The organism is Fictibacillus sp. BK138 (assembly GCF_004216955.1).
Classification (GTDB): Bacteria; Bacillota; Bacilli; order Bacillales; family Fictibacillaceae; genus Fictibacillus.
This window is the reverse complement of record NZ_SGXL01000001.1, coordinates 1577413-1635083: the sequence shown is the minus strand read 5'-3', so window position 1 is coordinate 1635083 and position 57671 is coordinate 1577413. Positions and strand designations below refer to the sequence as shown.

The 57671-nt window shown below is 38.5% G+C and carries 63 protein-coding genes, 1 pseudogene and 1 riboswitch (1 of these 65 running past the window's edge); of the genes and pseudogenes, 4 read left to right on the top strand and 60 right to left on the bottom strand.

Annotation, left to right across the window (positions count from 1 at the left end):
• The 30 genes from EV282_RS08115 to prsW form a co-directional block, all read right to left on the bottom strand.
• Positions 1-562, bottom strand: the 5' portion of a protein-coding gene (locus tag EV282_RS08115) for a phosphoribosylanthranilate isomerase (protein WP_165389399.1). Its footprint begins 83 nt before the window's first position; 562 of the gene's 645 nt are visible here — the first part of the coding sequence; the start codon lies at positions 560-562; its stop codon lies beyond the left edge, outside the window.
• Positions 552-1328 carry an indole-3-glycerol phosphate synthase TrpC gene (trpC, locus tag EV282_RS08110; protein WP_130295263.1) on the bottom strand — a complete coding sequence of 259 codons (777 nt, stop codon included), beginning with the start codon at positions 1326-1328 and terminating at the stop codon, positions 552-554. The genes EV282_RS08115 and trpC overlap by 11 nt, the downstream gene beginning before the upstream one ends.
• Complete coding sequence (trpD, locus tag EV282_RS08105) at positions 1318-2346, bottom strand: anthranilate phosphoribosyltransferase (RefSeq protein ID WP_130295261.1); 1029 nt, start codon at positions 2344-2346, stop codon at positions 1318-1320. The genes trpC and trpD overlap by 11 nt, the downstream gene beginning before the upstream one ends.
• Positions 2347-2715: 369 nt before the next feature.
• Complete coding sequence (locus tag EV282_RS08100) at positions 2716-3489, bottom strand: CheR family methyltransferase (RefSeq protein ID WP_130295259.1); 774 nt, start codon at positions 3487-3489, stop codon at positions 2716-2718.
• Positions 3490-3850: 361 nt separating this feature from the next.
• Positions 3851-4294: a nucleoside-diphosphate kinase gene (gene ndk / locus EV282_RS08095; RefSeq protein WP_066290459.1), complete on the bottom strand. Its 444-nt coding sequence runs from the start codon at positions 4292-4294 to the stop codon at positions 3851-3853.
• A gap of 89 nt (positions 4295-4383) precedes the next feature.
• Complete coding sequence (locus EV282_RS08090; RefSeq protein ID WP_130295257.1) at positions 4384-5349, bottom strand: polyprenyl synthetase family protein; 966 nt, start codon at positions 5347-5349, stop codon at positions 4384-4386.
• 22 nt (positions 5350-5371) lie between these two features.
• Positions 5372-6199 carry a menaquinone biosynthetic enzyme MqnA/MqnD family protein gene (locus EV282_RS08085; protein WP_130295255.1) on the bottom strand — a complete coding sequence of 276 codons (828 nt, stop codon included), beginning with the start codon at positions 6197-6199 and terminating at the stop codon, positions 5372-5374.
• A gap of 6 nt (positions 6200-6205) precedes the next feature.
• The gene (locus EV282_RS08080) at positions 6206-6796 is read right to left on the bottom strand and encodes a UbiX family flavin prenyltransferase (RefSeq protein ID WP_130295254.1); all 591 of its coding nucleotides are present in this window, start codon (positions 6794-6796) and stop codon (positions 6206-6208) included.
• Positions 6793-7626: a UbiA-like polyprenyltransferase gene (locus EV282_RS08075; protein WP_264191127.1), complete on the bottom strand. Its 834-nt coding sequence runs from the start codon at positions 7624-7626 to the stop codon at positions 6793-6795. Before EV282_RS08075 ends, EV282_RS08080 begins: the two co-directional genes overlap by 4 nt.
• Positions 7627-7672: 46 nt before the next feature.
• A complete protein-coding gene (locus EV282_RS08070; RefSeq protein ID WP_130295251.1) occupies positions 7673-8377 on the bottom strand; it encodes a demethylmenaquinone methyltransferase in 705 nt (234 codons plus the stop codon).
• 4 nt (positions 8378-8381) lie between these two features.
• Positions 8382-9083 (bottom strand): heptaprenyl diphosphate synthase component 1, encoded by a 702-nt coding sequence (locus EV282_RS08065; RefSeq protein ID WP_165389398.1) that lies wholly within the window; start codon positions 9081-9083, stop codon positions 8382-8384.
• Between the two features lie 182 nt (positions 9084-9265).
• The gene (mtrB, locus tag EV282_RS08060; protein WP_066241872.1) at positions 9266-9484 is read right to left on the bottom strand and encodes a trp RNA-binding attenuation protein MtrB; all 219 of its coding nucleotides are present in this window, start codon (positions 9482-9484) and stop codon (positions 9266-9268) included.
• 16 nt (positions 9485-9500) lie between these two features.
• The gene (folE, locus tag EV282_RS08055; protein WP_066290471.1) at positions 9501-10067 is read right to left on the bottom strand and encodes a GTP cyclohydrolase I FolE; all 567 of its coding nucleotides are present in this window, start codon (positions 10065-10067) and stop codon (positions 9501-9503) included.
• 343 nt (positions 10068-10410) lie between these two features.
• Positions 10411-10683 (bottom strand): HU family DNA-binding protein, encoded by a 273-nt coding sequence (locus tag EV282_RS08050; protein ID WP_066290474.1) that lies wholly within the window; start codon positions 10681-10683, stop codon positions 10411-10413.
• A gap of 500 nt (positions 10684-11183) precedes the next feature.
• Entirely contained in the window at positions 11184-12662 is a 1479-nt protein-coding gene (gene spoIVA, locus EV282_RS08045) for a stage IV sporulation protein A (RefSeq protein WP_130295248.1), read from the bottom strand.
• Positions 12663-12921: 259 nt separating this feature from the next.
• A complete protein-coding gene (locus EV282_RS08040) occupies positions 12922-13632 on the bottom strand; it encodes a hypothetical protein (protein WP_130295246.1) in 711 nt (236 codons plus the stop codon).
• Positions 13633-13646: 14 nt separating this feature from the next.
• Complete coding sequence (locus EV282_RS08035) at positions 13647-13847, bottom strand: DUF2768 domain-containing protein (RefSeq protein ID WP_130295244.1); 201 nt, start codon at positions 13845-13847, stop codon at positions 13647-13649.
• 454 nt (positions 13848-14301) lie between these two features.
• Entirely contained in the window at positions 14302-14562 is a 261-nt protein-coding gene (locus EV282_RS08030; RefSeq protein ID WP_077364014.1) for a stage VI sporulation protein F, read from the bottom strand.
• A gap of 111 nt (positions 14563-14673) precedes the next feature.
• Complete coding sequence (locus EV282_RS08025; RefSeq protein WP_130295243.1) at positions 14674-15699, bottom strand: NAD(P)H-dependent glycerol-3-phosphate dehydrogenase; 1026 nt, start codon at positions 15697-15699, stop codon at positions 14674-14676.
• A gap of 20 nt (positions 15700-15719) precedes the next feature.
• Positions 15720-16301 carry a glycerol-3-phosphate 1-O-acyltransferase PlsY gene (plsY, locus tag EV282_RS08020; RefSeq protein WP_130295241.1) on the bottom strand — a complete coding sequence of 194 codons (582 nt, stop codon included), beginning with the start codon at positions 16299-16301 and terminating at the stop codon, positions 15720-15722.
• A gap of 9 nt (positions 16302-16310) precedes the next feature.
• Positions 16311-17624: a ribosome biogenesis GTPase Der gene (gene der, locus EV282_RS08015; RefSeq protein WP_130295239.1), complete on the bottom strand. Its 1314-nt coding sequence runs from the start codon at positions 17622-17624 to the stop codon at positions 16311-16313.
• 146 nt (positions 17625-17770) lie between these two features.
• Positions 17771-18373, bottom strand: coding sequence for a YphA family membrane protein (locus tag EV282_RS20185; protein ID WP_165389397.1), 603 nt, complete (start codon positions 18371-18373; stop codon positions 17771-17773).
• A 167-nt stretch (positions 18374-18540) separates the two neighbouring features.
• On the bottom strand, positions 18541-19680 hold the full coding sequence (gene rpsA / locus EV282_RS08005) for a 30S ribosomal protein S1 (protein ID WP_130295237.1): 1140 nt from the start codon (positions 19678-19680) through the stop codon (positions 18541-18543).
• Between the two features lie 81 nt (positions 19681-19761).
• On the bottom strand, positions 19762-20343 hold the full coding sequence (locus tag EV282_RS08000; RefSeq protein ID WP_130295235.1) for a lysophospholipid acyltransferase family protein: 582 nt from the start codon (positions 20341-20343) through the stop codon (positions 19762-19764).
• Between the two features lies 1 nt (position 20344).
• Complete coding sequence (gene cmk / locus EV282_RS07995) at positions 20345-21019, bottom strand: (d)CMP kinase (RefSeq protein ID WP_130295233.1); 675 nt, start codon at positions 21017-21019, stop codon at positions 20345-20347.
• 129 nt (positions 21020-21148) lie between these two features.
• Positions 21149-21334, bottom strand: a complete 186-nt coding sequence (locus EV282_RS07990) for a DUF5359 family protein (RefSeq protein ID WP_130295232.1) — start codon at positions 21332-21334, stop codon at positions 21149-21151.
• Positions 21335-21377: 43 nt separating this feature from the next.
• On the bottom strand, positions 21378-22040 hold the full coding sequence (locus EV282_RS07985; protein ID WP_165389396.1) for a flagellar brake protein: 663 nt from the start codon (positions 22038-22040) through the stop codon (positions 21378-21380).
• 243 nt (positions 22041-22283) lie between these two features.
• Positions 22284-23633, bottom strand: coding sequence for a germination protein YpeB (ypeB, locus tag EV282_RS07980; RefSeq protein ID WP_130295229.1), 1350 nt, complete (start codon positions 23631-23633; stop codon positions 22284-22286).
• An 18-nt stretch (positions 23634-23651) separates the two neighbouring features.
• Positions 23652-24533 carry a spore cortex-lytic enzyme gene (sleB, locus tag EV282_RS07975; RefSeq protein WP_130295227.1) on the bottom strand — a complete coding sequence of 294 codons (882 nt, stop codon included), beginning with the start codon at positions 24531-24533 and terminating at the stop codon, positions 23652-23654.
• 122 nt (positions 24534-24655) lie between these two features.
• Positions 24656-25336: a glutamic-type intramembrane protease PrsW gene (prsW, locus tag EV282_RS07970; protein ID WP_130295225.1), complete on the bottom strand. Its 681-nt coding sequence runs from the start codon at positions 25334-25336 to the stop codon at positions 24656-24658.
• A 91-nt stretch (positions 25337-25427) separates the two neighbouring features.
• On the opposite strand from prsW, the gene EV282_RS07965 reads away from it, so the two are divergent.
• Positions 25428-26396 (top strand): asparaginase, encoded by a 969-nt coding sequence (locus EV282_RS07965; RefSeq protein ID WP_130295223.1) that lies wholly within the window; start codon positions 25428-25430, stop codon positions 26394-26396.
• Between the two features lie 167 nt (positions 26397-26563).
• Here the strand turns inward: EV282_RS07965 and EV282_RS07960 are convergent, their stop codons facing one another.
• The 11 genes from EV282_RS07960 to EV282_RS07905 all read right to left on the bottom strand — a co-directional run bounded on the left by EV282_RS07960 (position 26564) and on the right by EV282_RS07905 (position 37246).
• Entirely contained in the window at positions 26564-27550 is a 987-nt protein-coding gene (locus EV282_RS07960) for a YpdA family putative bacillithiol disulfide reductase (RefSeq protein ID WP_130295221.1), read from the bottom strand.
• A 101-nt stretch (positions 27551-27651) separates the two neighbouring features.
• Complete coding sequence (locus EV282_RS07955) at positions 27652-28935, bottom strand: Glu/Leu/Phe/Val family dehydrogenase (RefSeq protein WP_130295219.1); 1284 nt, start codon at positions 28933-28935, stop codon at positions 27652-27654.
• Positions 28936-29178: 243 nt separating this feature from the next.
• The gene (locus EV282_RS07950; RefSeq protein WP_130295217.1) at positions 29179-30096 is read right to left on the bottom strand and encodes a D-alanine--D-alanine ligase family protein; all 918 of its coding nucleotides are present in this window, start codon (positions 30094-30096) and stop codon (positions 29179-29181) included.
• Positions 30097-30259: 163 nt separating this feature from the next.
• Positions 30260-30850, bottom strand: coding sequence for a genetic competence negative regulator (locus tag EV282_RS07945; RefSeq protein WP_130295215.1), 591 nt, complete (start codon positions 30848-30850; stop codon positions 30260-30262).
• Between the two features lie 101 nt (positions 30851-30951).
• On the bottom strand, positions 30952-31863 hold the full coding sequence (locus EV282_RS07940) for a MerR family transcriptional regulator (protein ID WP_130295213.1): 912 nt from the start codon (positions 31861-31863) through the stop codon (positions 30952-30954).
• Positions 31864-31933: 70 nt separating this feature from the next.
• A complete protein-coding gene (locus EV282_RS07935; protein ID WP_130295212.1) occupies positions 31934-32683 on the bottom strand; it encodes a metallophosphoesterase in 750 nt (249 codons plus the stop codon).
• Between the two features lie 393 nt (positions 32684-33076).
• A complete protein-coding gene (locus tag EV282_RS07925; RefSeq protein WP_165389395.1) occupies positions 33077-33529 on the bottom strand; it encodes a DUF2663 family protein in 453 nt (150 codons plus the stop codon).
• 258 nt (positions 33530-33787) lie between these two features.
• Complete coding sequence (locus EV282_RS07920) at positions 33788-34084, bottom strand: hypothetical protein (protein ID WP_130295206.1); 297 nt, start codon at positions 34082-34084, stop codon at positions 33788-33790.
• Between the two features lie 5 nt (positions 34085-34089).
• Positions 34090-34695, bottom strand: a complete 606-nt coding sequence (locus EV282_RS07915; RefSeq protein WP_130295204.1) for a CPBP family intramembrane glutamic endopeptidase — start codon at positions 34693-34695, stop codon at positions 34090-34092.
• Between the two features lie 9 nt (positions 34696-34704).
• Entirely contained in the window at positions 34705-36198 is a 1494-nt protein-coding gene (locus EV282_RS07910) for a RecQ family ATP-dependent DNA helicase (protein WP_130295202.1), read from the bottom strand.
• Positions 36176-37246, bottom strand: coding sequence for a helix-turn-helix domain-containing protein (locus EV282_RS07905; protein WP_130295200.1), 1071 nt, complete (start codon positions 37244-37246; stop codon positions 36176-36178). The genes EV282_RS07910 and EV282_RS07905 overlap by 23 nt, the downstream gene beginning before the upstream one ends.
• A 231-nt stretch (positions 37247-37477) precedes the next feature.
• Between EV282_RS07905 and EV282_RS07900 the strand changes: the two genes are divergently transcribed.
• Together EV282_RS07900 and serA are read left to right on the top strand one after the other, a co-directional pair.
• Complete coding sequence (locus EV282_RS07900; protein WP_066290559.1) at positions 37478-37726, top strand: ferredoxin; 249 nt, start codon at positions 37478-37480, stop codon at positions 37724-37726.
• Between the two features lie 193 nt (positions 37727-37919).
• Positions 37920-39494, top strand: a complete 1575-nt coding sequence (gene serA, locus EV282_RS07895) for a phosphoglycerate dehydrogenase (RefSeq protein WP_242611842.1) — start codon at positions 37920-37922, stop codon at positions 39492-39494.
• 44 nt (positions 39495-39538) lie between these two features.
• Here the strand turns inward: serA and EV282_RS07890 are convergent, their stop codons facing one another.
• The 17 genes from EV282_RS07890 to EV282_RS07810 all read right to left on the bottom strand — a co-directional run bounded on the left by EV282_RS07890 (position 39539) and on the right by EV282_RS07810 (position 55188).
• Positions 39539-40351, bottom strand: a complete 813-nt coding sequence (locus EV282_RS07890; RefSeq protein ID WP_130295196.1) for a histidinol-phosphatase — start codon at positions 40349-40351, stop codon at positions 39539-39541.
• Positions 40352-40628: 277 nt separating this feature from the next.
• Positions 40629-41177, bottom strand: coding sequence for an ECF transporter S component (locus EV282_RS07885; RefSeq protein ID WP_226535018.1), 549 nt, complete (start codon positions 41175-41177; stop codon positions 40629-40631).
• Positions 41149-41550, bottom strand: a complete 402-nt coding sequence (locus EV282_RS07880; RefSeq protein WP_165389394.1) for a DUF4430 domain-containing protein — start codon at positions 41548-41550, stop codon at positions 41149-41151. The genes EV282_RS07885 and EV282_RS07880 overlap by 29 nt, the downstream gene beginning before the upstream one ends.
• Positions 41551-41989: 439 nt before the next feature.
• A riboswitch (cobalamin riboswitch) is annotated at positions 41990-42173 on the bottom strand.
• 110 nt (positions 42174-42283) lie between these two features.
• Complete coding sequence (locus tag EV282_RS07875; protein WP_130295192.1) at positions 42284-44071, bottom strand: ATP-binding protein; 1788 nt, start codon at positions 44069-44071, stop codon at positions 42284-42286.
• Positions 44068-44784 carry a response regulator transcription factor gene (locus EV282_RS07870; RefSeq protein ID WP_066290571.1) on the bottom strand — a complete coding sequence of 239 codons (717 nt, stop codon included), beginning with the start codon at positions 44782-44784 and terminating at the stop codon, positions 44068-44070. The genes EV282_RS07875 and EV282_RS07870 overlap by 4 nt, the downstream gene beginning before the upstream one ends.
• A gap of 158 nt (positions 44785-44942) precedes the next feature.
• Positions 44943-46127, bottom strand: coding sequence for a c-type cytochrome biogenesis protein CcsB (gene ccsB / locus EV282_RS07865; RefSeq protein ID WP_130295190.1), 1185 nt, complete (start codon positions 46125-46127; stop codon positions 44943-44945).
• Between the two features lie 28 nt (positions 46128-46155).
• Positions 46156-47760, bottom strand: coding sequence for a cytochrome c biogenesis protein ResB (gene resB, locus EV282_RS07860; protein WP_130295188.1), 1605 nt, complete (start codon positions 47758-47760; stop codon positions 46156-46158).
• A gap of 12 nt (positions 47761-47772) precedes the next feature.
• Complete coding sequence (gene resA / locus EV282_RS07855) at positions 47773-48297, bottom strand: thiol-disulfide oxidoreductase ResA (RefSeq protein ID WP_130295186.1); 525 nt, start codon at positions 48295-48297, stop codon at positions 47773-47775.
• Between the two features lie 53 nt (positions 48298-48350).
• On the bottom strand, positions 48351-49097 hold the full coding sequence (locus EV282_RS07850) for a pseudouridine synthase (RefSeq protein ID WP_066290582.1): 747 nt from the start codon (positions 49095-49097) through the stop codon (positions 48351-48353).
• Between the two features lie 93 nt (positions 49098-49190).
• Positions 49191-49724, bottom strand: a complete 534-nt coding sequence (locus tag EV282_RS07845) for a spore maturation protein (protein WP_130295184.1) — start codon at positions 49722-49724, stop codon at positions 49191-49193.
• A complete protein-coding gene (locus EV282_RS07840) occupies positions 49725-50318 on the bottom strand; it encodes a nucleoside recognition domain-containing protein (RefSeq protein WP_130295182.1) in 594 nt (197 codons plus the stop codon). It abuts the gene before it with no gap.
• On the bottom strand, positions 50312-51481 hold the full coding sequence (locus EV282_RS07835; RefSeq protein WP_130295180.1) for a D-alanyl-D-alanine carboxypeptidase family protein: 1170 nt from the start codon (positions 51479-51481) through the stop codon (positions 50312-50314). The genes EV282_RS07840 and EV282_RS07835 overlap by 7 nt, the downstream gene beginning before the upstream one ends.
• An 80-nt stretch (positions 51482-51561) precedes the next feature.
• A complete protein-coding gene (locus tag EV282_RS07830) occupies positions 51562-52116 on the bottom strand; it encodes an isoprenylcysteine carboxyl methyltransferase family protein (protein WP_319005288.1) in 555 nt (184 codons plus the stop codon).
• Positions 52117-52118: 2 nt separating this feature from the next.
• On the bottom strand, positions 52119-53198 hold the full coding sequence (locus EV282_RS07825) for a type III polyketide synthase (RefSeq protein WP_130295177.1): 1080 nt from the start codon (positions 53196-53198) through the stop codon (positions 52119-52121).
• A gap of 269 nt (positions 53199-53467) precedes the next feature.
• Entirely contained in the window at positions 53468-53827 is a 360-nt protein-coding gene (locus tag EV282_RS07820) for a hypothetical protein (RefSeq protein WP_226535021.1), read from the bottom strand.
• A gap of 17 nt (positions 53828-53844) precedes the next feature.
• Positions 53845-54438 (bottom strand): SMC-Scp complex subunit ScpB, encoded by a 594-nt coding sequence (scpB, locus tag EV282_RS07815; protein ID WP_130295173.1) that lies wholly within the window; start codon positions 54436-54438, stop codon positions 53845-53847.
• Between the two features lie 6 nt (positions 54439-54444).
• On the bottom strand, positions 54445-55188 hold the full coding sequence (locus tag EV282_RS07810; protein WP_130295171.1) for a segregation/condensation protein A: 744 nt from the start codon (positions 55186-55188) through the stop codon (positions 54445-54447).
• 136 nt (positions 55189-55324) lie between these two features.
• On the opposite strand from EV282_RS07810, the gene EV282_RS07805 reads away from it, so the two are divergent.
• Positions 55325-55837: a DUF309 domain-containing protein gene (locus EV282_RS07805; protein ID WP_130295169.1), complete on the top strand. Its 513-nt coding sequence runs from the start codon at positions 55325-55327 to the stop codon at positions 55835-55837.
• 279 nt (positions 55838-56116) lie between these two features.
• Here the strand turns inward: EV282_RS07805 and EV282_RS07800 are convergent, their stop codons facing one another.
• Together EV282_RS07800 and lysA are read right to left on the bottom strand one after the other, a co-directional pair.
• Complete coding sequence (locus EV282_RS07800; protein WP_066290613.1) at positions 56117-56551, bottom strand: peptidylprolyl isomerase; 435 nt, start codon at positions 56549-56551, stop codon at positions 56117-56119.
• Positions 56552-56619: 68 nt separating this feature from the next.
• Positions 56620-57615, bottom strand: a pseudogene (gene lysA / locus EV282_RS07795) (diaminopimelate decarboxylase); the annotation flags it as partial.
• Positions 57616-57671 lie beyond the last annotated feature (56 nt).

Genomic DNA, 57671 nt, shown 5'->3' with positions numbered 1-57671 from the left:
TGCCTCCGCTCAGGTCAACTCCGTATGGGCCATAATCAAGCAAGGTATCAATATTTTCCGGGGTAATTCCACCCGCTATAAAACACGGAACATTTTCTTCTTTTGCTAATTTTAAAATTGCCGGCACCTGAGTCCAAGCAAACGAAATTCCAGTCCCTCCAAATTGCCCTTTTGATACGGAGTCCACAACAATGGCATCTGCGTATTTTGCATATACAGCAATCTGTTCAGAAATATTGTCACTATAAGGAATTGCTTTATAGATGAGTTTCCTTGTACGTTTTTTAAGTTTAATAATCGTACTAACCGACTCATTTCCGTGGCATTGAATGATATCAAGGGGCACTTCCTCTGCCGCCGAAACCATCTCTTCTATTGAACTGTTCTGGAATACACCAGCTATCAGTTTACGTTTTCCGTGTGACCTAACCCATGTGGAGACGTCCTCACGCGCTACCTTTCTTTTACTATCAGCAAAAACAAAACCGATAATATCAGCTCTAGAGGAAGAAAGAAGCAGGTAGTCATCCTCTGTCTGGCAGCCGCAATATTTAACGTACATTACCATAGATCTCCGTTATTTTGTTTTTGATAGAGTCAGCACGCATAAGTGATTCCCCTATCAGCATTCCATTCACACCATTGTCTGAGAGACTCTTCACATCCACTGCCGATTTAATTCCACTTTCACTAATCACTAACGTTTCTTTCTTTATAAAGGGGAGCAGCGAAAAAGTATGATTGATGTTTGTAGTAAAGTTTTTTAAGTCGCGGTTGTTTATTCCGATCATAGAAGGGTTGCAAACCTCATAGACTTGCATAATCTCCCCTTCCGTATGGACTTCTACTAAGCACTCCAGACCACATTCTACAGCAAATTTATAAAGGGCTTTAAACTTTTCTTTCGTTAAGCAAGCTGCAATAAGCAATATGGCATCTGCTCCATGTTCAACACTCTCAACAATTTGTCTTTCATCGATTATAAAATCTTTTCTCAAGAGCGGAATGGAAACATGCTTTCGAATTTCTTTTAAATATTCTAGATTACCTTGAAAGAACTCCGTATCGGTTAGAACCGAAAGACAAGCCGCTCCAGCTTCTTCATATTCTTTAGCAATACTTACAGGATCAAAATTTTCCTTAATAATACCTTTAGAGGGAGATGCTTTCTTCACTTCAGCAATCAATGCTGGCTTTCTTTCAGATTTGAGCAGATTCAAGGCAAAAGGCCGATGGTCTTTTTCAATAAAATCTATATTTCCTGATCTCGTGACCGGAGGAAGAACTTCTATCTCTTTTTCTTTTTGCTTTATGATGTTAGTTAACAAGAGCTTTCTCCTCCTCTTTATTCATCGATAACAGATGTTTATATGCTGTACCTGAGCTCAAGCAGTTCTCTATCACTTCAACACCTTCTTTGATCCTGTGAACACGGTTTGAGGCAAATAATGCTGCAGCCGCATTTAGTATCACGATATTTCTTGCTGATTCATTTCCTTGGCCTTTTAAGATAGAAATGATTAATTCTGCACTTTCTTGCTTATCATTTACAGTAATCTCTTTTAATGAGCCTCTTTTCAGCCCTGCTTCTTCAGGTGTAAAAGTAGACTCAGTAATTTCTCCGTTTTCAACTAAGAACATTTTTGTTTCGTCGGTGATCGAACATTCATCCAGCCCATCTTTCCCTGTGACTAAAAGTGCTTTCTTCATACCGAGTTTTTTTATAGCTTGTGCCATCGCTGCAGCGGCACTTTCGTCACTTACACCAATCAGCTGATATGCTGGAGACATCGGGTTCACCAGGGGACCGATTATATTAAAAATAGTCCTAAAAGGTAGCTGACGCCTTAAGTGTGCGACTTTTTTCAAAGATGGATGAAAATAAGGTGCATGCAAAAATGCAATGTCATGATTTTCTAACTGGTAATTTGCTTCATAACTGTTTGTTGCTACTGTAATGCCCAGGGCTTCTAATACATCAGAACTACCGCTTTTAGATGTGATTGCTTTATTGCCATGCTTCGCTACTTTAATGCCAAGAGAGGACAAGATGATGCTTACCGCCGTAGAAATATTAAAGGTGGATGCTCCATCACCGCCAGTACCGCAAGTATCCATTATGTCTTCAGTGGATTTTCTGCTGACCTGCTTGGAAAGTTTACGGATGGCCTTTACAAAACCTGTGATCTCTTCAGCTGTCTCACCGCGATAGCTCATTATAGTAAGGATAGAAATGGCTTCAGTATCAGTTACACTTCCATTCACGAGGCTTTCCATAAAATAAAAAGCTTCCTTCTCTGTCATCGTTTCTTTTTTTACTAATTTTTTATTTAGTGATTGGATCATAAGAACGCCCCTTTAAACGTATTGTTTTGTTCTGCACTGAGAAAAAACAACCGTTCAAGGCGGGTTATGAAAGGAAAATATCATAAAGTACACCTCCGCATATTACGGAGAGTGAGGGGGTTATAAGAGGACGATTCATCTATGGACCATGTACTCCTTATAAAAAAGGATACAAAAAAGCCATGCAGAAAAAAACCGCATGGCATATGTACATTTCCATTCTCGGCTCTGCTCCACTCGAACTCTCTCTCAACTTGTCTCAACTAGGCTCTAATACTCTAAACTATTACTCTAAACTTATCAGTTACATTAAACCATTCATTTTAATCTGTCAACCATGAAAAAGTAAATTCAATATAATTAACCTTATTATTTTTTTCTGTAGAAGAATGGTTCTTCTGATTCTAATCCGTACAATCCAGGATTAAAGATTTGTTCTGTGCTTCCAACAAATAATACTCCTCCTGGACGTAGAGCTTTACTGAATTTATCATATAAAACCGCTTTTGCTTCTTCTGTAAAATAGATCATCACATTCCGGCAAACGATTAAATCGAAATCATTTCCGAATGGATCGGAAAGAAGGTTCTGCTTTTTAAATGTGACATGTTTTTTTATGTCATCACTTATTTTTAGACCTAGTTCCTGCTTTAAAAAATATCGCTTCTTTTTCGTAACGGGAACGTCTTGAACAGCTTTTTCAAAATAAAAACCGTTTTTTGCTTGTTCTAAAACTTGTTCATCTAGATCTGTCGCCAGAACAGAAAAGTTAATGATCCCCTTATATTCTGTAAGCATCATCGAAAGTGTATACGGCTCCTCGCCTGTTGAACATGCAGCACTCCATACTTTCAAAGAGTTACGTTCAGCTAAGAGTCTTGGTAGAATCTTTTGTTCAAGCACTTCCCAGCGAGAAGGATTTCGATAGAACTCAGAAACATTGATCGTCATTCTGTCTAAAAATTCATCCAGCATATTGCTGTCATGTGATAAAGCTTGATAATAGTCAGAAAAGGAACCAAAAGATCTCTTATCTCTTAAAGCGATCAGTCGCCGTTTCATTTGTGCTTCTTTATATTTTGAAAGATCAATTCCCGTCTTTAGCAAAATATTCTTTTTAAATCCTTCATAATCCAAGTCCATTTATTTCTCTCCCGTTAGTCATATGCTGCTTTGTTCATCATCCATATCCCTTTTATCGGCGAACTTTAAACTTTTTTCATATACTCATAGATCCACCATGAGTAATTGAAAATTCCATAAAATGTAAAAATTTGTGATTACCGGTTATTTTTATGTGATTGTATCCACTTTTTATGTGATGATTACGTTTTTTTATGTGTTTATTGTCTTTTTTTATGTGATTAGTAAATAGGCTCTTAAAACTTTACTGACATCGACTAAAAATGCGAGGAAATCAACTACTTATTTCAATAAAATTCATAAAAATAAAAAAAACCGGCACAATGGCCGGCTAAAACGCTTTCATTTTTAGATAAAATAATTAGATCCAAACAGAAACAGCTTTATCGTAAGAAACTAGTTCTTCTTCTTTAAAGAATAAACCGATTTCGCGCTCTGCACTTTCAGCAGAATCTGAACCGTGGATGATGTTGTTGCTTACTTGTACAGCATAGTCACCGCGGATTGAACCAGGTGCTGCTTCAGCAGGGTTCGTTTTGCCCATCATGTTGCGAGCAGTTAAGATAACGTCTTTACCTTCCCAAACCATTGCAAATACAGGTCCAGAAGTAATAAAGTCTACAAGCTCTCCGAAGAACGGACGCTCTTTGTGCTCACCGTAATGTTCTTTAGCAAGATCCTCAGAAATGTTCATTAATTTCGCCCCTACTAATTGAAAACCTTTCTTTTCAAAACGGGATACGATTTCTCCGATTAACGCACGTTGAACGCCATCTGGTTTAACCATTAAAAACGTTTTTTCCATGTATTCCCTCTCCTATCATCTATGTATAGTATATGTGGGACAAGTTCCCCAGAGAAATCGTACCAAAAATTTTAAAAATTAGCAATGGCTCAAAATTTCCGGCCAGCAATAAAATCAGCTACTTTCAGCAAGCTGTCCCTCGCATCGGTATCAGGTAATGATCGTGCAGCATTTTTAGCACGGTTCAGGTATTTCGCGGAGATTTGAGATGCATACTCGATCCCGCCATGGCTTTTAATATCTTTTAACAGCTCTTTCAGAAGCTCAGAATTTCCATTTTGATAGTAGAGGTCCAGCTTTTCTTTCACTTCAGGATAATTACGGATCGTAAATAACGCCGGAAGTGTAATGTTTCCTTGCTTCAAATCACTTCCTGCAGGTTTTCCAAGCTGTTTTTCTGATGCGGTAAAATCCAAGATATCATCCGTAATCTGAAAAGCCATGCCGACACAATAGCCAAACTCATAAAGAAGTCTCTGAAGGGAAACATCCGCTTTTGAAGTGATCGCTCCTAACTGGCAGCTTAAAGCGATGAGCAAAGCGGTCTTACGCTTGATCCGCTTAAAATACTTTCTTATGTTCTGATCCGTATCAAATTGTTCGTTTATCTGTTCGATCTCGCCCAGGCACATCTCTTTCATTCCCTGCGCCAGGATCTGATGTGCACGGGGAATCTCAATATCTGTCATTAACTTTAGAGCAGAAGCAAAAATATAATCACCCGTGTACATGGCGATCTTATTGTCATACTTTGCCTTAACCGTCTCTCTTCCTCTTCTCATGTCAGCATCATCTACGACATCGTCATGGACAAGCGAGGCCATATGTATTAATTCTAATGCTGCTGCAGGCTTTTTAACTTGACTGATGTTGTATGTACCAAACTGAGCAGAAAGCAGAACAAATACAGGGCGGATTCTTTTTCCCCCAGCTTTTAATAACTCCATGCCTGCTGTATGGATCATAGGCTGATCAGAACTAACCGACACTGCGAGTTGATCTTCTATTAGCTGTAAATCTTTTTTTAAAAATGAGTATAAGTCTTTTAACTTCACTTTTATTTCACCCTATCGCCTGTTACTTATACGAAAGCTTTAAGATAGAGGGTATTGTCTGCAACAATCCGCACTCTTTAGCAAGCTGAAAATAAACACTTAGTCCTTTTTCATGTTCGCCATTAAATCCGTAATCTAACCCATTAAAATATGATTCCCAAAATGCAGCAGTTCCGCCATGCTCCATGACTGCACGTTCAACAACAGGTGCAAAATTTTCTCTCAGACAGCGCTCTTTGCTTTCTGTCATACTTTGACCAACATAAGAGAGCAATTCTCTCTTCTCTGTTTCCATCTCTTTACGATAAGCCATCACAGCAAAAACCATCGGAAGTCCAGTCTCTTTATACCAGATTTCTCCTAGGTCATACACATGATAGCTACTGTTCTTTCTATTGGCTGAAATGGCATCATCACCAATCAGGAGGCATGCATCATACAGTTCCATCATTTTTTCGAAATTCGGTTTTTCTACTTTAAAAGAAGGCTCAATTCTGTAAAATTGCCACATGATGATCTTCACCAAGGCAACAGATGTTTCAGAGCTCGACGTTAAAGCTACCTTTTTTCCGCCTAACTCTTCTAAGCGATATTTCGAAAACAAAAAGATAGAATTGACTTTTCCGAAAGCAGAAACCGATAAGTCTGGGATAAGGCTATAACGGTCTGCATTTTTTCCAAAAGAAAATGAGGAGATCCCTCCTATATCTACCTTTTTTTCTTCCATTAGCCGGTTAATTCTAGAAGGCACGGCATCTGTTATCGATACTCCGTTCTCCTTTAATCGTTCTCTGTCCAAATAAAAATATAGGGGTATGATGTTTGTATAGTTAATTTCCCCGATGTTCATATTCTATCAGTCTCCCCAGCGTGTAAACAATTCATGGTGAACACCTAGATTATCCAATACTTTTCCTACAAGGAAATTCACTAAATCTTCCATAGACTTAGGTAAATGATAAAAACCAGGCATTGCTGGAACGATCTTACCTCCAGCTTCAGTAACTTTGATCATATTTTCCAGATGAATCTTATGAAGCGGCGTTTCTCTTGGAACTAAAATGAGTTTTCTGCTTTCCTTCAGCATAACATCTGCCGTACGCTCCAGTAGATTGCCAGAAGCTCCATGAGCGATTCCAGACAAAGTACCCATCGAACAAGGTATGATAACCATTCCGTCATTCTGATAAGAACCACTCGCGATAGGCGCATTAAAATCGCGGAGCGTGTGGTAATGAAAACGCTCCCTGCCAAATGAAGCAAAGTGTTCTTCCAGACAAGCTTCCCGATCCTCAGTGTTCCAAAGGAGCTCTTCTCTAAATACTTGCCATCCTGCTTCAGTCACTACAAGATGGACTTTGTTTCCGCTCTTCAGAATTTCCTGTACAAGTCTAATACCATATACAGCACCACTTGCCCCGGTAATACCAATCGTAAAAGTTTTCATAATAAAAGGTCCCCTATTGAAAAAATAAACATGACTACACTTAAAACACCGTTCATCGTAAAGAAGGCTACATCCAGCTTTGATAGATCATGAGGCTTTACCAATGAATGTTCATATACCATGATTACACCAGAAATAATGACGCCGAGATAATAAATCCACCCCATACCTGACACTGCACCAAGTGTGATGAAAGTTATGAAACTAGCACCATGAAGCCATCTGGCAGTTATCAGACCTTTTGCAATGCCAAATGCAGACGGGATAGAATACAAACCATGTGACTTGTCATATTCCGCGTCTTGGGTTGCATATATAACGTCAAAACCTGCCGTCCAAAAAAGCACGCCGAAAAACAATAGAAATGCTTCCTGACTTAACGTACCTGTTGCACCAACCCATCCACCTAGGGGTGCCAGTGCAATCGTAATCCCAAGGACAATGTGGCACAGATAAGTAAACCGCTTCGTATAAGAATAAATAACAAGAAAAAAGACAGCAAGCGGAAGCAGCTTTACAGAAAGTGCATTAAGCTGGTACGCACTAACAAACAATAACGCTAGAGTCACTGCGATAAATAAATATACTTCACCTATTTTTAAAAGTTTTGCAGGAATAGCACGAGTCTTAGTTCTAGGATTTTCTCCATCAATCTCTGAATCTATCGCCCGGTTCAGAGCCATTGCAGAACTTCTTGCACCTACCATCGCTAACGTGATCCATACCCATTCGAACAATGATGGCATGGTACCTTCTTCAACAATGTTCCCCATTATTGCCCCCAAATAGGCAAAAGGCAGAGCAAAAATGGTATGTTCAAACTTAATCATTTCTAAAATAATCTTAACTTTATTCCACACACTTCAACGCTCTCTTCTATTGCGGTTTTTTACCTGTATGCATAGCAGCTGCACCTAATGCATATGATTTCACTTCAACTTCGGTCAAACCTGATCTTTGAAAAAGATCCTTTAGTTCTTCTTTAGTCAAAAAAGCTTCAGTTGACTCTTGCAGCCAAGAGTATTCTTGATAGCTTTTTGCGAAAAGCTTACCGAAGACAGGCATGATATACGTAAAATAAAATTTGAAAACCTGTTTGAAAACGGGAACTGTCGGATGTGACGTTTCCAAACAAACCACTCTTCCTCCAGGCTTTACTACTCTTGCCATTTCTTTAAGCGCCTGAAAATAGTCAGGTACGTTTCTGAGACCAAAACCAATGGTTACAACATCAAAGGTGTTATCTTCAAACGGCAGCTCCATTGCATTTCCATGTAAAAAAGCTATGTTAGGAAAAGAGCGTTTCTTTAATTTTTCCCGTCCGACCTTCAACATGTTCTCACTAAAGTCAAGGCCAGTTACATTACCTTTTTCACCTGCAGCTTCTGCAAGCGCAAATGTCCATTCTCCAGTTCCGCAGCAAACATCCAGACAATTGTCTCCCGGTTTGACACTGATGCGTTTCATAGTATCATTTCGCCATCTGTTATGCTGTTTGAAGCTGATAAGATCGTTCATATAATCATATTGATCTGAGATCTTTTCAAATACAGAGTGAACCCGTTCTTCTTTACTCAACATCGGATTAACCCTCTCCTAACATTAAGTCATTTTCAATACATTTATAAATGCTGCAGTCTTCCCGATGAAAGACGTGAGGCATCTCTATCCTTTTTTCTCGTAAATCTGTTTCACACGAATTTAAATATTCCAATTGATCCTCGTTCAGTGACATTCTCTGTTCCTTGCTCTGATAGAGGGATATGAGAAGATAGCGTTCTATGAACGGAATATATTTTTGCAGACCGAACGATTCAGCAGCTCTTATATACAATAAGCTTTCAATTTGACCTGCGGTTTTTATGTATTCCACATTACTTTTGTTGATTTGATGATGCATAGAAGATTTATGTTCATTTATTTCTTGGACAGCTTTTGACAGCTTGGATATCAAATCTAGATTTTCGCACCGGGACAATAACAGATAGTAGAGGCTGCTAAAATAATCGCCGGATAAAACAACGAGCTGCCTTCTTTTTTTATGTGAAACAATGTCTTCATCAAGGATATCTTCATGACGATCGAGTGCAGACTGTATCAAAAGGATCGAGCTGAAATATTCCGCTTCAACCGCTTCATCTAATTCAAGTTCACTAAGCAGACAGTACGCTATATACACTTTCGCTTCATCAAAAACTGGAGGCGCAAGAAACTTATCGACATAACTATGCTGCATCAATAAAAGTGTATGCTCTTTTAAACGTTGAATTTTTTCCCTGTTGTTCATCATATACCTCCAAAGATACAGCGAAATGCGCCTCATTATTATAACATAGTCGCCAATTATTTATGGATTCAATCGTTATTTCGGACATAAAGAAAACTAGGCTGACCGCCTAGCCTATCCACCGGCATTCATTTAGCTTACATTCCTGCCAATGGTAAGTTAATTTTGCTTATAAACTATTCTTATGATTCAGTATCTACTTCACCATGCTTAGTGTATATAACTGCTTTTCCTCTAACTTTCACAGCTGAAGTATGCTCAGTAAACTGCGCGATCATCACTTCACCTTTATCCAATTTTTCTGAATGGTGAAACCTTGTTTCTGTTCCTCGGGTTAATCCAATTACATTTACACCATTTTCTTTAGCTTTTATAACAAAAAAGTCAAATTCTGATTTCATTATTGGAAACCCTCCTTTAGTTTTTAATCAGACTTAATACTTCTGCCCTTGCTGCAGCATCTTTTTCAAAAACGCCTCTCACCGCAGAAGTAACCGTCATTGAGCCAGGTTTTTTCACTCCACGCATCGTCATACACATATGCTCTGCCTCGATAACAACAATTACACCGTGCGGTTCGAGTGTTTCAAGCAGGCTGTTTGCAATCGTTGACGTAATTCTCTCTTGCAGCTGCGGTCTTTTTGTTACAGCTTCCACTGCTCTTGCTAGTTTGCTCAATCCAGTAACTTTACCGCCTTTTGGTATGTAACCTATGTGAGCTTTGCCGAAGAAAGGTACAAGGTGATGTTCACACATCGAATAGAAAGGTATATCTTTCACAAGTACTAATTCCTCGTGGTCTTCTCCAAAAATAGTTGCAAAATGTTCTTTCGGATCCTGGTTCAATCCTTGAAAGACTTCTTCGTACATTTTTGCCACACGTTTAGGTGTATCTATTAAACCCTCTCTCTCAGGGTCTTCCCCAATAGCTTCAAGTATCATTTTTACTGCGGTTTCAATTTTCTCACGTTGAACTTCTGCCACGCTCTTTGTCCTCCAATTCCAATAACACAATAGCAAAATTTTAGCATACTGCTGAAAGAATAGCAAAAGGAGAAACCCCTTACATATTGAGCTTTCATAGGAAATAAGCTCTGCCGAAAGAGATCATTCATTTATTTAATAGGGTTATAGCGGGTAGGTTCGTCGAATTTTCTATAAAAATCAGATTACCGTGTAAAAGTGTTTATTTACCCCTCATAATGACTCACACTTTCATTTGAAGCGAACATTCATCTAATCTGTACATCAAACGAACAAACACTCTCCAGCATAAAAAATAAAAAAGACCGTGAACGATTCACGGTCTTTTTGCCCTATGTATAAATTATTTTACAGCGTCCTTAAGGGCTTTCCCAGGTTTGAAAGCAGGAACTTTGCTTGCAGAGATTTCGATTTCTTGTCCAGTTTGCGGGTTGCGGCCTTTACGAGCTGCACGCTCACGAACTTCAAAGTTACCAAAACCGATAAGTTGTACCTTGCTTCCGCTTTGAAGAGTACCAGTGATCGCTTCGAAAACAGCGTCTACTGCTTTAGATGCATCTTTCTTAGAAAGCTGAGCTTGCTCAGATACTGCGTTGATAAGATCAGTCTTGTTCATTCCATTCACCTCCTCTCAAGGAATTCTCTACAGGTATATCGGTAGTGAAATATTTTTTTTAAGTATTATTTTCATATGTAATATACAGGATTTTACTTATTATATCTGTAACAAGCCTTATATTATACGATTCGTTTAAAGAATTCAATCTTTTTTCGACGTTTTTAGCGATTTAACCCTTAAATTTCCTTATATTTTGACCTTTTTTTACAAAAATACGGGTTTAAAAGGTATAAAAGTCTGTCTTTTTTTTCGCATCCTTTTTACTAATTTCATCATAAAATCTAAGTTCGAAAGGTTGAATTGCCAAGTGCGAGGCTCTTGCAGGAGCAGCTTATTGAGCAGCATGGCAGATGTGACACCAATTGGCGCAAAGTGCCTAGGCGGCTCACCGCATGCCCCGCGGAAATCGAGCACCTAGAGCGGAGATCAACTGCTTGCAAAAGATCTCATATCCAATCCAAATAAAAAAAAGACTCCTGGTTATAGGAGTCTCAAAGTTATAAAATAATGGCAATTAAACCGCCTGATCCCTCATTGATTATACGTTCAAGCGTCTCTTTTAATTTGTATCTTGCATTTTCCGGCATTAATGAAATCTTACCTTGTATTCCTTCTCTTACGATAGAGTTTAAGGAGCGTCCAAAGATATCAGAATTCCAGATTGACAGGGGATCTTCCTCAAAATCCTGCATTAAATATCTTAGCATTTCTTCACTTTGTTTTTCGGTTCCAATGATCGGAGCGAATTCGGATTCCACATCAACTTTAATCATATGGATTGAAGGTGCGATTGCCTTAAGTCTAACTCCGAATCTGGAACCCTGTCTGATTATTTCAGGCTCATCCAAGCTCATGTCGGTGATAGCTGGAGCTGCAATTCCATATCCTGTCTGCTTCACCATTCTTAGCGCATCCGCCACTTGATCATACTCTGTCTTAGCATATGCAAATTCCTGCATTAATTGAAGAAGGTGATCTTTCCCTCGAATTTCGACCCCGACAACCTCTTTCAAGATCTGATCGTACAAGTAATCTGGTGCAAAAAGATCAATCTCTGCAATCCCTTGCCCCATTTCAATCCCTGCAAGTCTTGCATCATCAATAAAGTCATAGTTTGCGAAGAAGCCTACTACCTTATCAACATCTCGCAATCGCTTAATATCTTGAACAGTTTCTCTTACAGCTTCTTCATAGCTTTCACGCAGCCAATGATTCTCTCTTAACACCATTACCCAGCTTGGAAGATTTACATTTACTTCTAATACAGGGAACTCGTATAAAGCTTCGCGAAGAACATTGTTAATATCATGTTCCGTCATTCCCTCTACACTCATCGCAAGTACTGGGATATCATATTTCTCACATAGTTCATTACGAAGCTGCTGTGTATCCGGATGATGCGGATGAGTTGAGTTGATCAGCATAATGAACGGTTTTCCTACTTCTTTGAGCTCAGCAACAACACGTTCTTCTGATTCTACATAATCATATCTCGGAATTTCTCCGATTGAACCATCCGTTGTCACGACAACTCCAAGTGTGGAATGTTCTTGAATAACTTTCCTTGTTCCGATCTCAGCCGCTTCATGGAACGGAATCGGCTCGTCATACCAAGGTGTATGAATCATTCTAGGCCCGTTTTCATCCTCGTACCCTTTTGCACTCGGTACAGCGTATCCTACACTGTCTACGAGACGGATATTTACATCAAGACCTTCCCCAACATTAATCTTTACCGCATTGTTTGGAACAAATTTGGGTTCAGTGGTCATAATGGTGCGTCCAGCTGCACTTTGCGGCAATTCATCCTGAGCTCGCTGACGTTCTGCTTCATTTTCAATGTTAGGCAGGACTACTAGCTCCATAAATTTCTTTATGAATGTAGACTTACCTGTTCTTACTGCTCCTACTACTCCTAAGTAGATATCTCCGCCCGTCCTTTCGGCGATATCTTTAAAAATATCGATTTTTTCCATTCGTTTCCCTCCCGATCCAAATAAAGTTCCGGATGCTAGTCTTGGACAATACATCGTATGATTTTGTCCTATTGATTATGACAAAGGAACGGAAATTTTTATTGGAACCTCTTTTCTCTGTTGTATAGTTCCATAAAAACGGGAGGGCGCACTACAGTGCCTACCGATGAAACTATAAAGCTTGTTTCGTTATAAGGATTTCCAAAAAAAATCTCTCCGCCTTTTCTATGAATGTATTAGAAAAAGGGAGAGTTCATGCCTATTTTATTAAAAAAACAGGCTCTTTGTTTTCAACTTTATATGGAACTGAATAGACCGGTACAAAAAAGGAATGTTCTGCTAGCAGGTGGCGGATATCTTCGTACTTGTCCAACTCCTCTTTATAGCTCTCGATCGCAGGCTTTAAGTCTTTTCTATAATCTATAAAAATTTTCGCATCACCGTTTACCATCATAGGCAATTTCTTACCTGTAAAAGGGCTTGTGACGAATGGGTCCTTTTTAAATCCTAATTTTTTATAATCAAGTGTGTATCTTCCTTGTTCCTCAATCTTCTTAAACGGCGGATAACGGTGCTTATCCATATAGATGTTTAACGCAACCTGTACATCTTGAACTTTGTCTGTTAATACCAGATCAGCCAGTTTAACGGTTGGATCTGTTTCAACATCTATTAAGACGTACTGGAATGTTCCGCCTTTTTCATAAGAATTACCAGGCGGTTCCTGCATATATTTTGGAACTAGTTTATTAAAATCAATTAAATATTTTTGATAGATATCCGTGTCTGCTTCCTTTGTTTTAATAGGCAAAACACCAGTATCTTTCTGAAAATTGTCAACAGCTGTCTGTACAGCTGTGATCTGATCCTGATAAGGCATGCGGTTTTGCAGCTTTCGTTCTTCAGGATATAGACAACCAGAGAGAGTAAAAAGGATTAGCAGTAAAGGAATCAGCCATTTTTTTTGCAAATTGATCTCCTCCTCTACCCTTGTACTGGCCCGCTAAATACGACGATTATAATTAGTATTCCAGCCACTATCATGCAGATCCAAGCAAAAAAAGAAACGACTCCCTGTATAATACCAGATAGTTTAGAACGGCTGAACATGATTGAAAAAACAGCAATAAACATTAGAACGATGGCCGATAAAGCCACCCACATTTTCAATAAACCTTCACTCATATGTATCCTCCTTATCCACAGCGTACATTATAGCATAATTTTTTCTATTTCTTTAAAATTCATTTCGTGTTGAGGTAAATCTGGGTTTATCTCATGGACACATCAGAGTTATTTGTTGTAAACTTCACTCAAAATCCAGTTTCGAATAGTGAAACTGCGGTTCGGTAAATACCCCTGCGGGTAGTAATACAAGAAATCCCACGTTAACATGCAATAATTGCACGTTCGTTCATTTTTTTCTCACGTTAATTTACATAATCACACGTTAATTGAAAAATAACCACGAGCCGACACCTCTAGACAAATTTCGCACATATGGTACCCCTCACTATATACTCAAACGACAAAAAAACACCCGGCTCCGACCGGGTGTTTGACTAAATACTCCCTTGATTTCGTTCAATACCTTATCAATCAGACGCAGAATTATCTGTTAAAAGCTACTTACTGCCGCCTATTTTCCATCGAACATTTTAGATAGCGTTGCCAGGTCTAGAGGGATGTTATTATTTAAAACAGCCTGAACGATCTGGTCTTCTTTCTGCTTCGTGACAGCTACCCCAGCCATAGAAGATACTTGGGAAATCAGCATTCGAATCGTGCGCTCATCACGTAAATTAGAACCACTTACGGATTGTGCAAGTTTGAAAATATCGTCCTTTTTAACACTCGTTTTTTTCTCGATCTTGTCAAAAAATTGTTGTTCACGTTCCACCTGAAGTCCTCCTCCCACTTCCTTTTCATCCCTATCGTATGCAGCATTGCAAGAAGGGTGAAAAGAGAAAAGGCGATTGCCTAAATTTTTTTAGACATCCGCCTATTCGGATTAGCTTTTTAAAGATGAAACATCTTCAACTTCATGTGTCCGAGATCGCTGCATCAGCTCATCAACAGCTTGCTTTGCACCTTTATTGTTGAAAAGTACATCGTACAGAACTTGTGTGATCGGCATTTCAACTTGCTCTCTCTTGCTTAATTCGAAAGCCGCCTGGGTAGTCCTGACACCTTCAACGACCATTCCCATATTATCTAGAACATCATCGAGGGCCATCCCTTTTCCAAGCATATTACCTGCCCGCCAGTTCCTGCTATGTACACTCGTACACGTTACGATCAGATCACCAATGCCCGTTAAACCTGAAAAAGTAAGAGGGTTAGCTCCCATATGCGTTCCAAGCCGTGCAATTTCCGCGAGTCCTCTGGTGATCAATGCTGCCTTCGCGTTATCTCCGTATCCTAATCCATCAGATAGACCAGCCCCTAAAGCGATAATATTCTTTAGTGCACCGCCAAGTTCAACACCAATCACATCAGGGTTCGTGTAGACACGGAAATTTTGGTTAATAAATAAGTCTTGGACTTTTTCTGATGCTTCGATTTTCTCAGATGATACAGTAACTGTTGTTGGCTGTCTTAAAGAAACTTCCTCCGCATGGCTTGGTCCAGATAGCACCACTACTGCTTCAAGTAATGAAGAAGGCAGCTCCTCTTCAATAATTTCTGAAATTCTTTTATATGTACCAGGTTCAATACCTTTGCTCGCGTGAACGATTGTAACTTTACGAGTTAGTATATTCTTCAGCTGGCCGAGAACATCCCTCATCGCCTTTGTAGGGGTAACAAGAACGATGATATCTGCACCTTCTATACATTCTTCAAGCTTTACAGAAGCTTTTATACTCTTTGGGAGCTCGATGCCAGGCAAGTATTTCTCGTTGCGGTGTTCCTCATTAATTTCAGATACTTGTTCTTCTCTTCGTCCCCATAAGCGGACATTGTGTCCATTATCTGCTAATACGATAGCAAGAGCTGTTCCCCAGCTTCCAGCTCCTAATACAGCAACGTTCTCCATACATGTCACACTCCAAATTATTAAATTTTGCGTTCGATTCCTTTTAGCAGCCTTTGTATATTTCCCCGATGGCGCCAGACTGAAACAGCTGAGATACAGCCACCCGTTAAAATGGCAGTAATGGGCATGCTGTAATGATACAGCATGAAGAAAGGTGTAAGGATTAAAAAGACGATCGATCCTAAAGAAACAAACCGACTTATCCAAATCGTAAGAATAGCAATAACACCTGCAAGTAAAGATGGGAAGAAAGATATAGCTGCAAAAACACCGATTGTTGTTGCAACTCCCTTCCCTCCCTTGAATCCAAAGAAGACGGGATAATTATGACCCAGTACAGCTGCAAATCCACACATTATTGCAATAGTTGGACTAAAATCTAGCCATAACGGAACAGCTACAGATAATATCCCCTTCATACTATCTAAAAGCAGTACGGCAATCGCAGGTCCCTTTCCAAGCACTCTTAATGTGTTGGTAGCACCTGCATTACCGCTTCCATGGTTTCTGATATCTTCATTTTTTAACAGCTTTGTAAGCAAATAACTGAAGCTGATGGAACCTAAACAATAAGATAATAAGATGAGGAAGATCCACATCATACTATTACCTTAATCATTTTTCTTTCTTGCAAAAATTTTGATTGGTGTACCTACGAATCCGAACGTTTCACGAATCCTGTTCTCTAAAAATCTCTTATAAGAGAAGTGGAAAAGCTCTGGATCATTAACGAAAATAACAAAAGTAGGCGGTTTAGAAGCTACTTGGGTTGCATAGTTTATCTTTAGTCGTTTTCCGTTATCCATCGGTGCAGGATTCATCGCTACTGCATCCATGATAACTTCATTCAAGATATTCGTTTGAACTCTTAAAGAATGATTTTCGGCGACCTGATTAATCACCGGGAACAGATGATGAAGTCTTTGTTTCGTTTTTGCAGATACGAAAACGATCGGTGCATATGACAAGTATAGGAAATGGTCGCGAATCTTCTGCTCGAACTTTTGCATCGTTTTATCATCTTTTTCGACCGCATCCCATTTATTCACTACGATAACGACCGCTTTTCCTGCTTCATGAGCAAAACCAGCGACTTTTTTATCCTGCTCGATGATGCCTTCTTCTGCATCAATGACCATCAAGACGACATCGGAACGTTCTATCGCTTTCATCGCTCGCATAACGCTGTATTTCTCAGTAGTCTCGTACACTTTACCGCGCTTGCGCATTCCGGCAGTATCGATAATTACATACTTTTGGTCTTCCTTTTCGAAACTGGAGTCAATAGCATCACGAGTTGTACCTGCAATGTTGCTTACGATAACGCGCTCTTTCCCTAAAATTGCATTTACTAAAGAAGATTTACCCACATTTGGTCTGCCGATCAATGAGAAATAAATCGTATCATCGTCTTTTACTTCTTCAACCGTTTCAGGAAAATGACTGACTACCTGATCGAGAAGATCTCCAAGTCCTATTCCATGAGTACCTGATACTCCGATCGGTTCACCCATTCCTAGGCTATAAAATTCATATAATAATTCTTTTCTTTCCGGGTTATCAATTTTGTTTACACCCAAAACAACTGGTTTCTTTGAACGGAAGAGCATTTTGGCTACTTCTTCGTCAGCTGCTGTAATACCATTCATACCATCTACTAAAAACAAGATAACATCAGCTTCTTCAATAGCCAGTTCTGCTTGTTCCTTCATCTGGCTCATGAATGGTGCATCACTGATTTCTATTCCGCCTGTATCGATTAAGTTAAATTCGGTATTCAGCCATTCTGCTGAACTATAGATCCGGTCACGGGTAACACCCGGCATATCTTCTACGATGGATATGCGGTCTCCGGCAATTCTGTTAAATATAGTAGATTTCCCAACATTAGGTCTTCCCACTATGGCTAAAACTGGTTTAGTCATGTTGACACTTCCCTTTTTTCCTGATCAGTTCAATCATTTCTTTATGAATTCATCATTACTTTTTTAAGTTCCAATAAAATTAGACAAGTCCACTTATTTTAGCAAATTCTTGAGGGCTTACACAACTTAATAATTATAGGTTTCCATCATATCTGCTTTGCTGGATTTACCTTTTTATAAGAGACACGCCTTATTTTTTTGAACATATCTACCAATATTACCATACAAAACAGAATCATTGTAGTTGAAGCGAGCAAATCCAATACAAACAAAGAACCTATTTCTAAATATCCGGTAAGCCTGAAGATCAATAACTGATATAAAGAATCTCCAATAAAAATACCTATTGATGGGATATAGAAGAGATCTATTTTTCTTTTTGAAATAAGAAACATTACAGCTGTAAGAAAAAGAATCAGCAAATACTTTTTATCGATAAACAGCTTAGCAGGATCATATAGTGCAAAAATCTGAAGGATTACATAGCTTACAGCTATTATAAAACTTACAGCTAAATAATAGAGAAGATTCCCTGTATTACGGATAACATGAACAAGTCCGATCATTAAAAAGAAGGCAAAAGCTGCATTAACTGTTCCTAACGAAAAAGGTACGTGATAGCCAGATATTATTATTCCTGGCAGCAAAATAAAAATCACAGCATTTCTAAATGGACTTTTTTCAATTAAAAAGGTTGTTACAACCCATCCGATCCACATGATCCAATAAAAAAGTATCCCATCATTCATGAATCTCACCTCGGTAGCATTATGCCACTTTCCGCACGCCCTTAATCGTTTGGCTATGAATAAAACCTGATGCACCAACCCTTTTGCACCACTTTTTTCACTTTAATTTTGCATATCAAAAAACATATAAAAAAAAGCTCCCGAAAAATCGGGAGCTTTTAAATCGTTTACTTGTACTCTTTTAACTGATCACCAATCATCTCAGCTAACGAAAATCCTTTTTCTTCTTTTGGAAGGTTTTGCTTAAGATTTTCTTTATCTTTTTCATCTTGAACAGCTTTCATACTTAAGCTCATTCTTTTTTCTTTGCTGTTTACATCAAGTACTTTTACAGATACTTGCTGTCCTTCTTTAACGACTTCACTTGGGTTGCCGATATGACGGTTTGCCATTTCTGAAATGTGCACAAGGCCTTCAATCCCTGGTGCTACTTCAACAAATGCACCAAAAGCAACGATTCGTTTCACTGTTCCTTCGATAATACTTCCAGGTGTAATAGAAGAACTAGCTTCTTCCCACGGTCCAGGCTGTGTTTCTTTAATTGAAAGCGAAATTCTGTCATTATCGCGGTCTACAGAAAGAACTTTTACTTTAACAGTCTGACCTTCGCTTAATACTTCAGAAGGGTTATCAACACGATTATGAGAAAGCTGTGATACGTGAACTAATCCATCGACACCTCCAATATCAACAAAAGCTCCAAAGTCTGTAAGACGCTGAACCTTACCTTCAATAATTTCTCCAGGAGCTAGTCGATCTAAGATTTCTTGCTTTCTTCCCGCTTCTTCCTCTTCAGTTACAGCACGGTGTGATAATATTACGCGTCCTTTTTCAGTATCAAGCTCTACAATTTTAACCGAAAGCTTTTTACCTTTATAATCTGAAAAGTCTTCTACAAAATGTGATTCAACCATTGATGCAGGAATAAATGCACGTACACCTAAATCTACAACTAGTCCGCCTTTTACTACATCGTGAACAGTAACTTCGAACGTTTCTTTCGCTTCGTATTTTTCTTGAAGTTCAGACCAGGATTTTTCACTGTCTACTGCTTTTTTAGAAACAAGCAGCTTGTCCTCTGAATGAGAAAGCACTTTAACAGTGATTTGATCTCCTTCATTTAACACATCACTTACCTTTTCGATAAAAAGACTAGAAACTTCATTAATCGGTAAAAATGCGTCTTGTTTAGCGCTGATATCAACTAACGCGTGTTTGTCTTCTACTTTCAAAACCGTACCTTTAACGATTTCGCCCGCTTCAGCTTGGGTAGCATTTGTTAAACTTGTGCTCATTTCCTCTGTCATGTTCGTGGCCTCCTCAAAAAATTAAAAAATAATTTATTGAACTTTCACTTTGAAAGAACATTAACATTGTAAAGAACAAACTTATTCATTATCATTTTTTAATTGTGCTATATGTTTCATTATAAGCTCTGTAGCTTCTTTAGCGGAAGCTTTTTGCTCGCGTAAATGTGTAAAGTCAATCGGCTTGCCAAAGATAATTTTTAAACTTTTGCCTTTTTTATACTGGCCGACAATTGCACAAGGAACGATATGAGCTTCGGATTTAAGTGCAAAGAATCCTGCACCCGCCAAACCTTCCCCAATCTCACCTGTTTTGCTTCTCGTTCCTTCAGGGAAAAGGCCGACTACCTTTCCTTCTTTTAAAAGGTTCATGCCTGTTTTTAGAGCTGTCTTATCGCTCATTCCCCTTTTTACCGGAAACGCATTAATTTTAGGCAAGATATGTTTTAATACTGGTACAGAAAAGAGTTCTGCTTTCGCCATGAAGTGAACTTCCCTGGGTGATGCAACTCCAACAAGTGGAGGGTCATAGTTGTGAATATGATTTGTACACAATAAAACCCCGCCAGTATCCGGCATATTTTCTGCACCGATTACTTTAGGTTTAAAGGAGCTCTTAAAATAAGTACCGCAAAGCCATTTTCCGAAAAAATAAAGCTTCATATTAACGTGCCCTTTCCTCTGCAAAATTAAGAATGCTTGAAACTACTTCTTCGATGGTCATGCTTGTTGTATCCAGTTCAATCGCATCTTCTGCTTTTCTTAACGGAGCAGCTTCTCTTTCGCTATCTCTTTTGTCCCGCAGTGAAATCTCGCTTTTTAACTGTTCAAAATCAGCAGGGAAACCTTTTGCAAGATTCTCTTCATATCTTCTGCGAGCGCGTTCATCTACTGATGCGATCAAGAAGATTTTAAGTTCAGCATTTGGCATCACATGTGTCCCGATATCGCGGCCATCCATGACTACTCCACCTGATTCAGCAAGCTGCTGCTGTCGTTTAACCATTTCAATCCGTACTTCTTTTTGTCGGGCAACGAAGGATACATTGTTAGTTACTTCTGCTGACCTGATTGCTTCTGATACGTCTGTTCCATCAAGATATACTGCTTGACCTGCTTCTGTCTTCACCAACTCGATCTTTGTTGTCTGAAGAACTGATTCCAGAGCGATTCCATCATTTAAGTCCGCCCCTAAAAAAAGAGCTTTATAAGTTAATGCCCTGTACATGGCACCAGTGTCGATATAAATAAAAGAAAGGCGCTCAGCTACTTGCTTTGCTACCGTGCTTTTCCCTGCACCTGCAGGTCCATCAATAGCAATCGATAATAATTTTTTCATGTTTCCTCCTACCCCATACCTATGACAATGAATACATAGCAATAAAAAGCAGGTAAACTTCCCCCTGCTTTTTCTGTACATAATCTAAATAACAGATTAATTCTTTATCTATCTTATCACAATTTTTGCTTAACGGTCCATCGTTTCTAAAGCAGGTTCTCTTTCACCTTTTACGACACCTTCATAATGAATGCTTTTATTTGTGTACATTTTAAACGATGGTATCTCTAAAAAAACTTGTGCGACCAATAATAATATAAAATGAGCGATAGCAAGCTGAATCAATAATCTTTCTAGCCTTTTAATCTTAGTCACCTTCTTTTCGGGAGTATTATTCCCCCAAAAAAAGATAGTTATTCTAGATGGTCGTTTCCCTTTTTTTCATTAAAAGCTGCTGTTCAAAACAGAATCTTATAATGTGCTGTCTTGATTTCGGGTCAATCGATTCGAACTGGAGTGGCGCCCTTTGTCTATCTTTCGCATGTCCATCTAAGATCCTCAAAACTTTACATTGAAGATCCAAGTAAATTTTTTCACCTGACTGCATAGGTAGAACAGTTAAACATTCCAGCATATCTCCTTTTGACACACTATGTTTTACAGGCAGTGACAAAAGCATTCCTCCAGCACTAAGGTCAAGCACGACAGAATTAAATGGAGGATAAGAATCATCCATATTTCTCACCGCAGTATCCAATAATGTTTCTACTCGGACATATTCTCTTCTCTGGATCTTATGTATTTCTTCCTCTTTTGGAGAAGCAATGATTAAAACCGGAATCTTCTCAATCTTCCTACCCAGCAGTTCCGTGCGAAATGTAAAAACATTCTTTTCCTTGTCTACAAATGAAGCCTTAAACTGTGTGCCATCAAAGAAATATTCTGTTCGATTTGTGGTTTCATTACTTGGATAATCGATATAAATCCGATCATCTTTTACTTCACAAATTTTGCATCTGTATTTATCCTTTTTATCTGAAAATAACGGTTGCAAATATAACGGTTCCCCTACAGCAATCATAAAATCTTCCCCCACATTGCGTTTCATAGCCTTTACCTTATTATGACAGTTATTAAAAAAAAGAAAAAGCAAAATTTCAAAAAGCGAAATTTTGCTTAGTTTTTTTCTAAAAGATTATAGATACAAAGAGATTCTAAAAACAACTTCATTGAATCGTTAAATGAGGCGGAAGGAAGAGATTCCAGTCCAAAGAGCGGAAATCAACTTCATCCAAGCGCAACAACGCTCACGAAAACAATCTATTTAGATCTCATTATAAGAAGGTTCTGCTTCTTTTAGCTTTTTAACTTCTTCTTCATTTCCATTCTCTGCATTAATGAACACTTGATAGGTTTCATTGCCAAGTACCCCAAGGAATTCATAGCAGAAAACCTCTTCATTAATATCATTTCTGATCAATGCTTTGCTTATTTCCTTTACTTCAAACTTCGGATTCAAATTAGTTCTTGCTTCTTTCTCCGTAATTTTGAATTTTGGAATACGTCGATCCTGATGCGCCAGAAGGAAATCAGTACCTTCATAACCCATAATATCTCCGTTATCGAGAGCGACTTTAACCGTAACCACTTCTGGATAGATTCTCACATCATCCTCAAGTCTTGCATAGGTGAAAACGGCAATATTGTCATACTGATCACTCGAAACCATTTCCATCTTGCTTTCCATGTGCTTTTTCAGGAAGTCTTCTGCCTGGAACATGGCATCATTCAATGATATTTTCGGTTTTCCTACACTTCGGTCATATAGTACATAAAGGGGATAACCGCCTTTTTGTGTTATATCCATATACGTCGTACCTTTAGTATCCGGATTATAAAGCGTCAGGGAATAAGCATCATATTTCGCATCTTTACCTGATTTTTCAACTGTCATCTTTACATTTTTCTTAAGGTCAAAAAATTCGATGGCAATCTTTTTAGCTTCTTCCTTCGTAATCTTTTTACCTTTCAACTGGCTTAAATCACGGTTTTTCATCTCCATCATGTTGGATACTTCAGGACCGAAATTAACTTCTGAATATCCTTCAACATTTTTATCTACGGTTTTAAAGCCATCGATAATCGTGTTATCTTCTTGTGTCTTATTTGTTGCAAGTGCCATTTCAACATCCATCCAGCGAAGGTTGTTCTTTTGAGCTAACGATTCTGTTCTGCGCAGTTCATTCTGTATTTCTGTAGCGTTAGCGTACAAGTCCTTTAATGTCTTATATTCTTTATCAGTCAATGGATTTTTGTCCAGGTCCCGAACTGCAGTACGATAACTGAATTCTCCCATTTTCGCTAAGAATTCTTCAGTTTTATTGAAAGGAAGCAGGGATAGCGGGAGCTGTCCTACATCATTATGAGCTTCAGATGTTAATCTCCAAACTTGAGCTAATGCAGGTGATAGCTGGTTTCTGGAGTTCATTGCGAGCGTTTCTCCAATCTTGTCATGAAGTGAGTCTACATGAAAGTTCAAGTCATGAAAAGCCCGCTGATAGTTATTTTCTGCCTGCAGAAGAATAGCATTCTTTTCTTGGTGCTCTGTATAGCCCCAATATCCAGTCCCTGCCACAGCTACGAACAACAGTGCAATAAGGATTGTGCGTATCATTATATGTTCACCCCTTTATTAGTTACAAAAAATGTGCTTTCCGATTTTCTTGATTTGAGGACGTCCCCAGATCCAGCCTGAAGTTGCTGTATCAGGATTAAAGTAATAGATCGCCTCACCCGTTGGATCCCAGCCATTTAAAGCGTCCATTACAGCTTTCTTGGCCTGTTTATTAGGGGTTAGATAAATTTGTCCATCAGCAACTGCTGTAAAAGCACCGGGCTCAAAAATAACACCAGAAACAGTGTTTGGAAATGCTGTATCCTGAACACGGTTAATGATTACAGCTGCTACTGCTACTTGCCCGATGTATGGTTCACCGCGTGCTTCACCATAAACAGCATTTGACATTAAGTTAATGTCATTTTGCGAATATCCAGCTGGGATATTTTTAGCAGGTTTTACTTGTGCTGGTTTAGCTTTTGCTTGCCCGCCACCAGCTTTACCTTGAGCTGTGCCCTTTGGTGTGCCTTTTGCAGCTCCACCTTTAGCACCCCCGCTTTTCGTCTGTTTGCTCTTAGGGACTCCGCCATAGTATGAAAACTTCTTTCCTGAATTAATTTGCTTATTCACCCAGGCTTTATCATACTTTGAAGCTTTTGCGAGTTTTTGCTTCGTTGTGGTTCCAGCTAAGCCGTCTATATCCATACCAAATTCATATTGGAAGTTTCGTAATGCCCAATAAGTTCTCCACCCAAAAACACCATCGATGTTTCCAGTGTAAAAGCCTAAATATTGAAGACGGGATTGAAGTTCAACAACATCGTCTCCAGTTGCTCCTTTTTGTATGACTTGGTTCGAAAACGCATGTGCATTGTTTTGACCAAATCCAGCAAATAACCCAAAACAAAGGGCGATTGCAAAAAAAGCTCCCTTTATGTAAGCTGAATTTCTTTTCATGAGAAAGTTAGCCTCCTGTAATTTTAATCTCCATTACTTGTTATACATGTATCATTTGTAATCCGGTTTTTTTTATTCAATTTCAAAGTCTTATTGTTGTTGAAAAATAAAAAAAAGACCGGTTAAATACCAGTCTTAGCATTTGCGTTTGGATATGGATTTATTGATGAATTAGCAATTCTTACTTTTCTTAAAGCGAACCACCATAAGAAAATCATGAATGGGAACATATAGAAGAAAATATATTTGGTGCTTGATAGAAGCAAGGAATTAAAGATTCCATGAAGAAGAATCGGGATAACTAGGGAAAGACTTAAATAAATGATTTTTTTCTTTCCAGTAGAGAACTTCCCTTTTCCTAGATAAAAGCCCATGATAACTCCAAACAGGGCATGCCCGCTTACCGGAAGAAGCGCACGGATCAAAGCTTCTTCAATCCCGAACGTGTACAGATAAAAAATGTTTTCCAAGGATGCAAAGCCGAGAGATAATGCGGTTGCATATACGATTCCATCATAAGGTTCATTAAATTCTTCATGAAGGTAAGCTCCATAAAAAACTAAGAACCATTTTAAAAATTCCTCGAGAGTTCCGCTGACTAAAAAAGCATCAACAAATAAAGGGACGTTCAACTCTTCCTTAAATCCAAATTGCAGGACCATTACAGGAAAAACGAGAAGAACTCCAAATATATAGACCTTTACTACTAACGATAAAGGTTCAGTTTCATATTTATCCTTCAGGTAAAAAAATGATAATAGAGCAATAGCCGGAGCCACCGCTGCAGAAATTACAGCTAGCATGTCCTGCCTCTTTTCTACTGTTTTTTTCTATCGTAACATGATATTTTAAGAAGTGGAATAGAGAACAATAAGAACAAGGAGGGCAGCAATATTGAAAAAAATATTACTGATTCATACGGGCGGGACAATTGCAATGGAAGAAAATAAGAACACAGGCGGTGTCAATACAAAAGAGACACATCCGCTTGAAGCCACAATCTCAGAACTGTCTGATATAGCCGAAATCGTGGTAAAAAACTACGTTAACCTGCCTTCTCCTCATATTACTCCTTTTCACATGCTTGAACTTGCCTCATTTATTAATGAGCAGACAGAAGCAGATCAATATGATGGGCTAGTGATCACACATGGTACAGATACATTGGAAGAAACAGCTTACGTTCTTGACCTGATTTTAGAAACACCGATCCCCGTCATCGTTACGGGAGCTATGAGGTCCAGCAATGAACACGGCTCTGATGGTCCTTATAATCTTATTTCTTCGGTAAGAGTCGCCTGCGAACAACAATCATTAGGCAAAGGTGTTCTCGTCGTATTTAATGATGAAATACACGCTGCTAAGAATGTGACAAAAACACATACGAGCAATATCGCTACTTTTCAAAGCCCGCAATATGGACCAATCGGAATCGTTACAAAAAGAGGAGTGCTTTTTCATCATACCTCTCTCCGTTCAAACCGGTTTCAAGTTAAACAATTTTCTAAGAACGTCATATTATTAAAAGCCTATGCAGGAATGGATGGAGAATTGATTAATGCTGCCGCTAAATCTGCAGATGGTGTCGTGATCGAAGCACTTGGCCAGGGAAATTTGCCCCCAGCAACAGTTCCTGCCATCCAAGAGCTCATCACACGTAAAATTCCTGTCGTGCTTGTATCCAGATGCTTTAACGGTATTGCACAAGATATCTATTCATATGAAGGCGGCGGAAAACATCTTAAAGAACTAGGCGTTGTTTTCTCAAACGGTTTAAACGGACAAAAAGCTAGACTGAAATTGATGATAGCCCTTGAGCATACAAATTCACATGAAAAACTACAGCAGTTGTTTTTAAATTAAACGTAAATCTCAAAAAAAGAAATGATTGAATATTGGATTACCGTGAATGAACCTGGATTACCATGGTTATAACCTTGCTTGCTTAGATCAACCTTGCCATAAAATAAAATCAGGCGAAAACCTGATTTTATTCCTTCTTATTAAAAAAGCCATAACCCTTTTAAGGGTTATAGGCTTTTTTCGCGTTTTTCTATAGTGCTCGCTATCATCTCTCCATGAAATCTCCCATTTTCAATGAAAATTTCATTTGCATTATTGCCAGCAGCAATTACCCCTGCAATAAAGAGCCCTTCAACATTTGTTTCCATCGTATCTTCAGAGAAAAATGGCCGCCCAGTCTCTGAATCAATATTTACACCCATATTTGAGATAAAATCATGGTCAGGATGGTATCCAGTCATCGCGAAAACTGCTTGAACTGAAAAAACAGCTTCTTCACCCTTGATCTCCACAATAATCTCGTCTTCGTTAATCTCTTTCACACATGATTCAAACGACATCTTGATCGTTCCGGCTTTGACACATGCTTCAAATTCAGGAAGAACCCATGGCTTTATGCTAGGCGAGTACTCACTGCCGCGATAAAAAACATGGGGTCGCGCCCCTGCTTTTTGTAGTTCCAATGCAGCATCGATCGCAGAATTTTTGCCTCCGATCACAGCTACATCTAAATCATAATATGGATGTCCTTCATGAAAGTAGTGATAGACATGCGGCAAATCTTCTCCGTTAATATTCATCAAGTTCGGATTATCATAGTATCCAGTTGCGATAATTACGTATTTTGCTTCATAGATGGTTTCTTCATTTTTTCGGTTCAGCGTTCTTACCGAAAATGTACCTTCATTATTTTTATCAACGGATACTGCTTTTTCAAAAGTTCGCAATTTTAAATGGTTTCTTTTTACCACTTCTCTATAATACGTTAGCGCATGGATTCTCTTAGGTTTTCTTTGTTCATGAACAAAGGGAAAACCTCCGATCTCCAGCTTTTCACTGGTGCTAAAAAACGTTTGATGTGTAGGGTAATTGTAAATGGTGTTAACAACATTTCCCTTTTCAATCACACAATACGTCATGCCTTTATCCTGAAGAGCTACTGCAGCCGCCAGGCCGCATGGTCCTCCTCCTATTATACAAACATCTATTTTCATTTTTTCACCACTCCAAAAAAACACGTCATATCTTTATTTTGCCAAATAAAAAAATCTCCTATCATCATATGATAGGAGATTTACATTTCAATTGCAAAATATTAAATCCAGCCTCTGAAACGAGAAGCCTCAGCCATCTTACGAACACCGACCATATAAGCCGCAAGTCTCATGTTTACTTTTCTGTTCATAGCTGTTGTATAAACCGTATCAAACGATTTAACCATCACTTTTTCAAGCTTCTCTTCAACTTCTTCTTCAGTCCAATAATACCCTTGATTGTTCTGAACCCATTCAAAGTAAGAAACGGTTACTCCCCCAGCACTTGCTAATACATCAGGGACAAGCAGTACTCCTCTTTCTGATAAGATTCGAGTTGCCTCAAGAGTTGTAGGTCCATTTGCTGCCTCAACCACAATTGTAGCCTTAATCTGGTTCGCATTTTTCTCTGTAATCTGATTTTCGATCGCAGCAGGTACTAAAATATCGCAATCAAGTTCTAACAGTTCCTGATTGGTTATGGTGTCTTTAAACAATTTTGTAACTGTACCAAAGCTGTCTCTGCGCTCAAGGAGATAATCGATATCAAGTCCTTCAGGATCATGAAGACCGCCATAAGCATCTGAAATCGCGATTACTTTCGCACCAGCATCATGCATGAATTTGGCAAGGAAGCTTCCTGCATTACCAAAACCTTGTACAACGACACGAGCACCTTCAAGCTGAATACCTTTTTTTACAGCAGCTTCACGAATACAGATCGTAACACCTTTTGCAGTGGCTGTTTCACGTCCATGAGATCCACCAAGTACAAGAGGTTTTCCAGTGATGAAACCAGGTGAGTCAAACTCTCTGATCCTGCTGTATTCATCCATCATCCAAGCCATAATCTGCGAATTTGTAAATACATCTGGGGCAGGGATATCTTTTGTAGGTCCTACGAGCTGACTTATAGCTCGTACATATCCGCGGCTTAATCTCTCAAGCTCTCTGAAAGACATGGTGCGCGGATCACAGATGATTCCGCCTTTACCGCCGCCGTATGGCAGATCCACAATTCCTGCTTTTAAACTCATCCAAATTGATAACGCTTTAACTTCTGTTTCTGATACATTCGGATGAAAACGAACGCCGCCCTTTGTTGGACCAACAGCATCATTATGCTGGGCACGATATCCTGTAAAAATTTTAGTGCTTCCATCATCCATTTTAACCGGTATGCGGACAGTAAGCATACGGATCGGCTCTTTAAGTAACTCAAAAACTTCGGAAGAATATCCTAATTTATCGAGCGCATCCGCGATAACGGATTGCGTGGATTGGAGCACATTGTCATTTTCATGATGATTGTCGGATTTTTGGTCTGTAGTATTTTGGGCTGTCATTTGTTTACCTCCCATATTTGTCACCTCTAAAGTTTAGTCAAGCTTCAGTGACAGTATACACCTTTGCAAGACTGTTGAGAAGAAAAATTTAGTGAATTTCACCTAAAAAGAAAACGCTTTCTTAATCACATACTGTTACGAAAATACCTAATATTCTGCCAATATACCTATAGCCATTGTTTGTCCATTTTGTTAGGACTCCGCCCCACCATTATTAAACGATGGGGTAGTGAATTTTATCAATTATTTTTTCAAAGATAACTCAATTAATTTTTCAATCATAGCAGGATAATCCATGCCGATTTCTTTAGCTGCATCGGGGAAAAGACTTGTCGGTGTCATACCAGGAAGTGTGTTCACTTCCAGTATCACTGGCAGTGTACCATCGTGAGGAACGATAAAATCTACACGAGAGTATACTTCACACCCCAGGACTTCATGAGCAGCAACAGCCTGTTTCTGTAAGAGAGCAGTTGTTTCTTCATCTAATCTCGCAGGAACATAGTGTATGCTTCCACCTTCAGCATACTTTGATTCATAATCATAATAAGCATTCTTAGGCTCGATCTCAACAACTGGCAATGCTTGCATCTGCCCGTGTTCACCCATAACAGCAACTGTTACCTCTTTGCCGCTTACAAATTGTTCTACAAGAATGGTATCATCATGCATGAATGCCTCAGCGATCCCTTTAAGTAGCTCTTCCCTGTTATGAGCAATTGTTAAACCGATTGTTGACCCTTCTCTATTCGGCTTAACAACAGCAGGAAAATCAAAAGATAGGTCTGTCTGATCTTCTTTATAAGATTTTTTATATAATACCTTTTCCTTTGCTATTTTGATGCCTGCTTCTTTAAAGAACTGCTTTGATTTTGCTTTATCCATTGCTATCCCTGAAGCTAGAGCCCCAGATCCAACATATGGGATATTCAGCATATCTAAAAGTCCCTGAAGACGCCCATCCTCACCATATTTGCCGTGAAGTCCTAAAAAGACAACATCTGCTTCTATATCAAGCAACTCATGTAATCGTGAAGGATGAAAATCAATTCCAATAACATCATGTCCCTTGCTTTCTAGCGCTGCAATAATTTGTTGACCTGTAGATAGTGATACTTCACGTTCAGCAGATACCCCACCATATAAGACTGCAATTTTCATTAATGGTCACTCCTAGCCCAAAAGTTTATGTATTTATTATATTCCCTGATCTTTTTACTGTTCAGCAAAAAAATATTACTAATCATAACACGATTTTTCGAAAATCAGGAAGGCGAAACACAAATGAGGACGCAGAAATTTTGCGCCCTCCTTCCTGTTTCTGTTATTTAAAGTAATGATGAAGCTCTTTAACTGCTTCAGTCTTCATTAGTTCTTTTCCATATTCGATTACTCTATAGCTTGTAATTGTAGAGGAACTTCCGAATTCTGCGAGAATTGCAATAAATAAATCCAGATCAAGTGGATTAACTTCTTCCTCTTCAAATTTTAAGTAAAAATGATTATTAAAAGAGAACAATCTGCCACCCTTGATTTCTAGTGAATGAAGTCGCTTCGCCAGAAGGATAACATCTTCAAAAGATGAAAACTCATAAAAAATTTCATCATTCTCATCCAATGTAACTTGCATCTCTATATAATCTTCATCATATTCTTCTTCCAGATCATACTCATTGATACCTTTTGTAACAATAACAACCATACCTTGAGCAGGAAGTGAAAATACTTCAACCGCAATAGGACCGTCAGCTTTAAATCCTACCTCATCATCAGCTTCTGTCATCATATCACGGAAAAGCTGATGTACTTTCGGAATGTCTTGCCATATTTCTTCTTTTGAAATACCACGTTCATTCAAATCATCAAAAGTTAGGAAGATCTTTATTTTATTATAGGTTAACCGTTCTACCCGCATCTCTGGTCCCCCTTACGATCGGCGCTATTATGTCTTAGTTACAATATATGAGTTTGTGAAAAGTTGGTGATAAACAAACAAGCCAATAATATCAGCCATCATTATTTATTTTTAAGCTTCTTAGAAATCCAGTCTTCCCATTCTGCTTTTGTGCTGCCGATTAACAGATCGCTGTAAGTGTCCTGAACTTCTGAAGAAAGATGACTTACAGCAGATCCCCCCACACCAAAAAAAGTTTCAGGGAATTTCTCATCAAGATTTTCAGCCCATCTTAATGTTTTTATTGCTGGGTCCACGATTGTACACGATAAAAATACCATCCTCGGTTCCACTTCTTTTATAACAACCTCAAAATCTTTCTCTGGAATTCCGTGACCTAAATAGATTACTTCGAACCCTTTCCGCCTTAAGAACAATGTAAACATCAGAAGACCTAATTCATGTTCCTCGTCTATTCCGCAGCTTGCAATTACCTTTGGTAAATAAGGGTCAGAAGGAAGCCAGTGCATAAGTTGTCCAATTTTTGTTCGTAAAAAGGATGAAGTAAAGTGTTCGTGGGCAACTGTTATTTTTTGATCTTCCCAAAGATGGCCTACCTGTACTAATAATGTACCCAAAATATCAATTATGACTTTTTCCAAATTATACATACTGAAAGCCTGACTCAATAAATCGTTAGCTTTTTTTTCCTGAAACGAAAGCAAAGCATCTAGAATCATTTTAGACATTTCAGCAGCACGATCTGTATTTTCTATTGAAAAGGGTGCAGCTTCTTTATAAAGTTCCCCGTTTTGGGCAACGTCGACTGCTTGGCTAATTGTGAATCCTTGATTAACTTTATTCACTAACCATTTTAATATGTATACTTGTTCATCAGTATATAATCGGTGTCCAGCTTCATTTCGATGAGGCTGAACAATAGAATAGCGTCTTTCCCAGGCTCTTAGAGTACCAGCTTGTATACCAAGCATTTTGGAGACCGCTTTAATGTTGTACTTCCCTTCACAAGACATCTGCACTTCCTCCAAAAAATAAGTTAAGAAGAGTATATCTGAAAAAACATTGCACTGTAAACTTTTTGCCTTAACCAAGGGTGATCAGATGTGCCTCGCTGGGTGCACCCAATCGAAGGGGAAGATGTGTCGCACCAAAGCCATTGCTGACTAAAAGTTTAAAATATCCTTCATCGTACCATCCGCCTCTTTTAGCGATTCCTAATGGTCCAAGCCTGATCTGACCTCCGTGAGTATGTCCGGATAGCACAATACGAATTTGATGTTCCTGCTTGATTTTTTTTGATATGTCTGGATTATGACTGATGAGTATACGGCATGAAGATCTGCAGTTCAATACCGCATCTTCCAATCTGTCTTTTCCAAAAGAAAGATCATTTATCCCTGTAATATCAAGAACATCATAGTTCCTTTTAATTGAAATACTAGTATTATCTAAAATGATTGCGCCATTATTTGTAATAGCATTCATTAATAATGTAACATCTACATCATAATCATTGTTTCCCCATACAAAATAAACAGGTCCAATTTTAGACAGCATTTTAATATTATCTTCCACCCTGGCCATAGGAACTCCTTTTTCTGTTAAGTCCCCTCCGATGATTACAATGTCAGCTTTCCCTGCTTTTTCAAGAAGATTTTTTGTAACGGTTCTTCTATGTATATCTGAGATGAAAAAGATTTTAAAATTCTTGAATGCTCCTGGCAGTTTGTCTATTTTTACTGTATCTAATCTGACACGATTCCTGTGTGCTTCAATATACATATAAAGTATCAGAGATAGTGAAGATGCAGCTAATAAAAAAATGTATACCATTATTGCCTCCTGCAATTGTTTAAATGATCATAACACAGAAAGGTTTTTTGCTCATAAAATGAATGAGTACAGATGTAATTTTTTGAATATTTAAAAAGTATTAGTTGAAAAAATTGTAAATTTAGCGTATTATTATTAATACGAATAACAAAAATTTAGAGAGGAATAACATCATGACATTAACTAAATTAAAGAACAAATCTCTCGTGACTGACCTTGATTTATCATATAGCATGCGACTTGGTTTGCCTATTGAAGTGTATTGCCCAGAATCACACCAAACTATTGCTTTTGGCAGAATTGATCATTTCTGTGAAATGACAGTAATCATACAAGGTCAGTGCCACGAGAGAAATTCTGTATTGTTTTTCGGCTGTCCATGCCAATAGCCTTCTATTTATGAAAGATATTAATGTTGTATTCTTTTTTCATAAATTCAAATACGATATGCCTCTGATCCCATTGTTCCTCATCGCTCCACCATTCTTCATTTCTATCAATAAAATCTGAACGGATCGCTTCGAAATCGTCATCTGCTTTTTTGTATTTTTTCTTCATCCAAATCATATGAAAACTTGAGAATATGATAAAGACAGTACAGATCCAAACCATCTCATCTCCGAAAATGAGGGTTAACGGATTTTCAAAGGGTGCTGCTTCAGGAAGTTTGAAAAAATAAAGATACACAAATGTCGCAATTACAACAAAAATCATTGACGATCCCCATTGATTGATTGCTTTTTTCCATCTGTCTTTTTCTGCCTTCTTTTCTACGAGCTGTGCTAAAACGATGCTTGTCAGCTGATTAACAAAAGGCTTTATCCTCCAGTGATTCAATGCGTTCATACACAAAACCTCCTGTAGAATAATTATGCCTATACAAGCAGATTCATGCTTTCTAATAAAATAAGACTGTCTTCGTAAATATTGTTGCATTTGAACTCTTTAATTTCCGCTCACTCATAACGGAACAAAGCTCACCGCACGCCCAGTGGAAAACGAACAACCTGGGGCAGAATTCAATTACATTCTGGAGCTACAATATAAGCGAAAACAATCTAAAATAAAGACCGTTAGAAATTTTTAAAGTTCCCGACGGTCTTTTCATCGTTCGATTTCAACTTGCTCAACACCCTTTTTATTTTCACTGTGGACTGGCGTGGATACTTTCTGTGACCAATATTTATAAGTCACAGTCAGAACGATCAATAACACAAAAGAAAAAAGCAACAGTCTTGTCAGCCAAAACATAGAAACCTTCCGTTGTTTCTGATGATCTTCTTTCTTTCTTTTGACACTTTTCTTTCCATGCACTTCACTTCTTGATGGAAGTGTACTCATTTGCAAACCGCTTAAATCAGCAGCTTTTGTTCTAAGATTTTCTGCCTGATCTTTCTCCAATTAAGTCACACTCCTTTCTCGGTGTCATTCTTGCCTCTTTTATGTTCTCTGGCAATCCAGCAGCCGGAGATAAAATCAATTAAGAAATGAGCAAAAAACGGAACCCATATTGTTTCCGTCACTTCATATAATAGGCCGAGCCAAAAACTTAATAGGGTAACAATACTGAATAATAATGGCTTCTTAATATACCGGACATGAAGAAGTGAAAAAATAAGACTTGTAATAACTAAACCCAACAACGATTGTAATACTCCACGGAAAAGCCATTCCTCCGCAAATGCAATAATACCTGTCAAAATAAAGATATGAGGATATGATAAGGAACTGAAGATTTTTTCATTAATCCCGCCATCATCCAAATAGTGAGCAGGAAGTCTTTTTTTTAATTGTATAGAAATGAAAGGTAAAAACAATCCTGTTGCTCCTGCTAAAAGAAGGCCAGTACTAGTTACCGGACTTCCTATTTTCCATGGAAAAGGAACATCAAAGATAAAAGCAATAACAATAGCGATTACTAAAAATAGACCTTGCGAGATATAAACGTTTAATAACAGTTCTTTTGGCGTAAAATCATTAATCAAGTTTCTTTTTTCTTGGGAGTTATTCATATTTGTTGTTTACACTTCCTGTCTAAATAAACGTTTAAGTTCATCTTCCCATGCTTGATAAATATGGTCCTCTATATCTTTTTTTCCGTAAAATCGTGTCAGTTCATCTTGACAGCCGCTGCAGCAATGATTCTTAACTGCTATTTCTTCTTCTCCGAAATATTTAAGCAGCATATTTCGTTTACAGCCTTCATCCATTATCCATTTCTCAATCATTCTTAATGATTTTAACTTTTCTCTTTTTCTTTCTTCTATCTTTTTTTTAAGTGCTTTTTTTAACGATTCCCTTTTCACTTCTGGTACGCATTTTTCATCCAACACTCCAGAGGTATTAAGATGATACTCCATAAACCTTTGACCTGTTTCAGAAATACCAGCTAACTGCAAACGGTCAGATAATGTAGTTTCAGAAAGTACGTCGTAATCTGATAAAATGTAATCTATTTGATTATCATCAGGAAGCTCATTTTCAATAAAATGAAATGGAACCTCTAAATCAGCCGGGTGATAAAGAAGAATCGCTGCTGAAGGCTGTAAATCCCTTCCTGCACGCCCTATTTCCTGAACGTAGCCTTCTACGTTTGATGGTGCATTATAATGAATGACATACCTAATATCAGGTTTGTTTATACCCATCCCGAATGCATTTGTACATACGATCAGCTGCAGCTGCGAATTAAGAAATTGCTTTTGTACTAGCAATCTCTCATCCTGCTCCATTCCTCCGTGATAATAGGAAACATCCCGCATACCTCTTTCAAGAAGAACAGTGACAAGTTGTTCAGCACCCCTTCTCGTATTTGTATAAACAATTCCCGGACCTTTCAGTTCAGTTATTAGATCTAATGCTCTGTCTTGCTTCTGCTCTTGATCAGAAAAGGACTCTACAAATAGAGAGATGTTCGGTCGATTCACACTATGTATATGAACTTTCGCGTCTCTCATTTCCAAATACTTCAGAATGTCTTCCTGCACTTTTACTGCAGCTGTTGCCGTTAATGCAAGACAAACTGGATCTCCCAGCTCTTTTTTAATTAATGCTAAATCCAAATAATACGGCCTGAATTCGTGTCCCCATTGAGAGATGCAATGTGCTTCATCAACGACAAAGAGAGACCATTTGACTGATAATAAAGCTGATCGTATATATTTATTTTGCATGATTTCAGGACTTACAAAAACAAACTGGTAATCTTTCAAGTGATCCAAGACTAATCGTTTTTCTGAATGTTCCAAGAAACTATTTAACGCTACCGTTCTCTTAAAGCCCGTTTGTTTAAACTGATCAACTTGGTCCTGCATGAGAGACACTAACGGAGAAACGATTAAAGCTCTTCCTTTCAATAAAACAGCCGCTAACTGATAGATCAGTGTTTTCCCAGTTCCAGTAGGAAGCATACCTAGTACATCATGACCTGAGAGAATATCTTCTACTATTTCTTTTTGTCCCGGTCTGAAATCATCAAAACCATAGTACTGTTTAAGTGCTGCTTCCAACTGCATGTTTTCCACCCTCTTTAGCCAGAACAAGCCGTAATTGTAAATATGTCAGATGAGGAAATGCTTCTTTTATTGGCCTGAGCTTGTTTTTTTTTGTTTTATTATAAAAAAGGATAACTCGTTCTTTATCTTCATCACTTACGTAAGGTTGAATTGAAAATTCAGGAATCTCTCGAGCGATTTCTACGAGGTGATCTTCCATTGTACTCAATTTTAAGTTCCTGATTTTCATAATTTCTTGTAGGTCTTTCTCTTTTTTCAGCAGATGGTACGTCTGCATAGCAGATTTGGTCAAGGCGGGTACAACAATAAAATCTCCTATAAGGGAATTTAATACATGATACATCTCCGGCTGCTCTCTAATGGATTTGAAAATTACATGCAGTACAGAACGGAAGCGAAGCACCGTTTCGACTCTCGATAATCCCCACTCTCTGGCTGACTGTTCAAATGTATGGCCAACACGGTTGTATCCTGATAATTTTTTAACAAAAATCTCAGCACACTCTGAATCGCATTCTTGTAATACTGCATTTAATTCATTGTATAAAAGGGATGCAACATGCTTTCTTTGCTGTTCAGTTCTGGGAAAGAGGATTCTTACTTTTTCAGCTGCTTCACGTTCTCTTATAACTGGAGAAAAATCAAAATTATTATATAGCGAGTTTGAAAGAGATTGAACAAATAATGTAATGATCTGCCAGCATCTTTGTTCGATTGAAGCATATTTTAAACCATTGAGCTTTTCAATGAATGAATAGGTGCCACTAATCTCCTCGAGGAACGTTGCACCTTTTTTAGTTAACACAAAAACGTTATCTTCTTTAAGCTTAATCAGTTCATCTGTATATAGCTCATCTATGATTGAGTTAAAGTCATCTAACGTTAAACCTTTTAGCGATGCATAATAATGGTCGATCTTAAACCATTGACTATCTGACAATGATTGTGATGTTTTCTTTCCGGTTAATATGTAGTAGATACCTGAGCACTTTCTGCTGCCATCTACTTTTTGCAGAATGTCCATCATTATGGCAAAACAAATATCCATACTTTATCACCACACTATTTTACTTGTATCCATTTTATCAGATTATAGGGAATTAAGAGTAAAAGTGTTATATTTTGAAGGAAGCTGGGTATAAAAGATAAGATGAGGATACTAATTTTCTATTGAAATGTAGAGGGATAATTATTACAATATGATTAGAAGACCTTAAATAAAAAATGGTTAAATATGTATGACCGGATTAGTTTTCCAATTCCTTAGGAGGTATTCATTATGCCAAAGTATACGATTGTTGACAAAGAAACTTGTATCGCATGTGGAGCATGCGGAGCTGCAGCACCAGACATTTACGATTATGACGATGAAGGAATTGCATTTGTAACATTAGACGAGAACCAGGGAATCGTTGAAATTCCAGACGTTTTGTTAGAAGATATGCAAGATGCTTTTGAAGGCTGCCCGACTGATTCAATTAAAGTTGCCGACGAGCCTTTTGATGGCGATGCATTAAAATACGAATAGATCCACCTATGTTACAGGCCCTCTTTCAAAGAGGGTTTTTTTATTTATTTTATTAAGGATGATTCTCATTGTCAATTAGATTCTTTTGATTTATGAAACCGCTATCTTAAAAAACATGGTTGTACCCTTATTCAGAATGTGTTAAATTATCAAAATATTAATGCAACTTATAAAGAATCCAAGGGGTGGAAATGTGACTGCAACCATATTAATTTGCGATGGCATTACAAGTGATGGAATTGAACCTTTAGTAAAACTCGAGGGTGTTGAACTCATCTTCGGAAAGGTCGATGATATCCATGATCCTGAATTGATTGAAGGGATAATGGTCAGAAGCGCTACTAAAATTACCGAATCTGTTTTAGAAAAATTTTCAGGATTAAAAATTATTGCACGAGCTGGTGTAGGTGTAGATAACATCGACCTTACTGCAGCTACAAAAAAAGGGGTCCTGGTTGTTAATGCTCCTGAAGGCAACACGATTTCAACTGCTGAACATACATGGGCAATGATGATGTCCTTAGTGCGTAATATCCCGCAAGCCAATCAATCTGTGAAGCTCGGTGAATGGAATCGAAAAAAATATACCGGCCAGGAACTTTACCAAAAAACACTTGGAATTATCGGAATGGGTCGCATCGGTTCTGAACTTGCAAAACGTGCAAAAAGCTTCTCTATGAATGTACTTGTTTTTGATCCTTACTTTTCATTAGATAAACAAAAAGAATTATCGGTTACTTCTGTTGACCTTGATACGCTCATTCAACAAAGTGATATTATTACCGTTCATACCCCGCTAACTAAAGATACTCGGAAATTGTTAAATCACGATAACATTAAAAACACTAAAAAAGGCGCTTATATCCTCAATTGTGCCCGAGGAGGGATCATTGATGAAGAAGCTCTCTTGCACCATCTGAACACCGGCCACCTATCAGGCTGTGCACTGGATGTATTTGAACAAGAGCCTCCAGTTAATCGTTCATTGATTGATCATCCTAATGTTATCGTCACTCCCCATATTGCCGCTTCAACCATACAAGCTCAAAAAAATGTAGCTTATATGGCGAGCGATGAGATTAAGTCGTTTATATTAAACAAACCTTTAAAACATGCTGTAAACTTCCCGTCATTATCTAAAGACACGTATGAAAAACTTATCGCCTATTATGACTTCTCACATGTACTCGGATCATTTACCACACAATTTTTTAAAGAACCAGTCACCGAAATTTCCATCGGTTATGGAGGATCACTCTCTGAAACAGATACGACATCACTGACCAGAAGCTTTCTTTGCGGGTTCCTAAAAACGAGACTCGACAGGCCTGTAAACGATGTTAACAGTATGGTGGCTGCCAACGAACGCGGAATTGTAGTAGGTGAAAAACGAGGTACAGATGATTATGGCTACCCAAACATTATTCATGTTAAAGTTACTGGGCAAAACAGGAATTTCACACTATCCGCTACTTTAGTTAAAGGGTTCGGCGGTCGCATAATTCAACTGAATGGATATACAGTAGATTTTGTCCCACAAGGATCACTGCTATATATTGAACATCGTGATACACCTGGCATTATAGGAAAAGTTGGTGCCTTTCTAGGGGAAAGAAAAATAAACATTGCGACGATGCATGTAGGAAGAAAATCAGCTGGTGGTGAAGCAATGATGGTCTTAACATTTGATACTCAGCTGCCTGAAGAGATTCAAAAAGAACTAGTCAGCATTGACGATCTGCTCGTCTGTAAACCGCTGGACTTGTAAATTACCCATTAAAAAACTTGGCTCTGACGAGCCAAGTTTTTTTACTATCCCAATTCAACTTCCTTCCGTACTCCATCCTTAAAAGTCATAAGAGTTGTATATCCTGTCTTTTTTGCAAGCGCTATGGAAGATTCATAGTTTTCCCCAACTTGGTGAGGCTCATGAGCATCAGAAGATAATACGATAGGTATACCTTTTTTATAACATAGTGAAAGGAGTTCAGGTTCGGGGTATAACCTCCCGACAGGTTTACGCAAACCTGCTGAAGAAATCTCCACACAGGTTTTTGAATTTTTTAATGCATCTGTTACCCTCTCATACTGCTCCATTAAAAATTCCTTATCTTTAGGAACGTGATTAAAAATCTTCACTAAGTCAATATGTCCTACAATATCAAAAAGATTCGATTGTGCCAGGGTTATGATTTGGTCGTAGTAGGCTTTATATGTTTCGTACAGATCCCTTCGATCCCATTCTTTTCTGAATTCAGCAAGATCGATTCCAAAATCGTCAACCCAGTGAACAGAACCGATCACATAATCAAAGGGATATGATGAAAGGAAGGATTCCATCTCCTCATGGCTGCCTGGGGTATAATCCATTTCAATAGACATCCTTACGTCTAGATCTAACTTTTCTGCTTTCTTGAATAGATTTACGTAGTCATCCATCGCATAATAGCGTCTTTCTTCCATCCAAGGTTTCGAAACAATGTTTTTCGTTTCATAAAAATGATAAGCGTGTTCAGATATCCCAAATTCCCCGATTCCTTTTTGTTTTGCAGTCTCCACAAATTTCGTTAAGTAATCAATGGTCAAAGTACCTTTTTCGAGATGAGCATGGTAATCCGTCAGCATTTTGGTCTCCTTTTAAAAACGTTTTACCATATGTACCACGAATATCTCTCTCAATCAAGCATTTTATGCTCCGAGTTTTCCACCGATAAAGAGCACACTGATACAGAGTGTTAAAAATAACACCGCAAAAAAACGATTAAGATAGTCTCTCATTTTGTCCTCCTAAGTTTCAAGAATCAACTTTACTATCCTATTCAATTAATAAAATTTTTGAACTCGATTTTTAAAATTAGAATGCATGGCTGGCAAACTTTTCTCGGCTAAATAAAAAACCGCCTTAATAGGCGGCAGTTTTGTTAAAATTGTTATTAAGCTGCTTCTCCATAATATAAAGGAGCGGTTTGTATAGCACTACAAAGAATACGGCATTTCCAATCGCATGGTTCATATCAAATGGAAGACCTGCCAGATAATATGGCCAGAATTTTTGAGTAATGACTCCCCCCATTATTATCGACATAATGAAGCCGAACAGAAAGCCGCAGAAACTTGCATATAGGCTCATGACCCACCATGGCATTGTGTGACGGTATCTTCCGAGCAGACCGCTTAATACTGCAATAATTCCCCAAGCGATCATCTGTCCGAAAGACCACAGGCCATGACCTAAAAATAGGTTTGTAGTTAAAGTGCTTAATATAGCTAGAATAAGACCTTGAACAGGACCAAGTACAAATGATGCTAATATTAAGATCGTTGTGTTCGGCTGAACGTTTGGAATCATTGCAAATGCGATGCGTCCTACAGTTAAGATTGCTGCAAGCAAGGCAATGATGGTAATTCTCCTGATCGTCAGCTTATTCATACTTGTGGAAGTCGAATTCAACAGTATCACCAGGTTTCAATGTGATTTCTTTTGCACCTTTCATAGCTTCTTCTCCATTAACAGAAAAGAACCATGAAGTTTTATCTTGTTCATTTCCAGCAATCCCTTCGATACTGCTGATAAAAGAATCATCAAACTGAGTTTCAATCTTGAAGTTATCCTTCATGACATCCATTATTGTAGTTTCTTCCGTAATGGCTACTTTCTTTTCTGCAACTTTCTCTTTGCCATTATCTTTTGTAATTTGAACGGTTACTTCTTCTTTTTTGTTTTCTTCTGTTTTTGGCTGATCAGAAGCCTTCTTTGTCTCAGATGTTCCACACCCAGCCATTAACATCATCAATGCTGCAAATACTAAAATCAATTTTTTCATCATACTACCTCTTTCTTTTTGATAATCTTTTTCTTTCAGGCTGTTTTCTAAAAGATTGTTGTCCTTCTCGCTTCATTTGCAAGTTGATTGGAGCGTAAGGTGCGTGCCTACCACCTGAGAAGCTTCTCGCTAGGCATGCGACGAGGAAGCTCACATCGGTAGCATTTACTTGTAGACGCAGGAGCAAGGATACTTCCATGAAGCGGTCAGGTGGAGACTCCTAATGGCGATTTAGCAAGCTCACCTTACCCCTCGTGGAAAGCGAGCATCCTGTAGCGGAAATCAACCACTTCCAATTGCAACAATAATTACGAAAACAGCATTTCACCAAACAAAAAAATCCCCTTCGACTACGAAGGAGATTGATAATTTGGTATACAGGCAGAAAACAGCGGCCTCTTAATGGCACTGCTTTAACACCCCCCTATCCTCGTAGGTCATGTCATGTACAAAACAGGCAGGTCTCCTGGCTCTTGATCATCGTCCCCTAACGCCTTCCCGTTTTCACAGTGGCAGATCAATTAGGTTTCTCACAATTACAGTGGCGGGACCGCAACGGAATCTAACCGTTTTCCCTATTATGCTTGTCCGATTAGGACAGCACCTGTTTAAACACTTATGAAATTTTCTTTTTACAAATCAATTATAACCGACTGGAGAAAATTGTGAAATCATTTTTTTGACTAGTTCGCTGTTCCTTATGAAACAAGATTAATCGGGAAAGAATGATAATTTATTTCACAGTTCGAGGTATTACGAAAGAGAATGTCGTACCTTCATTATTTTTACTATGAACATTTATTTGGCCGCCATGCGCTTCCACGATGTTCCTGGCGATCGCAAGACCTAGACCTGTGCCTCCTGATTTTCCTCTTGTTCTTGCTTTATCACCTTTATAAAAACGTTCAAAAACAAAGGGAAGATCTTCTTCTTTAATTCCTGTACCGTTGTCTTTAATGGAAAATTTAACTGCCTTTTCACTTGATTCTATCGACAGACGAACAAATCCTCCGTGTGAAGTATGACGAATGGCGTTATCAATTAAGTTAGTTAAAACTTGCTCAATTCGGTCAGGGTCTATTTCCATCTCGTCATGGTTACCAGAAATATGGAGTGTCAGCTGTATATCTCTGTCTTTTGCAGGACCTTGAAACTTTCGAACGATACGTTCAGCAAATGGCGGAATTGCTAAGTGTGTATAATGGAGCTTCATATGCCCTGCTTCTAACCTGGCAAGATCGAGCAGTTCATTAACAAGCCTTCCCATCCTTTTTGATTCATCTAATATGATGCCTGCTAATTCCTTCTTTTCTTCTTCCGACTCTGCAACATCATCCACAATAGCTTCACTGTATCCCTGAAGCATCGCTATTGGTGTCTTGAGCTCATGTGAAACGTTTGCTACAAAATCTTCTCGCAATTTATCCATTCGCCGCTCTTCTGTCATGTCACGCAAAACCGCAACAGCACCGCGAATTACCGAGTGATCATATAAAGGTGTCATGACTATAACCCATGAACGGCCCTGTATGTTAATTTCAGTCATCTGCTCGCTTTCAAGTGAGACCACTTGCTGAAAAAGCTGAGTGACTGCAATCGGAACATTTCCTTTCACTTCACTCTTCATGCCTGATTCATAATAAAAAGCTTGTAAGAAGCGGTCAGCCGGAGGATTAGTAACAAGAATATTCATCTTCCTGTCAAACGTAATAACACCATCAGCCATTGAACTTAAGATGCTTGTGAGCTGTTCTTTTTCCTGGTTTAGCGCTGTAATATTATTTTTAAGCTGACGTCCCATACGGTTGAAGGTCATTCCCAGTTCACCAATCTCATCATGTGTTAAGATCGGCACCTTCATATCAAATTCACCTTTTGCGACGGATGTAGCTGCTTCTCTCATTTTTCTAAGAGGAGCCGTTATTCGTGTGGATAAAAAGAAAGCAAATATGATCGTGAGTATAATTGCTATACCTGCCGCTAAAAAGATAAGATATTTCGTATGATTTGTAGTTTTGGTTATATTTTCGATCGATTGATAAACATAGACACCGCCTTTACCGTTACCTGTCTCGTACGGTTCACCGTAAACGATCATAGTATGAGCAGATTCGTTATCATTCGAAATTATGGGGAATTCTCCGTTTATATAAATCTTTTTCTCTTCATCCACTACTGAAGATAACTGTTCGTTATCACTAAAAACAGAAACAGGAATGTAAGGAGCATCACTAAATGATTTTGTGGAGATAAATGATTCTTGATTTTCGTCAATGATCATAATGGACATCGAATAAGCTTCTGCCATTTCACTTGTGATCCTGATGGCTTCTTCTTTATTTTCATCGTTCTCCATAATCAGAACGAGCCTGTCTGCCATTTTCGTTAATTGTTCTCTTGCCTGATTGTCATAAAAATTCTCGAAAAACTGGGTAAGCAATATCGTCAGTACGGTCAGTACGACTAATACCAGCAATAGAATGGTTACCGAAAGTTTCCCTACAACACTTCTCCAAATCATTCATTTCCCGCCTCAAATTTATATCCAACTCCCCAAACTGTTGCTATCATAGAAGCAGCATCCGGTGAGACTTTGTTTAATTTTTCACGCAGTCTTTTCACATGCGTATCTACCGTTCTTAAATCACCAAAAAATTCATAATTCCAAACATCCTTCAATAGCTGCTCACGGGCATAAACTTTATCTGGTGTTTTGGCTAAATAGTACAGCAGCTCATATTCTTTAGGAGTTAAGTTTACTTCTTTACCACCTGCTGTAACACGATGAGCGTCATGATCGATTGTCAGATGCTTGAACACAACCACATTTTTTGCAACCGTTTCCGTTTGAAGGAACTTTGTTGGTGAAGATCTTCTTAAGAGTGCTTTCACACGCAGGATGACTTCTCTTGGACTGAATGGTTTAGCGATATAATCATCTGTTCCAGCTTCAAATCCCTGGATTCTGTTCAGCTCTTCACCTTTTGCTGTTAGCATGATTACTGGGGTGGCTTTCTTTTCTCTAAGTTTTTCACACACTTCAATACCGTCCATACCCGGAAGCATCAAATCAAGCAGAATAAGATCAAAATTAATGGACACCGCCATTTGAAGAGCTTCTTCTCCATTTTCTGCTTCATGTACTTCGTAGTTTTCTCTTTCCAGGTACATCGTTAATAATTTGCGAATCCGTTCTTCATCGTCGACCACTAATATTTTAGCTTCTGTATTCATTTTCAAGCCTCCACATGAATTCATTGAGAAATTTTTCCTATCAAATCTATCTTGTTTCTATCATACATGAATTCTTCCTCTTGGAACAAACAGGATACTCTCCATCATACTTTATAAAAAAGCCCCTCTTTTATAAAGAGAGACTTTTATGAAACTTATTATGCGTATGAGTGCAAGCCTACTAATACAAGATTTACCGCGATAAGGTTAAAAGTAATGATCCAGAAACCTAATACGCAAAGCCAAGCAGACTTCTCGCCATGCCAGCCTCTTGATAATCTTAAATGAAGATAAGCAGCATAGAACAAGAAAGTGATCAAAGCCCAAACTTCTTTAGGATCCCAGCCCCAGAATCTTGACCATGCCTCCTGAGCCCATATCATCGCAAATATCAAAGCGCCTAAAGTAAATATCGGAAAACCGATCGCTACTGCTCGATAACTGATTTCATCAAGAAGATCAGGATTAATTCTCACCTTCGGCTGAAGGGCGGCCGCAATTCTTTTTCTTAAAATCAGTCTTAACAATCCATATAAAATTGCTCCTGAAAGAAGTGACCAAATAAACGTGTTTAATTTAATTGATGCGTTGGCACCATTCATCCATGATGGTGTAGAAAAAAGCGGACCGAAAGAATCATCCAGCTGTTCTCCGTTTGCTGGTCCTGCTATTGCCGGCATATCATAAACAATCTTTTCCGGCTGGTTCTGATCGTTCATGATTTCAAAGCTTGCTTCATAACCTGCGCCTTTGAAAGCCAAGGAAATGATAATGAAACCTACTACACTTATTAAACTGTACAGAACGATCTCGATCCACTTCGTCTTTTTAGAAGAAACAGATTGGTCTACAGTGCGAATTAAATAAATTAATCCTGAAACGAATGAAATAGCTAATATTCCTTCACCTAGAGCCGCTGTAGTAACATGAATCTTAAGCCAGTCACTTTGCAGAGCTGGAATAAGCGGTGAAATATCTTTCGGAAACATACTTGCATATGCAATAACTAGCAAAGCCACCGGCATCGCAAAAACACCTAAGCCATTCGTGCGGTAGATCGCATATAAGATGATAAATGCAAGTACCATCATCATTCCAAAGAAAGTTGTAAATTCAAATAGATTACTTACTGGAGCATGTCCGCTAGCTATCCATCGTGTAATGAAATACCCAAGCTGCGCTGCAAATCCAACACATGCCGTTATGAATCCAATTTTACCCCATTTTTTTGTATGAGCTGCTTTTTCATGTTTTTTATCTGAGATAGACATCGCAAAAAACAGGGTAGAAAATAAATAAATCATGAATGCGCCATACAAAAGCGTACTGCTAATTTCAGCCATCCTAAACCCTCCTGCTCGAACGGTACTCCTATTTAGTATCAGATTCCTTATCGACCAAAGCTATCAAGCTTGTTTTTTCACTAAGGAAATCTAAATCTTTCTTCAAGCCATACCAGTTCTTATTCGTGTGAGCTGCTGCCCACACTCCATCTTGATTCTGTTTAATCCAAATTCTTCTATAATTCCAATATAGACCTTGCGTGACACCGATCATGAAAATAACTCCGCCAAGAGCAATAATCCAGAGCGTATGGTCTTTCCTAACCGTTAATGCCGTTAAGTCCTTAGTCTCGATCCCTGCAAATGACATTTTAAATTGATTCTCACCAGCTTCAATGTTCTTTTGAATACCTACAAAAGCTTTTTCACCTTTTGGAGTTTCAGGAGAATACATTGAAAATACAAAAGCAGGATTATCAGGTAAATTGTTCACGGTTGAAGGCTGGCTTTGCTCATTAAGAATAAAGTTTGGAAAATACTCTTCGATCTCAACCCTGTAGCCATTTCCCAAATCATACTTTTTCTCAGGTTCATGCAGATCAACTGTCAGCTTGCCAAACTTCTTGCCCGTTGCCTTCTCTTCTAATTCAAAACTCATCTTACTGAATTCATTCAGCTTAAAATCAGTCTGATAGAGTGCGAATGAATCAAATTTAAACGGTTCATTTACCCGAATCTCACCGTCTTTTACTTTGATTAGTTCGGGTTCCTCTCCTATTGTATGATTAGGCGTTGTTTTGTACAATGTCACATTGCTCTGATAGTTTTTTGCTACTTCTCCATCTACTGAACTTAGTGCACTATTAAACTTCTTTTCTTCCTTATCATACATTTCGAGAATAAATTCTTTGTTTTCTAAGTAATATTGTCCGTCATCACTCTTCGTACCTGGTATTGACGCTTTTTCCCCTTCTCGGACCCAAAGAATTTCATCGACATACATTCCTGGGAAGAATCTAAGCATCGCGCCAGTTAAGAAGATAATTAATCCAACATGGTTTACATATGCGCCCCATCGGGAAAAACGGCCTTTCTCCGCAAAAAGATTGCCTTTTTCTTCACGTACTTTATAGCGCAATGATTCAAGTGTATATTTGATCTCTTCTAGCTCTGCTTCTTCACTTACCGAGAACAATCGCTGGTTCTTCATAAATTGGTCATGTCTTGTAACTCTTTGCGTCTTTAATGCTTTATAAAGCGGTATTCCGCGATCAAGGCTAGCAATAATAATAGAAAGCCCCAACATACCAAGGAGAATGATAAACCACCATGATCCATAAAGTTTATGGAAGCCCAACAAATAATAGATTAATCCAAGTGTTCCGTATTCGCTTTCATAATGAGTCGCAGGATCAACATTAGGAGGGATAAACGTTTCTTGAGGAAAAATTGTCCCTATTGCAGCAGCGACCAGTATGATAATAATCAGCCACACTCCAACTCTTACAGATGAAAAGAAGTTCCAGGTATGATCTACAAACGTTTTTTTATACGTTTGCGATCGTCTGGCGCTTCCTTCATAACGCATGCTCGATAGTACTTCAACGTCGCTATCCAGTGGCTTCCCACAGGCTTGGCAAAGACTTGTACCGTAAGGGTTAGAGTGCCCGCATTCACATGTTATTGATTGCATCTTTTCACCCCGTTACGGCTTGATTTTTTCCATAAAGGAAATAATTTTCTTTTCAGACAGTGATTCACTCGTTCGTCCTACCACTTTTCCGTTCTTATCAATTAGAATCGTTGTTGGAATAGGACCTATACCGTATGCTTTCGTTACTTCTCTCTGTTTATCCATCGGTATTGGAAAGGTTAAACGATAACGATCTGCAAAGTTTTTTACTGATACATTCGTTTCACTGACATTTACAGCAAGAATTTCTACACCTTGTTCTTTGTAGGTTTCATATTGCCTTTGCATATAGGGCATTTCCCGTTCGCATGGCTTACACCATGTTCCCCAAAAATTTAAGAAGACTCCTTTACCCCGGTAATCTTCAAGTTCAACCCGATTGCCATTAAGATCAGTAAGTACAAAATTAGGAGCCTTGTCTCCCTTTTTTATGTAAGTACCACTTTCTTCAAAGATACTGTTATAGATTGTATAACCGATCGCGATAACTAAGATGGCAAGCAAAGCAGAGCGAAACCATAATCTTTTTTTCTTCAACGTTATCCGCTCCTTTTAGCCGCTTCCATTTTACTATAACTTGAAAAAAAAGCCTATCTACGGCTTTTTTTTGACGTTTGTGTGACAGCCATGTTTCTTAGCTGCTTTATTTCATGTGGAGTTAATTCTCTAAACTCACCTGGATTAAGTCCTCTAAGATCAAGAAAGCCGTATCTTTCGCGCTTCAGCTTCATTACTGGACAACCGATTGCTTCTAGCATTCGCTTGACCTGCCGGTTCTTTCCTTCATGAATCGTTAATTCTACGATGGCAGTTCCTTTTTTCTTATCGATGGATGTAACCTTCACTTTCGCAGGTGCAGTCATACCATCTTCTAGTCGAATTCCTCTTTCAAGCTGCTTAATCTTTTCTCTTGGAGGAATTCCTTTCACTTTAGCAATGTAAACTTTATCCAACTGGTAACGTGGATGCATCAGCACATTCGCAAATTCTCCGTCATTGGTCATGATAAGGACACCTGTAGTGTCGTAGTCTAATCTGCCAACCGGAAATACTCGTTGTTCGATGATATCTTTGAAATAATCAGCAACTGTTTTACGTCCTTTATCATCAGAGACTGCTGTTATTACTCCTGAAGGTTTATACATCAAAAAATAAACGGGCTGCTCCCGTTGAATTTGTATTTCGTTCACTTCAATTTTATCTTTTGTTCCGACTTTTGTGCCGAGTTCGGTCACAACATTTCCATTCACTTTCACTTTGCCTTCACGGATTAATTCCTCTGCTTTTCTTCGGGAAGTTATACCGCTCTGAGCAATCACTTTTTGCAATCGTTCCATGATTTCACCTCATGTCTCATCATACCTTCATTATTCGTAATACTCAACCACGTTAAACGTAAAAAAGAGCCGAAATGGCTCTTTTTGTTCGTTTTATGAGTAAAAAAGAAGTGAAATTGCAGCGATGGATGCTAGAAATCCGATTAAGTCTGCTAAAAGACCAACCTTTAAAGCATATTTCATCTTTTTAATACCGACCGCTCCAAAATATACTGTCAATACGTAAAATGTCGTATCTGTACTTCCTTGTATCGTGGAAGCCAACCTTCCAATAAAGGAGTCTGGTCCATGAGTTGCTATAAGATCAGAAGTCATACCAAGTGCCCCTGTCCCGGAAATTGTTCTCATCAAACCGAGCGGAACGACTTCTGCTGGTATATGAAACAATGAAAATATGGGACGCATAGCAAGCATTACATAATCCAATGCTCCTGATGCTCTGAAAACAGATATAGCCACTAGCATACCGACTAAGAACGGAATAATATTAATCGCAATAGAGAACCCTTCTTTCCCTCCTTCAACAAACGTTTCATAGGTTGGGACTTTCTTATAGGTTCCATAGATCAATATAAAGCCAATGAGTAGAGGAATGAACCAAATCGAGAAAGATTGAACAAAATTCATCTATTTACCTCCCTTTTGCAAAGAGCGGTAATAGTAATACCTGTCGATCAGGATGGCTCCAACCGTTGCAACAGCTGTCGCTAAAAGTGTCGGTGCAACGATATCAGTCGGAGATTGAGAGTTATAGCTCATTCTTATTGCGATGATTGTGGTAGGAATTAATGTGATGCTTGATGTATTAATCGCCAGCAAAGTGATCATAGAACGACTTGCTTCGTTCTTTCCGCCATTAAGAATCTTAAGCTGTTCCATTGCTTTTATACCCATTGGAGTGGCTGCGTTTCCAAGTCCTAGCAAGTTCGCGGCCATATTAGAAAGAATGTACCCTTGCGCTGGATGATCTTTTGGGATATCAGGAAAAAGCCATTTGACAATTGGACGAAAAAGGTACGCAAGAACTTCTAACAATCCCCCTTTTTCTGCTATTTTCATAATCCCAAGCCAAAAGACAAGAATACTTATCATAGCAAAACTTAGAGTTACAGCTTCTTTCGCACTCGTGAAAATGGCTTCATTTACCTTATCCATATTTCCGTTAATAGCTGCAACAACAAATCCAATCACCATCATTCCGACCCAAATGTAATTCACCATGAGCCATTGTGCTCCCTTGCAGCAAAGAAAAGCTGGTTCAGCATGTCTTTGAATATTGTCCAGATGCCATCTTTATGAGGTTTTATTAAGGCTTTTCCATCATAATAAAGGGGTAAATCTGCTATTCTTAAATCATTTAAATCTATAAAATATCTACCTACTGGTTTTGGAATATCTTCTTCTTTCCATTCACCAGATTTGGGCAATTTATATAAATGAATGGAAGAAGAGATCTGTTTAATCTCTTCTTTCATCAACGGATAAGAAAAAGTACGGTTTGCCTCAACCTTCCCTTTATATCCTTTATCTTTAATACCGGATACTTTCCCTTCTTTTATTAGCTCGGTCATTTGAAAGGAGTGAAATCCCCACTCGAACATATTTCTGTGATCTTCCCAGTCGTCAGGATCATTCAAAGTAACTGCGATAAGCTCCATTCCATCTTTCTCTGCGGTTGAAACCAGAGTTCTTTTTGCGCGTTTTGTATAGCCCGTTTTTCCTCCAGTGGAATTCTCATAAAGCTTCAACATTTTATTTTTGTTACGCCACACTCTGTCCCACTTTTCTCCCGTTTGCTCAGAACGGTATACCTTCGTTGCTGAAATATCTTTAAACATATCGTTGGTCATAGCATACTTAGTCAGAAGTGCCATATCATAGGCGGTCGAATAGTGATCTTCGTGTGTATCAAGACCATGAGGATTTCGAAAGCGAGTATGTTTCATTCCTATTTCTTCTGCTTTCTGATTCATAAGATAGGCAAATCCATCTAAACTTCCGCCTACGTGTTCTGCGATCGCAACAGCAGAATCATTTCCTGACCTCAGCATCAATCCGTACACCAGGTCAGTTAATGGGATTTTCTCACCAGGTTTTAAATAGAGAGATGATCCCTCTGTTTTTGCAGCATGTTCAGTTATGGTTACAGTATCCTGCATTTTTCCTGACTCAATGGCAAGGATAGCTGTCATTATTTTTGTTATACTCGCGATTCTCATGGGACGATGTTCATTCCGCCCATATAAAACCCTTCCTGATGATTGTTCCATCAGTACAGCCGCTTTTGCTGATACACCAGGTTCAGCTTTTGCTTCTTGCGGGAAAACTGCAAGGATAAGCGAGCATATTACAATATAAATAAGAGGTGAAATGATATGTTTCATTCGAAATCCCGCCCTTTAGGTGTTTTGTAAAAGTTTATGCAAACAAGGACAGGTTATGAATGGGATTTACTTCCGCTGTATTATTGACTAGGAAAGAAACGTTGTTTTTCACCGTGTCTATTCTCATAATCAGTGAGTTCCATTAATGCTTTTTCTTCTGCTGGTATTCGAACACGGAGCATCAGAATATTTAATATTGTAAAAAGAAATGCAGTAACATAAGCTCCAAAAATAAGAGGAATGACTAAAAGCTCTAAGGATACGACTAAGTAATTAGGGTGTCTTATAAAACGATAGGGTCCTTTCGCTACAACTTCAGCACCTGGAAGCAGAATGATTTTTGTATTCCAGAAAACTCCCAATGAGGTGATCGCCCAAACACGAATTACTTGGGCAATTAAGAACAATATGAATGGAATCATCCACCATGAAGGAGAAAAAGCCCCAAAGACCATTACTTCAGCAAATAAAAAGAAAAAGAATGAGACATGCATAGTTACCATCCATTTATAGTGGCTGCTCCCAGCTTCCACTGCTCCCTTGGCTAAGAGAGTTTCTTCGTTCTTTTTAGCGATTTTCACTTCTGCCAGTCTCTGGATTATTAAAAAAACCCAAAAAACGAGAAACCAATTCACCGTTATTTCCTCCATTCTACTAACAAGAGCTCTGATGAGAAACCAGGGCCAAGCGCTGCCATAATGCCTAAATCTCCTTCATTCTGTTCTATCGCCATAAATTGTTTTAGTACATAAAAGACAGTAGCAGAAGACATGTTGCCATTTGACATAAGCACATCTCTTGAAATATCAGTTTTGGAAAGAGGAAGGCCCAGAGCATCAACATATGCCTGAAGGACTTTCTTACCTCCTGGATGGGCTATAAAATTTTTAATCTGTTCTCCGGTTAGTTGATTTCGGTCTAGGAACTCATCAACGTTCGGCTTTAGCCAGGTACGGATCACATTTGGTATATCACGAGAAAACACGACATAAAGACCAGTATCTTTTACCTCCCATCCCATCACATCTTCTGAATGAGGTTTTAATGTGGACATTGTATCTAAAATATATGGCTTTAGTTCTGAAGATTTCCCTATGTCTGATTCGTCACCGCATATAAGTGCACAAGCAACTCCATCTGCAAAAAGGGAAGTCCCTACAAGATTGCTTTTAGAAAAATCCTCATGCTGAAAAGTCAGGCTGCATAATTCAACACTCAATACGAGAACGTTTGACTTTGGATATGCCTTACAATAATCAAAAGCTCTTGAAAAGCCGGACGCACCACCTGCACACCCTAAGCCCCAAATAGGTATTCGTTTTGTATGAGAGGAAAACGGAAGCATATTCATGATCCTGGCTTCAATACTTGGTGTAGATAAACCTGAACTAGAAATAAAAAAGATTGCGTCAATATTTTCATAAGGAATTATGGGTCTGTCTGCGTGCCCCATGCATTTTTGTATGCACTCTGCTCCGAGATTCGTAGCAAAGTCTATGTATAAATCATTTTTTTCCTGAAAACTTCTTTTTTCTTTAAACCATTCAATTGGCATTACAAAATATCTAGATGAAATCTCACCATTTTGAAAAACTTTTAATAATCGTTCAATATCGGAAAAGGCATCCTGAAATAAGTTCCTTGCAAATTCCATCGTTTCTTTTTGCGAAAGTTTATGCGGAGGATTAACGGTTTCGACTGCTGCTATTCTGGGCAAAAGATTTCTCTCCTTCAACTCGTTATACTTTTTTATAATTTACCCTTAACCCTTTATTTAAAACAGATCGATTAAGAAATAAAAGGCTGTCTTCGTAAACATCGTTGCTATTAGTAGATGTTGATTTCCGCTCCAGGATGCTCGTTTTCCGCGGAACGTACGGTGAGCCTCCCTATCGCTTCGCGGTGTATGGGCTTCATATTCAAAGGAACCATATTTCAGAACTAGCCAAATAAAAAAACAGCCAAGTACTTGGCTGCTCAATACAATTATTCAAATGACTTTAGAAGAGTTGTTAATGTTTTTTCATCAGGATTCATAAAAAGACTCTTAAAATCTTCATATTCATTGATATAAACTCTTTTTCTTTTCATATATGATTCATTCTTGCTGAGTGCTGTTAATGCTGCTATTTCACGAATTTTATATTTTTGAAGATACTGCTTCCAGAAATCATGCTGTGTTAATTCATCTTCAAGTTTTTCTTCAAAGTAACGTACATAGAGAAGATGAAATGTATGTCTAACACCATTTATTTCGTAAGTTGCTTCTGATCGGTTAAAAAAATCCTCTGATGTATTCGGTTTCTCTTTTTCTAATTCAATACCATCAATATGATGAATCAGCAAAACAGCTTCCCCCTTAATTAGTTATCTTCAAAAGATATAGATTCCTGAAACTTTGAAAAGAATAGATCTGCTTCCTGTTCCACATTTTCCTCTTGAATGTTTTCAGGGAGAGGAGGCAGTTCTTTAATCGTCTGCAGACCGAAATGATCTAAGAACGCTTTGGTAGTCCCGTACAAAATCGCTCTCCCAGTTCCTTCTGCTCTTCCCACTTCTTTTACTAGCCCTTTTGCAGACAAAGTCTGAAGAGGCTTTTCTGTTTTAACCCCTCTGACTTCTTCGATCTCTGATCTAGTAATAGGCTGTTTATAGGCAATAATCGCTAAAGTCTCAAGAGCCGCTTGTGAGAGGGTGGAGTGACCAGGGGTTTCAACAAGACGCTCGTAATAAACAGCATGATCTGGTTTCGTCACGAATTGAAGTGATCCTGCGTATTCGACGATCGTCATACCTCTGTCAGCTGAAAGGTAGCTTTCTTTCAGCTCATTAATAATCTCATCTATGTCTTTGCTTTCTTTCTCAAGCACTTGTGCAATTTGTTTTCGGTCGATACCTTCATCTCCGCTGACAAAGAGCAAACCTTCAATAACCGCTTTTATTTCATTTCGTTCCAAATCCTTTTACTCCTCTATCATGGTAATATAAATTTCACTAAAATGGTCTTGCTGCTCACAGTTAATACTTTTCACCTTCATTAATTCCAAGATAGCCAGAAATGTAACAACAACATGTTCTTTTGAACTTTTTTCAAAAAGATCTGTAAAACGTCTTCTGCCCCCGACTGAAAGGAGTGTCTGTTTAATCTGATCCATTCTTGTTTCTATCGGTATTTCCTGGCGTTCAATCGTTGTTTGCCTTGGTGCACGAGTCACTTTTTCCTGAAAGACTCTCTGCATAGCCTGCAGCATGTCATAGAGCGTTACATTCGTTACCTGCTGGGCAGTTTCTTCTTTTTCGAACCGACTTAGATCTAGCGGTTCTCTTGTATAAACTAAGCTTCTTGCAGCTTCTCTTTCTTTTAATTCATCTGCTGCAAACTTATATTTTCGGTATTCGATTAATCTTCTCACCAATTCATCTCTCGGATCTTCTTCAACGTCCAATTCCATCTGCTGATCTAGAAAATCATCTTCATGCTTCGGCAAAAGCATCTTGCTTTTAATCGCAAGCAAAGTTGCAGCCATGACTAAATATTCACTGGCGACATCCAGTTTGAGCTCTTTCATCGTATGTATATATTGCAAGTATTGCTCAGTAATTATTGCTACAGGTATATCATAAATATCTACTTCGTATGTTTGAATTAAATGAAGCAGCAAATCAAGCGGACCTTCAAATCCATCAAGCTTCACACTATATTGCATAACATTTCCCCAGTTTTATCAACGTTTTTTGTATTATAAAATTATATCATATTTTCAACATACAGAAGCTGTATTTTTATTAGTCAGTAGCCTGTGGTAAACTAAATGCGTAAAAACAAAGGGGTGTGGGCACAAGTTGAATTATCCAAAAGCTTGGATTGATTATTTGATCTATTTCCATACTGACCAAGACTATTTTGAGTGTCATGAAGTACTCGAAGAGCATTGGAAGAACGAAGGAATGAAGGGCAACCTTTGGCCGGGACTCATCCAGATCGCTGTAGCTCTCTACCACCAAAGACGCGGTAATATGAACGGTGCAAAAAGAATGATAACAAGCGGAATTGAAAAACTTTACACAGAAAAAACAGCATTGATAGCATTAGGTGTTGAGATCGAACCGTTTTTTCATGTAGTTGAGGATCGGAAACGTGAGATTGAACAACAAAAAAAGTTCCAGCCGATCTCACTGCCCTTAACATCCGAATTATTAAGAGTATGTTTGTTAAAAACAGCGAAAACTGAAAGTGGTTGGTGCATCAACCACAATCCAGGTGAGAATATAGTTCACAAGCATAGATTAAGAGACAGAACCTCTGTAATTGAAGAAAGAAAAAAGCAAAAACTTCACAAAAAAAGATTTGATTAAAAAGAAATTGCCTAAAACTCTTGCCTGTTTGTATGCTTGCAAGAGTTTTTTATGATTTCATCCCGCATATGGATTCATAAGCGGTAAATAATTTTTAAGCACGGTAGATCAAATTTATTTCACAGTAATCGCTTTTTTATGCACGGTAATAAATAATTTATAGAAAATTCGACAAAATGACGTCAAACGTTACTTAAGAATAATTGCTGATCCTTCTCTCATCGCCAGTTATACCTTTTGAAAACAAAAAAAACCCCGGATACCCGGGGCTGCTTCATATTACTCTTCCCAAACTTTAACTTCTTTCATTACATCGCCTTGTTTAATGCGCAAAACAGTGTCCATTCCTTCAGTAACTTGTCCGAAAACTGTGTGTACGCCATTCAAATGCGGCTGAGGCTCGTGTACGATAAAGAACTGGCTTCCACCAGTGTCACGGCCAGCGTGAGCCATAGACAGAGATCCTGCTACATGTTTATGAGGATTCCCTTCTGTTTCACAAGGAATTGAGTATCCAGGACCGCCTGCGCCAGTTCCAGTTGGATCTCCACCTTGTGCTACGAAACCAGGAATTACACGGTGGAAAGTTACTCCGTTATAAAATCCTTCGTTTGCAAGCTTTTCAAAGTTCTCAACAGTTCCAGGTGCTTCTTCTTGATATAGATCAAATAAAATCTTTTCGCCATTTTCAAATTCGATTGAACCTTTTTTCATTAAAATAGGCCTCCTTATGTTTCATTCACCTACCATTGTACGGTTAAATGAAAGCCTCGTAAACTAATTTACACAAAAACCTTTGATTCAAGAGGTAGATCTTGTCTGATTAAGTCTGCATAAGTTTCTCGCTTAACAACAAGCTGACCCTCACCATTTTCTACAAATACTACAGCAGGCCGCTGAATCCGATTATAATTGTTGGCCATACTGTAACCATATGCTCCTGTACAAGACACAGCAAGATAATCTTGATCCGTTACTTCAGGCAGCTCCAGATCCCAAATCAGCATATCTCCGCTCTCACAGCACTTTCCTGCAATGGATACTGTTTGGACAGGCTTATCGTTCATCTTGTTTGCTGTATATGCGTCATATTTGGCCTGATATAGAGCTGGACGGATATTATCTGTCATACCCCCATCAACAGAAACATAATGTCTTACACCTTCAATCTCTTTTTGAGAGCCGATCGAATAGATCGTTGTCCCCGCATCTCCAACGAGTGATCTTCCTGGTTCGATCCATAGTTCTGGCATTGATTTTCCGTCGAAATGAGCCATTTTACGATTAACTTCATCGATCATAGCCATAACATATTGCTCTGGCTCAAGAGGAGTGTCATCAGAAGTATATTGGATTCCAAAACCCCCGCCAAGATTCACGACGCGAGGAAAATATTGAAAGTCCTCTTCCCAACTCTTAAAGTGACTAAAAAGCTTATCAATGGCTAAAGTAAAACCTTCCGTTTCGAAGATTTGAGAACCTATGTGACAATGTATACCGAGAACCTCGAAAAACTCAGAATTCAGGACTTCTTGCAAAGCTTTATCTGCTTGCCCGCTCCCTAGGTCAAAACCAAATTTAGAATCTTCCTGGCCGGTTATGATGTAATCATGTGTATGTGCTTCAATGCCAGGAGTAAGACGCAATAAAATTTTGACTTTCTTATTTAGTTTTCTGCAAAGCATCTTTAACAGGTTTATTTCATAAAAATTGTCTACTACTATACACCCTACACCTGCTGTAAGTGCGAATTCTAATTCCTCAGTGCTCTTGTTGTTTCAGGCGGTGAACTCTATACGGCGCTCCAAGCAGAATTCCCTGCAGAACGCATCCA

Coding starts and splice junctions, on each gene's coding strand:
- trpD (WP_130295261.1), bottom strand. CDS start 2,346: ATGATCCAATCACTAAATAAAAAATTAGTAAAAAAAGAAACGATGACA.
- EV282_RS08100 (WP_130295259.1), bottom strand. CDS start 3,489: ATGGACTTGGATTATGAAGGATTTAAAAAGAATATTTTGCTAAAGACG.
- ndk (WP_066290459.1), bottom strand. CDS start 4,294: ATGGAAAAAACGTTTTTAATGGTTAAACCAGATGGCGTTCAACGTGCG.
- EV282_RS08085 (WP_130295255.1), bottom strand. CDS start 6,199: ATGAACATCGGGGAAATTAACTATACAAACATCATACCCCTATATTTT.
- EV282_RS08080 (WP_130295254.1), bottom strand. CDS start 6,796: ATGAAAACTTTTACGATTGGTATTACCGGGGCAAGTGGTGCTGTATAT.
- EV282_RS08075 (WP_264191127.1), bottom strand. CDS start 7,626: ATGATTAAGTTTGAACATACCATTTTTGCTCTGCCTTTTGCCTATTTG.
- EV282_RS08070 (WP_130295251.1), bottom strand. CDS start 8,377: ATGTTGAGTAAAGAAGAACGGGTTCACTCTGTATTTGAAAAGATCTCA.
- EV282_RS08065 (WP_165389398.1), bottom strand. CDS start 9,083: ATGAACAACAGGGAAAAAATTCAACGTTTAAAAGAGCATACACTTTTA.
- mtrB (WP_066241872.1), bottom strand. CDS start 9,484: ATGAAATCAGAATTTGACTTTTTTGTTATAAAAGCTAAAGAAAATGGT.
- EV282_RS08050 (WP_066290474.1), bottom strand. CDS start 10,683: ATGAACAAGACTGATCTTATCAACGCAGTATCTGAGCAAGCTCAGCTT.
- spoIVA (WP_130295248.1), bottom strand. CDS start 12,662: ATGGAAAAAATCGATATTTTTAAAGATATCGCCGAAAGGACGGGCGGA.
- EV282_RS08035 (WP_130295244.1), bottom strand. CDS start 13,847: ATGAGTGAAGGTTTATTGAAAATGTGGGTGGCTTTATCGGCCATCGTT.
- EV282_RS08025 (WP_130295243.1), bottom strand. CDS start 15,699: ATGGAGAACGTTGCTGTATTAGGAGCTGGAAGCTGGGGAACAGCTCTT.
- plsY (WP_130295241.1), bottom strand. CDS start 16,301: ATGATGTGGATCTTCCTCATCTTATTATCTTATTGTTTAGGTTCCATC.
- der (WP_130295239.1), bottom strand. CDS start 17,624: ATGACTAAACCAGTTTTAGCCATAGTGGGAAGACCTAATGTTGGGAAA.
- EV282_RS20185 (WP_165389397.1), bottom strand. CDS start 18,373: ATGAATGATGGGATACTTTTTTATTGGATCATGTGGATCGGATGGGTT.
- rpsA (WP_130295237.1), bottom strand. CDS start 19,680: ATGACAGAGGAAATGAGCACAAGTTTAACAAATGCTACCCAAGCTGAA.
- EV282_RS08000 (WP_130295235.1), bottom strand. CDS start 20,343: ATGAAGCTTTATTTTTTCGGAAAATGGCTTTGCGGTACTTATTTTAAG.
- cmk (WP_130295233.1), bottom strand. CDS start 21,019: ATGAAAAAATTATTATCGATTGCTATTGATGGACCTGCAGGTGCAGGG.
- EV282_RS07985 (WP_165389396.1), bottom strand. CDS start 22,040: ATGATTGCTGTAGGGGAACCGTTATATTTGCAACCGTTATTTTCAGAT.
- ypeB (WP_130295229.1), bottom strand. CDS start 23,633: ATGATACGCACAATCCTTATTGCACTGTTGTTCGTAGCTGTGGCAGGG.
- sleB (WP_130295227.1), bottom strand. CDS start 24,533: ATGAAAAGAAATTCAGCTTACATAAAGGGAGCTTTTTTTGCAATCGCC.
- prsW (WP_130295225.1), bottom strand. CDS start 25,336: ATGCTAGCTGTAATTTCTGCAGCGGTGGCTCCGGCTATTGCTCTATTA.
- EV282_RS07960 (WP_130295221.1), bottom strand. CDS start 27,550: ATGAAAATAGATGTTTGTATAATAGGAGGAGGACCATGCGGCCTGGCG.
- EV282_RS07955 (WP_130295219.1), bottom strand. CDS start 28,935: ATGACAGCCCAAAATACTACAGACCAAAAATCCGACAATCATCATGAA.
- EV282_RS07950 (WP_130295217.1), bottom strand. CDS start 30,096: ATGAAAATTGCAGTCTTATATGGTGGGGTATCTGCTGAACGTGAAGTA.
- EV282_RS07945 (WP_130295215.1), bottom strand. CDS start 30,850: ATGCGGGTAGAACGGTTAACCTATAATAAAATAAAGATCTTCCTAACT.
- EV282_RS07940 (WP_130295213.1), bottom strand. CDS start 31,863: ATGTCTTGTGAAGGGAAGTACAACATTAAAGCGGTCTCCAAAATGCTT.
- EV282_RS07935 (WP_130295212.1), bottom strand. CDS start 32,683: ATGGTATACATTTTTTTATTAGCTGCATCTTCACTATCTCTGATACTT.
- EV282_RS07925 (WP_165389395.1), bottom strand. CDS start 33,529: ATGAACGCATTGAATCACTGGAGGATAAAGCCTTTTGTTAATCAGCTG.
- EV282_RS07915 (WP_130295204.1), bottom strand. CDS start 34,695: ATGAATAACTCCCAAGAAAAAAGAAACTTGATTAATGATTTTACGCCA.
- EV282_RS07910 (WP_130295202.1), bottom strand. CDS start 36,198: ATGCAGTTGGAAGCAGCACTTAAACAGTACTATGGTTTTGATGATTTC.
- EV282_RS07905 (WP_130295200.1), bottom strand. CDS start 37,246: ATGGATATTTGTTTTGCCATAATGATGGACATTCTGCAAAAAGTAGAT.
- EV282_RS07900 (WP_066290559.1), top strand. CDS start 37,478: ATGCCAAAGTATACGATTGTTGACAAAGAAACTTGTATCGCATGTGGA.
- EV282_RS07890 (WP_130295196.1), bottom strand. CDS start 40,351: ATGCTGACGGATTACCATGCTCATCTCGAAAAAGGTACTTTGACCATT.
- EV282_RS07880 (WP_165389394.1), bottom strand. CDS start 41,550: ATGAAAAAATTGATTTTAGTATTTGCAGCATTGATGATGTTAATGGCT.
- EV282_RS07875 (WP_130295192.1), bottom strand. CDS start 44,071: ATGATTTGGAGAAGTGTTGTAGGGAAACTTTCGGTAACCATTCTATTG.
- EV282_RS07870 (WP_066290571.1), bottom strand. CDS start 44,784: ATGAATACAGAAGCTAAAATATTAGTGGTCGACGATGAAGAACGGATT.
- ccsB (WP_130295190.1), bottom strand. CDS start 46,127: ATGGCTGAAATTAGCAGTACGCTTTTGTATGGCGCATTCATGATTTAT.
- resB (WP_130295188.1), bottom strand. CDS start 47,760: ATGCAATCAATAACATGTGAATGCGGGCACTCTAACCCTTACGGTACA.
- EV282_RS07850 (WP_066290582.1), bottom strand. CDS start 49,097: ATGGAACGATTGCAAAAAGTGATTGCTCAGAGCGGTATAACTTCCCGA.
- EV282_RS07845 (WP_130295184.1), bottom strand. CDS start 49,724: ATGAATTTTGTTCAATCTTTCTCGATTTGGTTCATTCCTCTACTCATT.
- EV282_RS07840 (WP_130295182.1), bottom strand. CDS start 50,318: ATGGTGAATTACATTTGGGTCGGAATGATGGTGATTGGATTTGTTGTT.
- EV282_RS07835 (WP_130295180.1), bottom strand. CDS start 51,481: ATGAAACATATCATTTCACCTCTTATTTATATTGTAATATGCTCGCTT.
- EV282_RS07810 (WP_130295171.1), bottom strand. CDS start 55,188: ATGCAATATAGTGTGAAGCTTGATGGATTTGAAGGTCCGCTTGATTTG.
- EV282_RS07800 (WP_066290613.1), bottom strand. CDS start 56,551: ATGAAAAAAGGTTCAATCGAATTTGAAAATGGCGAAAAGATTTTATTT.